General features: G+C 64.5%; 52 protein-coding genes and 1 pseudogene (1 of these 53 running past the window's edge). 28 read left to right on the top strand and 25 right to left on the bottom strand.

Going from position 1 to position 56,371, the window contains the following annotated elements:
- Window positions 1–94: 94 nt before the first annotated feature.
- Window positions 95–325: a hypothetical protein gene (locus B5V03_RS42005; protein ID WP_206736100.1), complete on the bottom strand. Its 231-nt coding sequence runs from the start codon at window positions 323–325 to the stop codon at window positions 95–97.
- Between B5V03_RS42005 and B5V03_RS00655 the strand changes: the two are divergent.
- Window positions 243–734 (top strand): annotated as a pseudogene (locus tag B5V03_RS00655) (SDR family NAD(P)-dependent oxidoreductase); the annotation flags it as partial. The gene B5V03_RS42005 and the pseudogene B5V03_RS00655 sit on opposite strands and share 83 nt — an antisense overlap.
- Before the next feature lie 103 nt (window positions 735–837).
- Here B5V03_RS00655 and dhaK read toward each other — a convergent pair.
- The 12 genes from dhaK to B5V03_RS00595 form a co-directional block, all read right to left on the bottom strand.
- Window positions 838–1,827, bottom strand: coding sequence for a dihydroxyacetone kinase subunit DhaK (dhaK, locus tag B5V03_RS00650; protein WP_129267361.1), 990 nt, complete (start codon window positions 1,825–1,827; stop codon window positions 838–840).
- 40 nt (window positions 1,828–1,867) lie between these two features.
- A complete protein-coding gene (locus B5V03_RS00645; protein WP_129267360.1) occupies window positions 1,868–2,299 on the bottom strand; it encodes a hypothetical protein in 432 nt (143 codons plus the stop codon).
- A complete protein-coding gene (gene ptsP, locus B5V03_RS00640; protein ID WP_129267359.1) occupies window positions 2,296–3,894 on the bottom strand; it encodes a phosphoenolpyruvate--protein phosphotransferase in 1,599 nt (532 codons plus the stop codon). Before ptsP ends, B5V03_RS00645 begins: the two co-directional genes overlap by 4 nt.
- A 4-nt stretch (window positions 3,895–3,898) precedes the next feature.
- Window positions 3,899–4,213 carry an HPr family phosphocarrier protein gene (locus B5V03_RS00635; RefSeq protein ID WP_129267358.1) on the bottom strand — a complete coding sequence of 105 codons (315 nt, stop codon included), beginning with the start codon at window positions 4,211–4,213 and terminating at the stop codon, window positions 3,899–3,901.
- The gene (gene dhaM / locus B5V03_RS00630; RefSeq protein ID WP_129267357.1) at window positions 4,206–4,607 is read right to left on the bottom strand and encodes a dihydroxyacetone kinase phosphoryl donor subunit DhaM; all 402 of its coding nucleotides are present in this window, start codon (window positions 4,605–4,607) and stop codon (window positions 4,206–4,208) included. The genes B5V03_RS00635 and dhaM overlap by 8 nt, the downstream gene beginning before the upstream one ends.
- Window positions 4,604–5,218 (bottom strand): dihydroxyacetone kinase subunit DhaL, encoded by a 615-nt coding sequence (dhaL, locus tag B5V03_RS00625; protein ID WP_129267356.1) that lies wholly within the window; start codon window positions 5,216–5,218, stop codon window positions 4,604–4,606. Before dhaL ends, dhaM begins: the two co-directional genes overlap by 4 nt.
- Complete coding sequence (locus tag B5V03_RS00620; RefSeq protein WP_129267355.1) at window positions 5,215–6,222, bottom strand: ABC transporter ATP-binding protein; 1,008 nt, start codon at window positions 6,220–6,222, stop codon at window positions 5,215–5,217. The genes dhaL and B5V03_RS00620 overlap by 4 nt, the downstream gene beginning before the upstream one ends.
- Entirely contained in the window at window positions 6,215–7,312 is a 1,098-nt protein-coding gene (locus B5V03_RS00615; RefSeq protein WP_129267354.1) for an ABC transporter ATP-binding protein, read from the bottom strand. Before B5V03_RS00615 ends, B5V03_RS00620 begins: the two co-directional genes overlap by 8 nt.
- A gap of 6 nt (window positions 7,313–7,318) precedes the next feature.
- Window positions 7,319–7,531: a hypothetical protein gene (locus B5V03_RS00610; RefSeq protein WP_129267353.1), complete on the bottom strand. Its 213-nt coding sequence runs from the start codon at window positions 7,529–7,531 to the stop codon at window positions 7,319–7,321.
- Window positions 7,528–8,481 (bottom strand): carbohydrate ABC transporter permease, encoded by a 954-nt coding sequence (locus B5V03_RS00605; RefSeq protein WP_129267352.1) that lies wholly within the window; start codon window positions 8,479–8,481, stop codon window positions 7,528–7,530. The genes B5V03_RS00610 and B5V03_RS00605 overlap by 4 nt, the downstream gene beginning before the upstream one ends.
- Window positions 8,478–9,437, bottom strand: a complete 960-nt coding sequence (locus B5V03_RS00600; protein WP_129267351.1) for a carbohydrate ABC transporter permease — start codon at window positions 9,435–9,437, stop codon at window positions 8,478–8,480. Before B5V03_RS00600 ends, B5V03_RS00605 begins: the two co-directional genes overlap by 4 nt.
- A 104-nt stretch (window positions 9,438–9,541) precedes the next feature.
- The gene (locus tag B5V03_RS00595) at window positions 9,542–10,888 is read right to left on the bottom strand and encodes an ABC transporter substrate-binding protein (RefSeq protein ID WP_129267350.1); all 1,347 of its coding nucleotides are present in this window, start codon (window positions 10,886–10,888) and stop codon (window positions 9,542–9,544) included.
- Window positions 10,889–11,540: 652 nt separating this feature from the next.
- Here B5V03_RS00595 and B5V03_RS00590 point away from each other — a divergent pair.
- From B5V03_RS00590 to B5V03_RS00495, 20 genes are all read left to right on the top strand, one after another.
- Window positions 11,541–12,791, top strand: a complete 1,251-nt coding sequence (locus B5V03_RS00590; protein ID WP_129267349.1) for an ABC transporter substrate-binding protein — start codon at window positions 11,541–11,543, stop codon at window positions 12,789–12,791.
- 131 nt (window positions 12,792–12,922) lie between these two features.
- On the top strand, window positions 12,923–13,750 hold the full coding sequence (locus B5V03_RS00585) for a helix-turn-helix transcriptional regulator (RefSeq protein ID WP_129267348.1): 828 nt from the start codon (window positions 12,923–12,925) through the stop codon (window positions 13,748–13,750).
- Window positions 13,751–13,957: 207 nt separating this feature from the next.
- On the top strand, window positions 13,958–14,968 hold the full coding sequence (locus B5V03_RS00580) for a branched-chain amino acid ABC transporter permease (protein ID WP_129267347.1): 1,011 nt from the start codon (window positions 13,958–13,960) through the stop codon (window positions 14,966–14,968).
- Between the two features lies 1 nt (window position 14,969).
- A complete protein-coding gene (locus B5V03_RS00575; RefSeq protein WP_129267346.1) occupies window positions 14,970–16,052 on the top strand; it encodes a branched-chain amino acid ABC transporter permease in 1,083 nt (360 codons plus the stop codon).
- Complete coding sequence (locus tag B5V03_RS00570) at window positions 16,045–16,827, top strand: ABC transporter ATP-binding protein (RefSeq protein WP_129267345.1); 783 nt, start codon at window positions 16,045–16,047, stop codon at window positions 16,825–16,827. The genes B5V03_RS00575 and B5V03_RS00570 overlap by 8 nt, the downstream gene beginning before the upstream one ends.
- Window positions 16,820–19,036, top strand: a complete 2,217-nt coding sequence (locus tag B5V03_RS00565) for an ABC transporter permease (protein ID WP_129267344.1) — start codon at window positions 16,820–16,822, stop codon at window positions 19,034–19,036. Before B5V03_RS00570 ends, B5V03_RS00565 begins: the two co-directional genes overlap by 8 nt.
- 3 nt (window positions 19,037–19,039) lie before the next feature.
- A complete protein-coding gene (locus B5V03_RS00560) occupies window positions 19,040–19,873 on the top strand; it encodes a phosphoenolpyruvate hydrolase family protein (protein WP_129267343.1) in 834 nt (277 codons plus the stop codon).
- 26 nt (window positions 19,874–19,899) lie between these two features.
- Window positions 19,900–22,800, top strand: a complete 2,901-nt coding sequence (locus tag B5V03_RS00555) for a flotillin family protein (RefSeq protein WP_129267342.1) — start codon at window positions 19,900–19,902, stop codon at window positions 22,798–22,800.
- A 10-nt stretch (window positions 22,801–22,810) separates the two neighbouring features.
- The gene (locus B5V03_RS00550; RefSeq protein WP_008140518.1) at window positions 22,811–23,248 is read left to right on the top strand and encodes an SRPBCC family protein; all 438 of its coding nucleotides are present in this window, start codon (window positions 22,811–22,813) and stop codon (window positions 23,246–23,248) included.
- 5 nt (window positions 23,249–23,253) lie between these two features.
- On the top strand, window positions 23,254–23,697 hold the full coding sequence (locus B5V03_RS00545; RefSeq protein WP_129267658.1) for an SRPBCC family protein: 444 nt from the start codon (window positions 23,254–23,256) through the stop codon (window positions 23,695–23,697).
- Window positions 23,698–24,516, top strand: a complete 819-nt coding sequence (locus B5V03_RS00540) for an FAD binding domain-containing protein (protein ID WP_129267341.1) — start codon at window positions 23,698–23,700, stop codon at window positions 24,514–24,516.
- 5 nt (window positions 24,517–24,521) lie between these two features.
- Window positions 24,522–24,998: a (2Fe-2S)-binding protein gene (locus B5V03_RS00535; RefSeq protein ID WP_129267340.1), complete on the top strand. Its 477-nt coding sequence runs from the start codon at window positions 24,522–24,524 to the stop codon at window positions 24,996–24,998.
- A 12-nt stretch (window positions 24,999–25,010) separates the two neighbouring features.
- Complete coding sequence (locus tag B5V03_RS00530) at window positions 25,011–26,600, top strand: xanthine dehydrogenase family protein molybdopterin-binding subunit (protein ID WP_129267339.1); 1,590 nt, start codon at window positions 25,011–25,013, stop codon at window positions 26,598–26,600.
- Complete coding sequence (locus tag B5V03_RS00525) at window positions 26,601–27,623, top strand: xanthine dehydrogenase family protein molybdopterin-binding subunit (RefSeq protein ID WP_129267338.1); 1,023 nt, start codon at window positions 26,601–26,603, stop codon at window positions 27,621–27,623.
- 12 nt (window positions 27,624–27,635) lie between these two features.
- Window positions 27,636–28,517 (top strand): AAA family ATPase, encoded by an 882-nt coding sequence (locus tag B5V03_RS00520; RefSeq protein ID WP_129267337.1) that lies wholly within the window; start codon window positions 27,636–27,638, stop codon window positions 28,515–28,517.
- Window positions 28,514–29,635 carry a vWA domain-containing protein gene (locus tag B5V03_RS00515; RefSeq protein ID WP_129267336.1) on the top strand — a complete coding sequence of 374 codons (1,122 nt, stop codon included), beginning with the start codon at window positions 28,514–28,516 and terminating at the stop codon, window positions 29,633–29,635. Before B5V03_RS00520 ends, B5V03_RS00515 begins: the two co-directional genes overlap by 4 nt.
- On the top strand, window positions 29,632–30,516 hold the full coding sequence (locus B5V03_RS00510) for an amidohydrolase family protein (RefSeq protein WP_129267335.1): 885 nt from the start codon (window positions 29,632–29,634) through the stop codon (window positions 30,514–30,516). The genes B5V03_RS00515 and B5V03_RS00510 overlap by 4 nt, the downstream gene beginning before the upstream one ends.
- A gap of 29 nt (window positions 30,517–30,545) precedes the next feature.
- The gene (locus B5V03_RS00505) at window positions 30,546–31,394 is read left to right on the top strand and encodes an N-acyl homoserine lactonase family protein (protein ID WP_129267334.1); all 849 of its coding nucleotides are present in this window, start codon (window positions 30,546–30,548) and stop codon (window positions 31,392–31,394) included.
- 21 nt (window positions 31,395–31,415) lie between these two features.
- The gene (locus B5V03_RS00500; protein ID WP_129267333.1) at window positions 31,416–32,993 is read left to right on the top strand and encodes an isochorismatase family protein; all 1,578 of its coding nucleotides are present in this window, start codon (window positions 31,416–31,418) and stop codon (window positions 32,991–32,993) included.
- A 3-nt stretch (window positions 32,994–32,996) separates the two neighbouring features.
- Window positions 32,997–33,623: an FMN-dependent NADH-azoreductase gene (locus B5V03_RS00495; RefSeq protein WP_129267332.1), complete on the top strand. Its 627-nt coding sequence runs from the start codon at window positions 32,997–32,999 to the stop codon at window positions 33,621–33,623.
- A 164-nt stretch (window positions 33,624–33,787) separates the two neighbouring features.
- Here B5V03_RS00495 and B5V03_RS00490 read toward each other — a convergent pair whose 3' ends face one another.
- The 6 genes from B5V03_RS00490 to B5V03_RS00465 are packed head-to-tail and all read right to left on the bottom strand — an operon-like array spanning window position 33,788 to window position 39,653.
- On the bottom strand, window positions 33,788–34,837 hold the full coding sequence (locus tag B5V03_RS00490; RefSeq protein WP_129267331.1) for a LacI family DNA-binding transcriptional regulator: 1,050 nt from the start codon (window positions 34,835–34,837) through the stop codon (window positions 33,788–33,790).
- Window positions 34,834–35,478 carry a ThuA domain-containing protein gene (locus tag B5V03_RS00485; RefSeq protein WP_129267330.1) on the bottom strand — a complete coding sequence of 215 codons (645 nt, stop codon included), beginning with the start codon at window positions 35,476–35,478 and terminating at the stop codon, window positions 34,834–34,836. Before B5V03_RS00485 ends, B5V03_RS00490 begins: the two co-directional genes overlap by 4 nt.
- Window positions 35,479–35,488: 10 nt before the next feature.
- Entirely contained in the window at window positions 35,489–36,586 is a 1,098-nt protein-coding gene (locus B5V03_RS00480) for a Gfo/Idh/MocA family protein (protein WP_129267329.1), read from the bottom strand.
- Window positions 36,587–36,608: 22 nt separating this feature from the next.
- A complete protein-coding gene (locus B5V03_RS00475; RefSeq protein WP_129267328.1) occupies window positions 36,609–37,457 on the bottom strand; it encodes a carbohydrate ABC transporter permease in 849 nt (282 codons plus the stop codon).
- Complete coding sequence (locus B5V03_RS00470) at window positions 37,450–38,391, bottom strand: carbohydrate ABC transporter permease (protein WP_129267657.1); 942 nt, start codon at window positions 38,389–38,391, stop codon at window positions 37,450–37,452. Before B5V03_RS00470 ends, B5V03_RS00475 begins: the two co-directional genes overlap by 8 nt.
- A gap of 2 nt (window positions 38,392–38,393) precedes the next feature.
- On the bottom strand, window positions 38,394–39,653 hold the full coding sequence (locus B5V03_RS00465; RefSeq protein WP_129267327.1) for an extracellular solute-binding protein: 1,260 nt from the start codon (window positions 39,651–39,653) through the stop codon (window positions 38,394–38,396).
- Window positions 39,654–39,818: 165 nt separating this feature from the next.
- Between B5V03_RS00465 and B5V03_RS00460 the strand changes: the two genes are divergently transcribed.
- Window positions 39,819–40,577 (top strand): SDR family NAD(P)-dependent oxidoreductase, encoded by a 759-nt coding sequence (locus tag B5V03_RS00460; protein WP_129267326.1) that lies wholly within the window; start codon window positions 39,819–39,821, stop codon window positions 40,575–40,577.
- 134 nt (window positions 40,578–40,711) lie between these two features.
- On the opposite strand, the gene B5V03_RS00455 is transcribed toward B5V03_RS00460, so the two are convergent.
- Entirely contained in the window at window positions 40,712–41,374 is a 663-nt protein-coding gene (locus tag B5V03_RS00455; RefSeq protein ID WP_129267325.1) for a hypothetical protein, read from the bottom strand.
- Window positions 41,375–41,952: 578 nt separating this feature from the next.
- Between B5V03_RS00455 and B5V03_RS00450 the strand changes: the two genes are divergently transcribed.
- Both B5V03_RS00450 and B5V03_RS00445 read left to right on the top strand, forming a co-directional pair.
- A complete protein-coding gene (locus B5V03_RS00450; protein WP_245502119.1) occupies window positions 41,953–43,881 on the top strand; it encodes a TonB-dependent receptor in 1,929 nt (642 codons plus the stop codon).
- A gap of 136 nt (window positions 43,882–44,017) precedes the next feature.
- The gene (locus tag B5V03_RS00445; RefSeq protein ID WP_129267324.1) at window positions 44,018–46,651 is read left to right on the top strand and encodes a spermidine synthase; all 2,634 of its coding nucleotides are present in this window, start codon (window positions 44,018–44,020) and stop codon (window positions 46,649–46,651) included.
- A 9-nt stretch (window positions 46,652–46,660) separates the two neighbouring features.
- Here B5V03_RS00445 and B5V03_RS00440 read toward each other — a convergent pair whose 3' ends face one another.
- The 3 genes from B5V03_RS00440 to B5V03_RS00430 form a co-directional block, all read right to left on the bottom strand.
- Window positions 46,661–47,284 carry a putative 2OG-Fe(II) oxygenase gene (locus tag B5V03_RS00440; RefSeq protein WP_129267323.1) on the bottom strand — a complete coding sequence of 208 codons (624 nt, stop codon included), beginning with the start codon at window positions 47,282–47,284 and terminating at the stop codon, window positions 46,661–46,663.
- A gap of 100 nt (window positions 47,285–47,384) precedes the next feature.
- Complete coding sequence (locus tag B5V03_RS00435; protein WP_129267322.1) at window positions 47,385–47,726, bottom strand: hypothetical protein; 342 nt, start codon at window positions 47,724–47,726, stop codon at window positions 47,385–47,387.
- Window positions 47,727–47,817: 91 nt separating this feature from the next.
- Window positions 47,818–49,824, bottom strand: coding sequence for a hypothetical protein (locus B5V03_RS00430; protein WP_129267321.1), 2,007 nt, complete (start codon window positions 49,822–49,824; stop codon window positions 47,818–47,820).
- Between the two features lie 300 nt (window positions 49,825–50,124).
- Here B5V03_RS00430 and B5V03_RS00425 point away from each other — a divergent pair, with 300 nt between their 5' ends.
- The 4 genes from B5V03_RS00425 to B5V03_RS00410 are packed head-to-tail and all read left to right on the top strand — an operon-like array spanning window position 50,125 to window position 53,255.
- Complete coding sequence (locus B5V03_RS00425) at window positions 50,125–51,033, top strand: peptidyl-prolyl cis-trans isomerase (RefSeq protein ID WP_245502118.1); 909 nt, start codon at window positions 50,125–50,127, stop codon at window positions 51,031–51,033.
- On the top strand, window positions 51,030–52,022 hold the full coding sequence (locus B5V03_RS00420) for a HupE/UreJ family protein (protein ID WP_129267320.1): 993 nt from the start codon (window positions 51,030–51,032) through the stop codon (window positions 52,020–52,022). The genes B5V03_RS00425 and B5V03_RS00420 overlap by 4 nt, the downstream gene beginning before the upstream one ends.
- A gap of 16 nt (window positions 52,023–52,038) precedes the next feature.
- A complete protein-coding gene (locus B5V03_RS00415; protein ID WP_129267319.1) occupies window positions 52,039–52,644 on the top strand; it encodes a HupE/UreJ family protein in 606 nt (201 codons plus the stop codon).
- The gene (locus B5V03_RS00410) at window positions 52,641–53,255 is read left to right on the top strand and encodes a HupE/UreJ family protein (protein ID WP_129267318.1); all 615 of its coding nucleotides are present in this window, start codon (window positions 52,641–52,643) and stop codon (window positions 53,253–53,255) included. Before B5V03_RS00415 ends, B5V03_RS00410 begins: the two co-directional genes overlap by 4 nt.
- Window positions 53,256–53,310: 55 nt before the next feature.
- Here the strand turns inward: B5V03_RS00410 and B5V03_RS00405 are convergent, their stop codons facing one another.
- A complete protein-coding gene (locus tag B5V03_RS00405) occupies window positions 53,311–54,318 on the bottom strand; it encodes an ABC transporter substrate-binding protein (protein WP_129267317.1) in 1,008 nt (335 codons plus the stop codon).
- Window positions 54,315–56,371: the 3' portion of an adenylate/guanylate cyclase domain-containing protein gene (locus B5V03_RS00400; RefSeq protein ID WP_129267316.1), read on the bottom strand. It continues 49 nt past the right edge of the window; only the last 2,057 of its 2,106 coding nucleotides appear in the window; the start codon falls outside the window, past its right edge; it ends in the stop codon at window positions 54,315–54,317. The genes B5V03_RS00405 and B5V03_RS00400 overlap by 4 nt, the downstream gene beginning before the upstream one ends.

The following is a 56,371-nucleotide window of genomic DNA, read 5'->3' as shown; positions in this document are numbered from 1 at the left end:
CAGCTCAGGGAGGCGACTGGTCTCGACGATTGAAGTCCACCGCGCCTGGAGCGCCCTCCTCGGCGTGAACCGCATCGCGCTTTGCCCCGGTCACTCAGTTTGCAACCTCGTCCTCGGCCGCCGAGTCTTGCGCGCGATCCGGCGTCGATCCGTCACCCGCCAATGCACGAATCCAGCGGCGATACTCCACGCCGAGATGATCGTTTCTAAAGTGGCCCTCGGGCAGAACGTTTTGCCCGCCCGACGCGCTGATCAACTGCGCCGGCATTCTCGCGCGCGACAAGGAATTCGAGATCGAGACCTTTGTGAAGGTGATCGACGTCAATCTCACCGGCACATTCCGGACCTGCATGGCATTCCACCCGCAGCTTGCGGAGACGAAAGGATCGATCGTCAACATCGCCTCGATGAATGCGACGCTGGCGTTGCCGCGGATCCCGGCCTATTGCGCCAGCAAGGGCGGCGTCGTGATGTTGACCAAGGCACTCGCGTTGAAATGGGCCGAAGAAGGCATCCGCGTTAACGCCGTTGCGCCCGGCTATATCGAAACCGCCATCAACGCCGCCGGCCGAACTGATCTCGCGCATTATCAGCGCATCGCCGACCGCACCGCGTTCAAGCGCTGGGGGCCGCCGGAAGACATTGCAGGCGCCGTTGCCTTCCTCTGCATGCCGGCCTCGCAATACGCGACCGGCACCGTCGTTGCTTTGGTTGGCGGGTTTCTGGCGGGATAGTGGCCCGCACCAAGACGAACTCGTCAGCTCTAACGCCATGAGCTGCCGATCCTGCGCATCCGGAGCAAAACGGCTGCGGCATCACCCGACCACGACAAATCCATCAGATACCCCAGCGCAGCGCGGCGGTATGCACTGGGGCGTCCCACAGTTCTTTTGCCTGGCTGTCGAGCACGGAGACGGTGATCGAGACACCGGCCATGTCGAGGGACGTCACATAAGAACCGGTCAGGAAGCGCGTCGCCGCTATTCCCGCTCCGTCCAAAATCCGCTTGGCGCTGTTGGCCATCAAATAGAGCTCGATCAGAGGCGTTGCGCCGAACCCGTTGACCAAAAGCATGACTTCGCTGCCCTTGCCCGGTGCGAGATCCCCCAGGATCGCGTTGAGCATCTCGGCAGCAATGTCATCGGCAGATGCCAACGGCACCCTGCGGCGGCCCGGCTCGCCATGAATGCCGACACCCATTTCCATTTCATTGTCAGTCAGGGTGAAATTCGGCCGGCCCGCCGCCGGAACGGTGCAGGGCAAAAGCGCTACCCCCATCGAGCGGGTGCGCCGATTGACGTGATCGCCGAGCGCCTTGAGAGCAGCTAGCGGCATTCCCTTTTCGGCCGCCGCGCCGACCATCTTTTCCACGATCAGCGTCCCCGCGACTCCGCGACGGCCGGTCGTATAGGTCGATTTCTCGACCGCGACGTCGTCATTGGTCACCACGCTGACGATCTCGCGTCCTGCCATCTCGGCGGCCATGGTGAAATTCATCACATCGCCTTCGTAGTTCTTGACGATGAAGAGCACGCCAGCCCCGGTATCGACAGCCTCCGCCGCCTCGATCATCTGATCCGGCGTCGGTGACGTGAAGACCTGCCCCGGACATGCGGCATCAAGCATGCCGATACCGACAAAGCCGGCATGGAGCGGTTCATGACCCGAGCCACCGCCCGAGATGAGCGCGACCTTGCCCGGCTTCAGGGTGCGGCGGCGCACGAACTTCCGCTCGACGCCTAGCAGCAGGATATCGGCATGCGCAGCAGCCAGCCCGTCGAGACTCTCTTCGAGCACCGTATCGGTGCTGTTGATCAGCTTTTTCATGGCGTTCTCCCGGTTATCTGTTTTTTGCAGTCGGAATCCGTCAACCGATGCTTTCGGCGTAGCGCGCGAGCTGCGCAGCAAAGTCGACGATGAGCTGCTCGAGCGCGCGATTTTTCTTGTCGTCACCGAGATCGGGCACCGTCACGGCAACAGTGCGCGTGCGCGCCTCGCGGTGGGCTCCACGCAGCCGTCCGGGGTGCGCGCGTCCATAGGCTTTGAGGAAAGCCGTACGCTCGGTACCGGACAGATGGCAGACCTCGAAGATGATCGCGACATGCTTAGCCGGGATCGGCACCAGATACGCCGGATTGGTGATCTGGCTCACGAAGGAGCGGTTCTTGCCGAGCGCCGCTGCGAGCTTCAATCGCGTCCCGGATGGCCGGTTGTCGAGGGCCCGCTGGAGGATGAGTTTGTAATCCGCAACATTGCTGTCGCCCGGCCGGCCTGTGTCTTCGCCTGCATCGTTGGTCATGCGGTCGCCCCGGCGATGGCCGCCTTGAGGCGGGCCACCGCTATCGGCGATACCGAGAGAGTGGTCAGGCCCGTCGCCAGCAGCGCATTCGTCAAGCGCGTATCGGCCGCGGCATCGCCGCAGAGCGAGACCTCGACGCCGCGCTTGCGCCCGGCCTCGACCGTCCGCGCGATCAGTGCCAGCACCGCCGGATGACCGGCATCGTTGAGGTCGGCGACAGCGCCGATATCACGCGCCGCAGCCATCGTGTACTGGGTCAGGTCGTTCGACCCGATGGAATAGAACGCCGCGCCAAAATCTTCCGCGCACAGCGCTGCCGCCGGGACCTCGACCATGATGCCGAGCGGCGGCCGGGCGCAGCCGATCCCCGCTGCCCTGAGTGCCGCAAACTCCCCGTCCAGCATGGCGTTGGCGCGGTCGAGCTCCGAGGGGACCGCGATCATCGGCAGCATCACCTTCAGCGTCCCATGGATCGCCGCACGGCACAGCGCCCGCAACTGCAGGCGAAACACCTCCGGCCGCGCAAGCGAGAGCCGGATCCCGCGCAAGCCCAGGAATGGATTGCGCTCGCCATCGATCGTCAAGCCGGCGATCGGCTTGTCGCCGCCGGCATCGAGGGTGCGGATTGTCACCGGCCGTCCCGCGGCCCAATCAAGAATGCGCCGATAGACGGCGTATTGCGCATCCTCGCCCGGCAACCCTCTCGACCCCTCGAACAGAAACTCAGTTCGCACGAGGCCGATACCGTCGCAGATTGCGGGGTCGAGGCTCGCGAGATCTTCCGGCGCGGCGACGTTGAGAAGGACGGCGATACGGCGGCCATCCGCCGTCAACGCCGGTTTGAGGCGGCCGGCATTGGCGGCGATCTGTGCGGCATTCGCAGCCGCCATGCGATGCTCGAAAAGGCGGCGCGTTTCGGGCCGGGGATCGAAGATCACGGTGCCGGCGTCGCCGTCAACCAGCGCCAATGACGGCGGCTGTCCATTCCAGGGCAATGGGCCCAATCCGACCACCATGGGAGCCCCGCGCGCCCGCGCGAGCATCGCGACATGTGACGAGGGTGATCCCGCGGCCAGCGCGATGGCACCGCCGCGGGTCCAGTCAACGGCGAGGAACGTCGACGGTGAAATGTCATCACCCATGACGACGGAATCGCCGGAGATCTTTGCGATCGTGTTCGCACCATTCAGACCCGCGAGCACGCGGTCGCGGATATCGACCAGGTCCGCGGCACGGGCCCGGAAATATTCCTCCTCCGCCGCGCGATAGCCTGCGATCTCCGCGTCGAGCGCCGCGCGCCAGGCATCATCGGCGGCTGCACCGGCCGCAACAGCTTCGTAAGCCCCCTCCGCAAGCGCATCGTCACCCAGCATCGCAATCTGGAACTCCAGGATCTCCGCCGCCTCGCCGTGAACCGTCGCGATCAGTTCGGCAAGCTCCGCTGCCGCCCCCTCGATCGCCGCCTTCAGCGCTGCGGCCTCCTGAGCGGGATCGCCCCTCACCGCTCTGCTCGCCACTGCATGCGTCAGCACGGCGACCGGGCCGATAGCGAGGCCTGGCGAGGCGGGATGACCGGTGAGGAGAATCTCGTCCACGATGTCACGCCTCGCCGAAACCATCGTGCACCAGAGCGAGCATGGCCGCGAGCGCCGCCTCGCCATCGGGACCGGCGACGCGGAAATGCAGCGTTGCGCCCTGCGGTGCCTTCACACGCATCACCTTCACCGGGCTCTTGGCGTCCGTCCAGGGTCCGTCGGCAGCGAGGGCAATTTCGATCTTTGCGGTAAAGCCTTTCGCGCATTGCGTGAGCTTCACCGATGGCCGCGCGTGCAGGCCGACCGGATTGACCAGGACCGCAAAGGCGGTCAGCGACGCAAACGTCTGAGCCGCCCGGTTGGCGTTGGCATCATGCATAGAATTCCTCCGCGCTGCGCTTGACGGCGGCAAGCGGCGAGCCGCCCGAAGACTCGGTCGCAGCGATCACGGCACCTTCGACCACCGGGGCATTGCAGACCAGGACGCGCGCGCGCCGGTCTTCAGGAAGCATCTCCACCGCCATCTCCGAATTGGTCTCGGCACCGCCGAGATCGACAAGGATCGCCACACCTGCCGGTGACCAGGCTGTCTCGATCGCCTCGAGGATCCCTGCAACGTTCGTACCGAGCCCGCCATCGACATCGCCACCGGTCCAGGCCAGCGGCACGGCGTCTCCGACCATCTGGCGCACCATATCGGCCGCACCTTCCGCTATCTTCGGCGAATGCGACACGATGACAATTCCGACATTGCCGGGACGTAAACTGCTCATGTATTGACCTCGAACTCCAGTGTCTCAACTGCTGCACTGATCAAAAGGGACGCCGAGCGCGAGCCGGGGTCCATATGACCGATCGAACGTTCGCCGAGAAAGGACGCGCGGCCGCGGATCGCCAGCATGGGCGTGGTGCGATCGGCCGCTTGCACCGCCTCGATCGCGATCGCTTTGGCGTCGCCGCCTCCCGCCAAAATGGCGTGCACCGGCACCAGGACATCCAGCAACGTTTTCTGCCCCGCTTCGGAACGGCCGCGCGCCTTGACGGCCTCGATCGCCCTCTCCGTCGCCGCGACGAGATCGGCCCGGCTCGGCTGCTCCGGAAGGGCCTTGCCCAGTTCCATGAAGAAAGTCCCGACCAGCGGCCCTGAGGCACCGCCGACCTTCATGACCAGGGTCATTCCGATCGCCTTCAGCATTTCGGGGAGCGGCTTGTCGGCCAGGCCCGGCAACGCCGCGAGCACAGCCTCGAAACCGCGCTTCATGTTCAGCCCATGATCCCCATCGCCAATCGCCTGGTCGAGACTCGTCAGCTCGTCCGCGTGTTCGATCACTGCCCCTGCCAACGCTCGCACCAGTCTTTCCCTGGCTACCCGATCAAGGCTCATGCCGCTACCCTCCAGCCCCTCGCATCGAAAAACAGCGGTTTGTTCAGACGGAGCGACACCACATCCCCGGCGCCGAAGCCCGCCTCGGGATCCGCCAGGGTCACGACCGGCCGGCCGGCGAGGTCGAGATGAAGATGGCTCTGGTCGCCGAGATGCTCGACCCGCTTGACGGTTGCCGAGACGTCGCCGCCGCCGCGCGCAATCGCTAGGTGCTCGGTCCGCGCGCCGACCGTCTCCGCGCCAGCCGGCGCGCCGCCGAACAATGCCGCCGGCAGCAAATTGATCGTCGGCTGGCCCAGCCGCGCCGCGACATGCGCGTTGATCGGATTCTCGTAGATTTCGCGCGGCGATCCAATCTGCATCAACCGTCCGCCCTCGATCACGCCGATGCGCGACGCCATGGTCATCGCCTCGGTCTGATCGTGGGTGACATAGAGGATTGTCGCACCGAGATCGACCTGGATCCGCTTGAGCTCGAGGCGCAGTTCGCCGCGCAGCTTGGCATCCAGCGAGGAGAGCGGCTCGTCCATCAGATAGATCGATGGCGAACGGACCAAAGCCCGGCCGATCGCGACGCGCTGCATCTGCCCGCCCGACAGTTGCGTCGCCTTGTTGTCCAGCTTGGTCTCGATGTGAAGAAGACGAGCAACCTCCTGCACCTTGGTTCGAATGTCGGCCTCGGGCACGCGGCGGGTCGGCGCACGCAACGCGAAGGCCATGTTCTCGAACACGGTCAGATGCGGATACAGCGAATATTGCTGGAAGACAAAGGCGACATCGCGGTCCGCCGGTGCATCGCGGGTCACGTCGCGCCCGTCGATGCGGATCGATCCCGTGTCCGGCTGCTCCAATCCCGCTATCAAACGCAACGCCGTGGTCTTGCCGGCGCCGGTCGGCCCGAGCAATGCCACGAATTCACCGTCGCCGATTGTCAGCGACAGATCGCTCACGGCTTGAGTCGTGCCGAATGCCTTGGAGACGCCGTTGATCTCGACCTCAGCCATGCGCGCCTCCCTCATGCAGGGCGGTGCGAATGGCCCGGCCCGACGCCTTGTCGAAGATCGACAGCGTATCGGGCCGAAAGTCGAGCCCGATCGTCTCTCCAATGCGAAAGGAGTTGCTGCTGGGCGAGCGGGCCTTGAGCGGGCCGTAGTGCGTCGTCACGGTCACGATCTGCGTCGTGCCGAGATACTCCGTCCCATAGATCTCGCCGCGCACCATGCCGCGATCGGAGAAGCGCACATGCTCGGGCCTCACCCCGAGCACGAGCTCGCTTTCCGTCATTGCCTCGCGCGCGGCCGGAATTGCAACGTCGCGCTCGCCGAGCCGGATCGCCTCTGCGCCGGTCAGCAAGCCACCGCGGAACGGCAGAAAATTCATCGGCGGCGAGCCGATGAAGTCCGCAACAAACAGCGAAGCCGGCCGGTCATAGATATCGCGCGGGCTTGCGACCTGCTCGACGACACCATTGTTCATGACCGCGATCCTGTCGGCCATCGCCATGGCTTCGAGCTGGTCGTGCGTGACATAGACGGTCGTCGCGCCCAGCCGGTCATGCAGGGCACGCAGTTCATGAATCATGGCCTCCCGCATCTCGGTATCGAGCGCGCCCAGCGGCTCGTCCATCAGGAAACACTTCGGCTTGCGCACGATCGCCCGTCCCAGTGCAACGCGTTGCCGGTCGCCGCCGGCTAGGCCCGACACGGAGCGGTCGAGGAGATGGGAGATCCGCAGAATGCGCGCCGCCTCGACGACACGCCTGTCGCGCTCGGCCGCGCCGATGCCCTCGCATTTCAGCGGAAAGCCGATATTGCGCCGGACATTCATATGCGGATACAGCGCGAAGAGCTGGAATACGAAGGCAATATCGCGCGCCGATGCGCGGTTCATCGTCACGTCTTCGCCATCGAGCCGGATGGTGCCTGCCGTCGGCAGTTCCAGACCTGCGATCATGCGGAGCGTTGTGGTCTTGCCGCAGCCGGACGGTCCGAGCAGGCAAAGGAACTGGCCGTCTTCGACTGTGAAGCTGGCAGACTTGACCGCATGAAACGACCCGAAGGACTTGTCCAGCGCCTCGACTTTGATCTGTGCCATCGCGCCCTACTCCCGGACCTTGGACACGAAGGTGAACATCACCGTGCCGAACAGGGTCGTCGCAAACGACCAGGAATACAGCGTTAGCGAAAATGGCTGCATCAGCATGACCACGCCAGCGGCGATGATCGTGGTCGCCACGGCTTCAAGCGGACCGCGGCGCAGAACACGGTCGGCGAGACTGTGACGCGCGATGGATGGGGTGGCATCGGCGCTCATTTGCGGACCGCTCCAAAGGTGATGCCGCGCAGCAGATGCTTGCGCAGAAGCACCGTGAACACCACGATCGGCACCAGAAACAGCGTCGTGCCGGCGGCCACCGCGGGCCAGTCCTGTCCGCCCTCGCCGATGATAATCGGGATGAAAGGCGGCGCCGTCTGCGCGTTACCCGAGGTGAGAAGCACCGCGAAGGCGTATTCGTTCCAGGCGAAAATCAGGCAGAAGATCGCCGTCGCTGCGATACCCGTGGTGGCCTGCGGCAACACCACCTTCACGAACGCCTGGAATCGGGTGTAGCCGTCGATCATGGCGGCTTCCTCGTATTCGCGCGGGATTTCGTCGATGAACCCCTTGAGCAGCCAGACCGCGAGCGAGACGTTGACCGATGTGTAAAGCAGGATCATCCCGAGCCGGGTATCCGACAATCCGATGGTGCGGTACATCAAATAGATCGGGATCGCGACCGCAATCGGCGGCATCATCCTGGTCGACAGAATGAAGAACAACAGATCGTCCTTCAGGGGCACACGGAACCGCGAGAAGCCGTAGGCCGACAAGGTACCGAGCGCGACGGCGAGCACGGTCGAGCCGAACGCAATGATCAGCGAATTGATGAAGCGCGGCACATAGTTCGAGGGACCGGCGACCACCATGTTGCGGTCGCGCGCGATGCTGTCGCAGAGCCCCTGCGGCGGTCCCAGCGAGCGGATGAATTCCGGCGTCTGGCGCGAGCGCGTCGTGAACAGATTGCAGAAGCCTTCGAGCGAGGGCTTGAACATCACCTTGGGCGGATAGGAAATCGCATCGTCCGGCGACTTGAACGCGGTGAGCACGATCCACGCCAGCGGGATCATGGTGATGAGGGCGTAGAGTACGACGAGCGAGCCGGCAAAACGCCGCGTCGTGGCCGTCGGCTCGACGACGGAATGGGCTGCGGTGGCTGAGGTCATCGGCTTTTCACCTTGTTCAGCGCCTTCACGTAGATGTTGGCGAGCCCGAAGACCGTCACGAACAGGATGATCGCGAAGGCCGAGGAATAGCCGGTGCGCCAACTCTCGAACGCTGCACGCTTGAGCGTGATCGAGGCAACTTCCGTGGTTGACCCCGGTCCACCGCCGGTGAGCAGATTGACCATGTCGAACATCTTGAAATTCTCGATGGCCCGGAAGAGCACCGCTAGCATGATGAACGGCAGTGCCATCGGCAGCGTGATCGACCAGAACTGCCGCCATTTCGATGCGCGATCGACCTCCGCCGCCTCATAGATGTAGTCCGGGATCGAACGCAGACCTGCGAGACAGATCAGCATCACATAGGGCGTCCACATCCAGGCATCGACGATGACGATGGCCCAGGGGCTCAGTGTGACGTCGCCCAGCATCTGGAATGACGAGGCCGCGCGGCCGGTGAAGAAAGCGACCACGTAGTTGAACAATCCGATCTGGGGTTGGTAGAGGAACGTCCAGAAATTGCCGACGACGGCCGGCGACAGCATCATCGGCAGCAGGATGATCGTGGTCCATAGGCCGTGACCGCGGAACTTCTTGTCGATGAGGTAGGCAAGGCCAAATCCGAGGACGGTCTCGATCACCACGGTCCAGATCACGAAATGCGCCGTCACCTGCATCGCCGCCCAGATGTCCGGATCGGTCAGGATCGACTGGTACCAGTCGGCCCCCAGCCAGATCGTCGGCACATTGGCCCGGTTGGCGCGGTAATTCGTGAACGACAGATAGATCGTCCAGAGCAACGGAAAGATATTGATTGCCAGCAGCAGCACGATCGTCGGCGTGATGAAGAGCCAGGCGAGCGTTTTGTCCGACAGGCCCCGGATGCGACGCGCCACGCCTGGCCGGACCCTGACGGCCCGATAGGTGATCCGCGAAGAGGCACTCAATTCATTCATTGCGTGGACCGATCCTGGTACCGGGATCATCGACCCTCCGACGAATTCCGGTGGTCTCGAAGGAAAGCCCGGAGCGCGAGCGCACGCGCTCCGGGCGGCTTGCCTCAGAACTTCTTGCCCTCTTCCTTGAAGATGGCCTTCCAGTCCTTTACCAGACCATCGAGTGCTTCCTGTGCGGTGCCCTTGTCGGCCACCACATAGTCATGCACGCGCTTCTGCTCCGCCTGCAGGAGCTGGGCATAGGAAGGCTCGGCCCAGAAGTCGACGACCATTCCCATCGACTGCAGGAACTCCTTTGCAAAGGGCGCGCTGTTCGGGAAGCTCGGATCATTCAGCACGGACTTGGCGCAGGAATAGCCGCCGAGCGCCCACCACTTCTTCTGAACGTCACCGCCGGAGAACCATTTGATGTACTGCAGCGCTTCGGCCTGGTTCTTGGAGTAGGAAACGACAGAGATTCCCTGTCCGCCGAGCTGCGTCGCCTGCCCGGCGGGACCGGCCGGATTGACGAAGAAGCCGATCTTGTCGCCGCCGACATTCGGGTCCTTGTAGAGGCCCGGGAAGAAGGCGAAGAAGTTCATCTGCAACGCGACCTGGCCGGACTTGAACGCATCAAGCCCCTCCGACATGTAGGAGTTGGAGGCGCCGGGAGGCGTGCAGCACTTGTAGAGGTCCTTGTAGGCCTCGAGCCCCTTCACCGCGCTGGCTGAGTTCACGAACCCGTCCATCGAATAGGGCTTTTTCGGATCGTCGTATTTGAAGCCGTAGTCGTAGAGGTAGTTCGAGACGCCCATGGTGATGCCTTCCGAGCCACGCTCGGTGTAGATCGAGGCGCCGTAGACCTTCTTGCCGTCGATTTCGCGGCCCTGGAAGAATTGCGCGATATCGCGGAGCTCAGCGAGCGTCTTGGGCACGCCGATATCGCGGCCGTATTTCGCCTTGAAGTCCGTCTGCACGTCCGGCCGTGCAAACCAGTCTTTGCGATAGGTCCAGCCGACCGCGTCGCCCATCGCCGGCAGCGCCCAATAGTTCGGCGTGTTCTTCGGCCACTCGGAGTAGCCGACCACCGTTGCCGGCATGTAGTCGTCCATGCTGATTCCTTCCTTCTTGAAGAAATCGTTCAGCTTGACGTACTGGCCATTCTCCGCGGCGCCGCCGATCCATTGTGAATCGCCGATGATGAGATCGCACAACGACCCGTGCGAATTGAGTTCGTTCAGGAATCGATCGGCATAATTGGTCCACGGCACGAATTCGAACTTCATACCAATGCCCGACTTGGCGGTGAAGTCCTTCGACAATTCGACCAGCGCGTTGGCAGGATCCCACGCGGCCCAGCACAGCGTGATGGTTTTGCCTTGCGCCTGTGCGGGGGTGGTCCCCGCTCCGACGCCGAACGCGGAGACCACAGCCCCGCATGCCACAACAAGCGCCTTCAATGTCCGTTTCATTACGCGTTCCCTCCGAGTGGGCCGGCCATCGACATGGCGCGGCTTTCCTACCGGCTCGAATGCTTCGAGCAGAGCGACACAGTCCGTGACGAGCTGAATAGCTAAACTGGCGTTTCCTCGCGCCACCCGGATTCTAGCGGCCCGGCAGGCTCGATTTGTTTAGTAATGCACGATTTACTAAACATTGCAAGCGACACCGACTTTGCTCGACGCAAGGTCGGATACCGGCGCTCGATCTTCGTCCGAAGCCTGGGATGAAACGAAGACTCGCGCACGATAGCAGCCATCGCCTGCCCGACCGTCGTCAGCGGCAACGGAAGCCACGCAATCATTGGCGCCGAGCTTCTGGAAAAATGTCGCAGCGCCCGACCACACAGATGTCGAACAAGTATTCGCGCGACCCCAGTCGCGCCGTCCTGCGAACAGTTTAACGCCCACCCGGGGAGGTCTATTGCACCGCGGAACGATTTGCGACGCACCATTCAAAATGAGACTGTTCGTTAAACCGCAGGTAGCCCCGACGTCCGCGCTGCATCCGAGTTCGGTTAGCCTCCATCGCAAGAACTGTTGGCCTTGTCAAAACGCCGCACTGCGCGGCGAGCGAGCGAGGTTGCGGTGAAAAAGCAGCGACAAGACACCAGGGAGGAGAGCAATGTTGAAAGGCAGTCTAGGACTGATCGCGTTGAGCAGCCTGTTATTGTCGGGCACCGCCTTCGCACAGGAGAAGATCAAGGTCGGCGTTACCGCCACCCTCGAGGGCACCTACACCGTGCTCGGTGAGGACGGCATCCGCGGCTTCCAGACAGCACTCAACGTGCTCGGCAAGAAGGTCGGCGACAAGGAGCTCGAATTCGTCATCGCCTCGACCGACGCGACGCCCGACTCCGCGGTCCGGGCCGTGCGAAAACTGATCGAACAGGACAAGGTGCAGATCCTTCTATCGCCGCTATCAGGTGACGAGGGCATCGCGGTGAAGAACTTTGCGAAGACCCATCCGGAGCTGACATTCGTCAACGCCGCCTCCGGCGCCCAGGAAACAACCTATGTCGATCCCGCCCCGAACTTCTTCCGCTACAACATGGACGGTGCGCAGTGGCAGGTGGGCCTCGGCAAATACGCCTATGACGAGAAAAAATATCGCAAGATCGCGACCGTCGGCGAGGACTACTCCTTCATTTATACGCAGGTGTTCGGCCTCGTGCTCGAGTTCTGCGGCGCCGGCGGGCAGGTCACCAACCGGCAATGGGTGCCGCTCGGCACCAAGGACTTTGCATCCGTCATCGCCGCCCTGCCCGACGACGTCGACGCCATCTATCTCGGCCTCGGCGGTGCCGACGCCGTCAACTTTCTCAACCAGTACCAGCAGGCCGGCGGCAAGGCGCATCTGATGGGCGGCTCGATCATGATCGATCAGACCATCCTGTCGTCCAAGGGCAACGCCAAGAGCGCGCTGGTCGGCACGCTGGCCGCGAGCGGCCAGGCCGACACTTGGGAAAACCCAAGCTGGCAGAAGTTTGTGAAGGACTATCAGGACGCCTTCCCGCCGAACAAGCGCTTCCCGAGCCCGTCGCTGCTCGCCACCAACTATTACGGCTCGACCATGGCGCTGATCCTGGCCCTGCGCCAGGTCAACGGCGATCTCTCCAACAACCAGGCCAAGTACAAGGAGGCGCTCGCGAAGATCGAACTCGACGCCCCCAACGGCAAGATCAAGCTCGATTCCAATCGCCAGGCGATCGGAACCAACTTCGTCACCGAGGTCGTCGACGATGGCAAGGGCGCGCTGTTCTCGAAGGTCGTGAAGGTGATCCCGAACGTCAACCAGACGCTGGGCTACGACCCCGCGGTGTTCGCCAAGATCGGTTTGCCAAGCCGTACAGTACCGGAATGTAAGAAGTACTGACGTAGTCGCATCAGCGACGCCATGACTGACCGGGGAGAGATTTGCAAAGAGCGCGACACGTGCGCCCTTGCATTCTCTCCCCGGTTGTTGAACGCTATAAAAAAAGATAAGAGCTTTCTGGGAGGGAAGGCATGAGCCGGGCGCTCGCCGTCTTCCACGGCCGGTTCGGCCGCGCGACGGTCTATCAATTGAACCGCCCTTTCAACATCCACGCACATCGCGAAGGTCATTTGATCTTTCATGTCGGGGGGCGCTCCGCATGCATCGACGTCAACGATGGACGTTACGAGCTCACCGAAGGTTCGGTGGTCGCTGTCAATCCATGGGAACCGCATAACTTCCTGCCGTCCGATCTCGACGGCGGCGCCGTTTTCTTCGTGCTCTATGTCAACGCGGAGTGGTTCGCACCCGATGCGCCCGGCGCCGACCGCCTGCGCTTCGGCCGCACCCAGTTCATGCGCTCGGCTGCGCTCGACAGGCAAATCAGGCACGCGGCGGCACTTGTGTGCGGTGCCCCCTCGCTCAACAGCCTCGATGGTGAGCTGAGACGGCTGATCGACGTCTGCTATGACGAAAGCTGGCAGCAGGCCGAGACCGCGCGCGATCCGCGCGCCAACGGCTCCGTCACCGATTTCCGCGTGCGCAAGTGCATCAAGATGATGTCGGAGAGCCCCGGCGCCGAGATCGAGCTCGATACCATCGCACGCGAATCCGGGCTGTCGCGGCCGCATTTCTATCGGCTGTTCCGGACCCAGACCGGTGTCACGCCGCACCTCTATCTCAACACGCTGATGATGGAGCAGGCGCTGGAGGCACTGGTGGCGAGCGAAGCGCCGATCGCCGATATTGGCTTCGATCTCGGGTTCTCCTCGCAGAGCGGTTTCACCCGCTTCTTTGCCGCCAATGTCGGGATGGCACCGACCGATTATCGCCGCGCGGCCAAGGTTTTGCGCGCCTGACCGACGCGCGAAAAGATACTCACGATCAAATGCGCCCCCATCAGCCCCATTAGGATGTGCGGAACGCGGTCCCGACAAGAGGACCGCGCGCGATAGGGAGCGTACGTTCATGGCAGGGCTTGCATGGCAGGGCTTGTGGTGGGCAAGGCTTGCGGCCGACAACGGTCTGCGTGCGACCTCGCCCCGCAGGCGGGACGAGGTGAAGCCATGACCCGCTTTGTCGAGCGCCATCCTGCCTGGGCTCTGATTGTCATCATCGCGATCGCGGTGATGCTGTGGCTGATCTTTGCTGTGTGGCCGCCCGGCCTCGAAGAGGCGATCGGCCGCAAGCGGGTGTTCCTCAACGCGCTCTTCAACGGCATCACGCTTGGCGGTCTGTATTTCCTCGTCGCCAGCGGCTTCACTCTGATCTTCGGCCTGATGCGCAACGTCAATCTCGCGCACGGCTCGCTCTATCTGTTCGGCGGCTATGTCGGCTACGCCATCAGCGCCTCGACCGGGTCCTGGATCCTCTCCTTCATCGTCGCCTTCATCCTGACGGCGCTGGTCGGCGTCCTGCTTCAGGTTCTCGTCTTCCGCCGCATGGAGGGGCAGGATCTGCGCCAGACCATGGTGACGATCGGGCTCTCCATCGTGTTCGCCGATCTGATGCTGTGGGCGTGCGGCGGCGATTTCTATCAGATCCAGACCCCGAGCTGGTTGATCGGCCCGATCGAGCTGCCGCTGCTCACCGCGATCAAATCCTCCGGCGAGCCAGTCTACCTGCGCTATCCGCTGGTGCGGCTCGTGATCCTCCTGGCTTCCGTGATCATCGGCGTCGCGATGTGGCTCGCGCTCAACCGCACCCGGATCGGCATGATCATCCGCGCCGGCGTCGATGACCGCGACATCCTCGCCGCGACAGGCGTGCGCATCCAGATCGTCTTCGTGCTGGTTTTCGCGCTCGGCGCGGGCCTTGCCGGCATCGCTGGCGTGGTCGGCGGCACCTTCCAGTCGCTCTCCCCCGGCGAAGACATCCGCTTCCTGCTCGCCTCGCTCGTGGTCGTGATCGTCGGCGGCATGGGATCGATCCCCGGTGCTGCGCTCGGCGCGCTGATCATCGGCCTCGCCGAGCAGCTCGGCTCGGTCTACATCCCGACCTACGCCATCGTCGTGACCTTCCTGATCATGGTGCTGGTGCTGGCGGTGCGGCCTCAGGGCCTGCTGGCGAGACGCTGACATGTCCGTCACCCACGACGCCCGCGTTCACGCTCGTCCCGCTACGGCGCAGCGTCCGGCGGTGCGCGGCTGGCCCGACATCAACAATCCAGCGGCCTGGATCGTGGCGGCCATCCTCCTGATCATGCCGCTGATCGCCAACGGCTTCTTCCTGATCGAGATTTTTGCGACGACGCTGATCCTCGGCACCATTGCGCTCAGCCTGATGTTCCTGGCCGGTTATGGCGGCATGGTCAGCCTGATGCAGCTCACCATCGCGGGCTTTTGCGCCTACATGGTCGCGGTGTTCGGCGCCAGCGGCAATGCCAATATCAGCCTGGGCTGGCCGTGGTGGCTGGCGGTGCCGATGGCGCTGACGCTCGCGACCATCTTCGGCACGCTCGGTGGCGCGCTCGCGGTGCGCACCGAAGGAATTTACACCATCATGATCACGCTCGCGATTGGTGCAGCCTTCTACTACTTCACCAACCAGAACTGGGCGATCTTCAACGGCCACACCGGCATCAACAACGTGTCGACGCCGCATTTCTGGGGCGTCAACTGGCGTTCTGACATTCCCTTCTATTACATCGTGCTCGCGGTTGCCGCGCTCTGCTATTTCGCCGTCGACTATATTGCGCGTGCGCCGTTCGGACTCGCTCTCCAGGGCGTGCGCGACAATCCGCGCCGCATGGCCGCGCTCGGCTTCAACGTCAACGCCCACCGCGTCGCGGCCTATGCTGTAGCCTCCTTCATCGCGGGCCTCGCCGGGGTGCTCCAAGTCTGGAACTATCGCCAGATCTCGCCGGGTACGGTCAGTGTCGGCGCCTGCATCGACGTCCTCATCATCGCCATCGTCGGCGGCATTGCCCGTCCGGTCGGGCCCTATATCGGCGCGCTGGTGTTCGTCCTGCTGCGCACCTTTGCGCTCGACTTCCTGGTCAAGATCGGGCTCGACGGCAATCGCTTCCGCCTGCTGATCGGGCTCGGCTTCCTCGCCATCGTGTTCTGGTCGTCGGACGGCGTGATCGGCCTGTGGCAGCGCTGGCGCCAGAGCCAACGTCCTCGGACGGATCGCCCAAGCGGAGGGCCCGGCCATGGATAGCGTCGCGCAGCGCCTCTCGGTCGTCGGCGCCGGCGCGGCCCTGGAGCTGCGTGGCGTGACGCGGCTGTTCGGCGCGCTGGCAGCACTGACCGACGTCACCATCACAGTGCGCCCCGGCGAACGTCGCGCGGTGCTCGGCTCCAACGGCGCCGGCAAGACCACGCTGTTCAACTGCATCACCGGCGACTTCCCGCCCTCCTCCGGCACCATTCGCTTCTTCGGTGAGGACGTCACGCATTTCCCGCCCTATGAGCGGATCCGCCGCGGCCTCAGGCGGACCTATCAGATCTCCGCGCTGTTCCCCGGCCTCACCGTGCAGGACAACGTCTACCTTGCCTGCCGCGGCGTCTCGCGCGGACGGTTCTCGTTCCTGCGCCCCGGTCAGAACGACGCGCTGATGCACGCCACCGACAGTCTGGTGCAGGCGGTGCATCTCTCCGCCGTGAAGGACCAGCGCGTCGCAGAGCTTGCGCATGGCCAGCAGCGTCAGCTCGAGATCGCGCTGGCGCTCGCCGGTGCGCCGCGTTTCGTGTTGTTCGACGAGCCCGCCGCCGGCCTCTCGCCGACCGAGCGGGCCGAGCTGGTCGAGATCCTGACCTCGCTGCCGGCGCATATCGGCTACATCATCATCGAGCACGACATGGACGTGGCACTACGCGTCGTCGAGAGCGTGACGATGATGCACAATGGTCGCATCTTCAAGGAAGGCCTGCCGGAGGAGATCCAGTCTGACCCCGAGGTGCAGGAGCTTTATCTCGGAGGCGGCCATGAGTGATGTCCGCCGCGCGCCCGCCGCGCTCGAGGTCCGCGGCCTCGACGTCTATTACGGGCATTCGCACGCGCTGCAGGGCGTCGACCTCTCGCTCGATGCCGGTGTGTTCTCGGTGGTCGGACGCAACGGCATGGGCAAGACCACGCTGTGCAAGGCCATCATGGGCATGGTTCCCGTCAGCGGCGGCTCGATCCGGGTCCGCGGCGAGGACATCACGCGGCGGGAGCCCGCTCACATCGCGCGGCTCGGCGTCGGCTATGTCCCGCAGGGACGCCGGCTCTGGCGCTCCCTCAGCGTCGACGAGCACTTGCAGCTCGCCGGCGGCATGCGCTCCGGCGCCTGGACCGTCGAGCGCATCTACGACACCTTTCCGCGGCTCGCCGAACGCAAGGACCACGGCGGCGGCCAGCTCTCCGGCGGCGAGCAGCAGATGCTCGCGATCTCGCGCGCGCTAGTGACCAATCCGCACCTCCTGATCATGGACGAGCCGACCGAGGGGCTTGCGCCCGTCATCGTCGCCCAGGTCGAGGAGATGCTGCTGCGGCTGGGAGACGAAGGCGACATGGCCGTGCTCGTGATCGAGCAGAACATCGGCGTCGCCACCGCGATCTCGCGCAATGTCGCGATCATGGTCAACGGCCGGATCAACCGCATCATCGACTCCGCGCGCCTCGCCGCCGACCGCGAACTTCAGCAACGCCTGCTCGGCGTCGGCCTGCACGCCGAGCTGGAGCCGGACGTCGATGCGACCGCAGCTGGCACCGAAGCGAAGCCGGCGCCACAGCCCGCGCGCGCGAGCGGCCCGATCCGGATCTACATCTCCAACCCAAGCCCACCGACGCGCTGGACCCAGCCGGTCCCGATCGGACGCATCGAAGCCGCGGCGCGTACACTCTCGACCCAGGTCGCGCGTCTGGACGAGACCGCGCGGCGCAAGCGCGAGCCGGCGACGGCGCAGACCTCCGGGCCACCCGTCGTCCTGGTTGTCGGCACGCTCGATACCAAGGGCACGGAGCTGCGCTTCATCCGCGACATCATTGCCGAGACCGGCCTGCGCACGCGACTGGTGGATGTTTCCACCCGCGGCAAGCACGCGACATGCGATGTCTCCGCGCAGGAGATCGCGCTGAACCACGGCCGCGGCGGCTCCGCCGTGTTCGGCTCCGACCGCGGCGCTGCCGTGACGGCGATGGCCGATGCGTTTGCCAACTGGATCAAGCGTCAGGGCAATATCGCCGGCGTGATCTCGGCGGGCGGCTCGGGCGCGGCCTCGCTGGTCGCGCCTGGCATGCGCACCCTCCCCGTCGGCATGCCGAAACTGATCATCTCCTCGGTCGCCTCGGGCGATGTCGCGCCCTATGTCGGCCCCGCCGACATCACCATGATGTATTCGGTCACCGACGTGCAGGGCCTCAACTCGATCTCGCGCGCGGTGCTGTCGAACGGCGCCAACGCCGTCGCCGGCATGGTCAAGGCACGGCTCGATCAGCGCGAGGCCAGGGAGCGCACCGCCAGCGCCGACCTGCCGTCGGTCGGCATCACCATGTTCGGCGTCACCACGCCGGCGGTGCAGACAATCGCGGCCGATCTGAGCGAGGACTTCGAGTGCCTCGTGTTCCACGCCACCGGCGTCGGCGGCCGCTCGATGGAAAAGCTCGTCGATTCCGGCCAGCTCGCCGGTGTGATCGATCTCACCACGACCGAGATCTGCGACCTGCTGATGGGCGGCGTGTTTCCGGCGAGCGACGATCGCCTCAGTGCGATCATCCGCAGCCGCGTGCCCTATATCGGCTCGGTCGGCGCGCTCGACATGGTCAATTTCGGCGCGCCCGATACCATCCCTGAACGTTATCGCGGACGAAAATTCCACGTCCACAATCCGCAGGTGACACTGATGCGCACCACAGCGGAAGAGAACGAGCGCATGGGCCGCTGGATCGGCGAGCGGCTCAACCAGATGGATCGGCCGGTGCGCTTCTTCCTGCCCGAGGGCGGCGTCTCCGCACTCGATGCTCGCGGCCAGCCGTTCTGGGACCCCGAGGCCGACGCAGCCCTGTTCAGTAGCCTGGAGCGCACGGTGCGGCAGACCGGCAACCGGCAGCTGATCCGCGTCAAGCAACACATCAACGATCCCGAGTTCGCCTCGACCATTACCGCTGCGTTCCGAACGTTGTTCGGACGCGCCGGGGCGCGCCGGAGACTAGCGAGGTGACCGATGGCCCGGTTTGAACGCGCTGCACTTCTGAAGCGGTTTTGCGAGATGGCGAAGCGTGGCGAGCCGATCGTCGGCGGCGGCGCCGGCACCGGCCTGTCGGCCAAGTGCGAGGAAGCCGGCGGCGTCGATCTCATCGTCATCTACAATTCCGGCCGCTACCGCATGGCCGGCCGCGGCTCGCTCGCGGGTCTTATGCCGTACGGCGACGCCAACGCCATCGTGCTGGAGATGGCCGGTGAAGTGCTGCCCGTGGTCCACAAGACGCCGGTGCTTGCCGGCGTCAACGGCACCGACCCGTTCCGCGACATGGACGTGTTCCTGGAGCAGCTGAAAGCACTGGGCTTTGCCGGCGTGCAGAACTTTCCGACCGTCGGCCTGATCGACGGCGTCTTCCGCGCCAATCTCGAAGAGACCGGCATGTCCTACGCGATGGAGATCGACATGATCGCCAAGGCTCGCGAGAAGGATCTGCTGACGACGCCCTACGTCTTCAGCGAAAAGGAAGCCGCCGCGATGGCGCTCGCCGGCGCCGATATCATCGTCTGCCATCTCGGGCTCACCACCGGCGGCACGATCGGCGCGCAGACCGCGCCCAAGCTCAAGGACTGCCCGGCGCACATCGACACCTGGGCCTCCGCCGCGCTCAGCGTCAATCCCGACATTCTGGTACTCGCCCATGGCGGCCCGATCGCGGACCCCGCGGATGCCGATTTCATCATGAAGAACACCCGTTACTGCCACGGCTTCTACGGCGCCTCCTCGATGGAGCGGCTGCCGGTGGAGCGGGCGTTGACGGAGCAGGTCCGCAGATTCAAGGCGATCGGCGCGCGATAACGCCCGTCAGATTGAGGGAGGGAAACATGTCAGGGATCCTGGTCGGCGAGCTCATCCTCTGGCTGATCGTCGCCATTATCGTGATCGTGGTTGGCGTCTACATCGTCAACTGGCTCTATCACCGCTCCTCCAAGGAGGTGTCGTTCGTCCGGACCGGTTTCCTCGGCGAACGCGTAGTGATCGATGGCGGCGCCTTCGTGCTGCCCTTCATCCACGACTACACGTCGGTCAACATGAACGTGCTACCGATGGGTATCGTACGGTCACGGCAGGACGCCGTCATCACCCGCGACCGCATGCGTGTCGATATCGAGGCCGACTTCTATGTCCGGGTCCAGCCGACCCGCGAGGCCGTCTCGATTGCGGCGGCGACCCTCGGCCGCCGCACCATGGAGCCGGAACAGCTTCATGCACTGCTGGCCGGCAAGTTCATCTCCGCAATCCGCTCCGTCGCCTCCGAAATGACTATGGAAGAGATGCACGAGCGACGCGGCGATTATGTCGTGCGCGTCAAGACCAATGCGGCCGAAGCCCTCGCCCAGAACGGCCTCGAGCTGGAATCCGTCGCCATCACCGATCTCGACCAGACTGACCTCGAATTCTTCAATCCCTCGAACCGCTTCGACGCTGAAGGCTTGACCCAGCTGATGCAGGACATCGAGGCCCGGCGCAAGCTGCGCAACGACATCGAGCAGGACTCGATGATCAAGATCCGCACCCGCAATCTGGAAGCCGAGCGGCAGGCGCTCGAAATCGAGCGCGAGAGTGAGACCGCCCGGCTGGAGCAGGAGCGCGACATCGAGATGCGCCGCGCGCTCCAGCGCACCGAGGTCGCCCGTGAACGCGCCCTGCGCGAGACCGAGGCCGAGCAGGCCCAGATTTCCGCGCGAGAAACCATCGAACGCGCGCGGATCGCCAATGACCAGGCCATTGCCGAGGCCCGCATCGCCTCCGAGCGTGAGACCCGCCAGAAGGAGATCGAGCGCACCCGCACCATCGAGGAAAAGGAGCTGCTGGCGCGCGAGGAGATCGAGAAGACCCGCATCGCCAACCAGCGCTCGATCGACACGACGCGGATCGCCAGCGAACGCGAGGTCCGCCAGCGCGAGATCGAGCGGACGCGCACCGTCGAGGAAGCCGAGATCGCGGCCCGCGAAGCGATCGAGAAAGCGCGGATCCAGCAGGACCGCGTCGTCACTGATGCCCGCATCGCCAACGAAGAAGAGACCCGCCGCCGCGAGATCGAGCGCACCCGCGCCGTCGACGAAGCCGAGATCGCCGCCCGCGAGGCCACCGAAAAAGCCCGCATCGCCCAGACCTTGATCGTCAATGTCGAGCGCATCTCCTCCGATGAGCGCACCCGCGCGCTGGAGATCCGGCAGGTCCGCACCATCCAGGAAGCCGAGATCGAGGCGCAGCGCGCGGTCGAAGCTGCCCGGATCGCGCGCGAGCGAACGCTCTCAGCCGAGCGTATCGCCGCCGAGCAGAACACGCGTCAGCTCGAGATCGAGCGCAACCAGACCCTTGAAGTCGCCGGCATCGCCGCTCGCGAGACCACCGAGGCTTCGCGCATCGCACAAGAGGAGCGCGTTCGCTCGCTGGAGATCGCCCGCAACCGCGCCGTCGAGGAAGCCGACATCGCTTCCCGGGAGGCGATCGAGGCCGCCCGCATTGCCCAGGAAAAGGCGGTCGCGGCCGAACGTATCGAGGCCGAGCGCCACACCCGCTCGCTCGAAATCGAACGCACCGGCGTGCTGGAAGCCGCGGAACTAAAGCGGCGCGACGCCATCGAGCGCCAGCGCATTACGGTCGATCTCGCGCTCGAAGCCGAGCGGATCAACTCCTCCAAGAAGCGCGAGGTACTCAATATCGAGCAGAAAAAGGCGATCGAGATCGCCGACGAGGACCGCGTCATCGCGCTCTCTGCTAAAAAGTCCGAGCGGATCGATGCCGACCGTCAGGTCCGGCAGGCCGAGATCGTTGCCCGCAAGGAGGTCGAAACCACCGACGTTTCGCGCGAACAGGCGCTGGAAGCCGCTCGCCTCGAGCGCCGCCGCGCGATCGAGCAGCTCGAAGTGGCCCGCGTGCAGTCGCTCCAGGAAGCCGAGATCGCCTCCCGCGAGGAGGTCGAGCGCGCGCGCATCGCGTCTGACAGGGGTCTGGACGAAGCCCGTGTCGGCCGTGAACGTGAGCTGCGCAAGCTCGAGGTCAACCGCGAGAAGGAGGTCGAGACGGTCCTGATGGAGAAGGCCATCGCCATTCACCAGAAGTCGCTGGAAGAATCCGCAGCCAAGGCGATGGCTGAGGAGGCCCGGATGCGGGCAGCGGAAGCGACTGAGCGCGTCATTACCGCCCGCGAGAGCGAAATTGCAAAACGCCGCAAGACGGTCGAGGTGCTGCTGGCCGAGAAGCAGGCCGAGGAGATCCGTATCGCCGCTGAGGCGGAGCGCGTGCGCGCAGCCGTGGAGGCCGAAGCGCAGCGCATGCTCAACGAAGCCGAGAACGTGCTCACCGACCAGGCGCGCTACTCGCTGTTCCGCCGCAAGCTGCTCGACCGCATCGAGGGCATCGTGCGCGAGAGCGTCAAGCCGATGGAGAAGATCGAGGGCATCCGCATCCTCCAGGTCGACGGCCTCAACGGCAACGGCCATGGTGGCAATGGCGGCCGCAGCGCCACCGACGAGGTGATCGACTCGGCCTTGCGCTACCGCGTACAGGCGCCGCTGATCGACTCGATCCTGGCGGACATTGGCGTCGAGGGTGGGAGCCTTTCAAAGATGCCAGGCCTGATCCGCGAGGCCCGCGACATGCAGGGCATCAAGGAGTCCGCACGCAAGGGCGGTGGCGACAGGCCGGCGGCGTCCCCGCCGGCGGCTGAGGGCGGCGGTGAACCGCCGGCCGAGCGCGGTCCGCGGAAGAAGAGCTGAGGTCTGACCGATGCCCCGCGTCTACGTCTCCACCGTCGTCAATGCGCGCAACGACCGCGTCTGGGCGCGGGTGCGCGACTTCAACGGCCTGCCGAACTGGCACCCCGCGATCGCCGAAAGCCGCATCGAGGGCGGCGAGCCATCCGACAAGATCGGCTGTGTCAGGGACTTTCGGCTGCGCAACGGCGACCGTATTCGCGAGAAGCTTTTGGGGCTCTCCGACTACGACATGTTCTGCACCTATTCGATCCTGGAATCCCCGATGGGCGTCGAGAATTATGTCGCAACGTTGCGGCTGACACCCGTCACCGACGGTGACCAGACCTTCATGGAATGGACCGCCGAGTTCGACTGCGCGCCGGAGCGCGAGACGGAGCTTGTCGGCAATATCGGCGGCGGCGTGTTCCAGGGCGGGTTCGATGCGCTGAAGCGCGTGTTCGGAGGCTGATGGCCGTGCCGCATATCGTCAAAAGCACTATCCTGGACGCGCCGACCGACGCGGCGTGGTCGGTGCTGCGCGATTTCAACGGGCACGACCGCTGGCATCCGGCGGTTGCGACCTCTTCAATCGAGCGTGCGCATTCTTCGGACAAGATCGGCTGCATCAGGCGCTTCAAGCTCAAGGACGGTGCCGAGCTGCGCGAGCAATTGCTGGCGCTGTCCGACCTCGAACAAAGCTTCAGCTATTGCCTGCTCGATACCCCGATCCCGATGTTCAATTACGTCGCCCATGTCCGCCTGCTGCCGGTTACCGACGGCGACCGCACGTTCTGGCATTGGGAGTCGCGCTTCACGACCAAGCCCGAGGACCGCGACCGCATCACCCACATGGTCGCCGAAGACATTTATCAGGCCGGGTTCGAAGCAATCCGCCGGCATCTCAAGGAGGCCGCCTAGATGGCCGTAACCGTGAAGACTTTCAGCAGTGCCACTGAGGCGGCCGGAGCGCTGTCCTCCGACCGCAGCGCGCGCTATCTCGGCGGCGGCACGCTGGTCATGCGAGCGCTGAATGAAGGCGACGTGTCGATCTCGACCGTCGTTCGCGCCCAGGACCAGACGCTGATTCGGATCGACGCATCCGGCCCGCGCATCACACTCGGCGCCGGCGTCACCTTCGCCCGCGTCCTCGCCGAACGCGACCTCGCCTTCCTGCATGCGCCGGCACGCTCGATCGGCGGTCCCGCCGTGCGCAACATGGGGACTGTCGGCGGTAATCTCTTTGCGCCAAACCCCTACGGCGATTTCGCCGTCGCACTGCTGGCACTCGATGCCACCGTGGCGATGCAAGGCGGCTTTGGCTCGCGCGACATCCCGATCGAGGAGTTTTTGCAGGCACGCGACCGGCAGGCCGGGACGCTTGTGCTATCGGTGTCCTGCACCCGGCCGGCGAGCACCGAGGCGTTCCGCTATCGCAAAATCGCCCGTATCAAGCCGAAGGGCGGCTCGGTCATCACCCTTGCCGCACATCTGCCGATCTCGGGCGGCCGAATCGCGGGCGCGCGGATCGCACTGGGTTCGATGGCGCCGACGCAGATTCGCGCCCGCGCCGCCGAGAGGGCACTAGAGGGACGCTCGTTGGACACCGCGACCATCGCGGCTGCTGCATCCGCAGCGACCGAGGGAACATCGCCAAGCGACAACGCGCTCGGCAGCGCCTGGTATCGCCGCGAGATCGTCGGCGTGCATCTCCGCCGTCTGCTGTCGGGACAGGAATAGAGCCCATGTCCAAGATCCCTCTGCAATTTCGGCATAACGGCCGCGACGTCGCGATCTTCGTGGACGGTGGCACCAATTTGCTGGTGGCGCTGCGCGAGCTGATCGGCGACATGACGCCAAAATTCGGCTGCGGCCAGGGCGGCTGCGGCACCTGCAGCGTGCTGATCGACGGCGAGTTGCACCTCTCCTGCCTGACACTGGCAGAGACAGTGGCCGGTCGCTCCATCGAAACGCTCGACGGCATGAAGCAGGGCCCGAACCTGCATCCGCTCCAGCGCGCCTTCGCTGACAATTTTGCCGCCCAGTGCGGCTATTGCACGCCGGGCATGCTGATGGCCGCAAAGGCCCTGCTCGACCGCAATCCATCGCCAACTCGCGACGAGGTCATCGAGGCCATCTCCGGCAACATCTGCCGCTGCACCGGCTATGAGCCGATCATCAATGCCATCCTCGCCGCCGCCGGCGGCAGGGCCAGCGCTTAAGGGAAGTCGACCATGCTGGAACTACGCAAGGACATTTTCGCCGACGAGCGCGACGATAACCTCAAGGAAATCGGCAAGGGCACCCAGCGCCAGGACATGCTCGGCCACGTCACGGGCACGTCGAGCTATTTCAATGACCACAAGCTTCAGGGCATGCTGCATTTGAAGGTCGTTCGCTCGACGCAGGCCCATGCCAGGATTCGCCGCATCGATACCGCCGAAGCCGAGCGCTCGGCCGGTGTGCGCCGGATCATTCGTGGCACTGACGTGCCGGTCAATCTCAACACCCTTCTCAGCCTGATCAATTTCGGCAAGGACGACGAGCCGTCGCTGGCCGTCGACAAGGTCCGCTACAAGGGCGAACCGATCGTCGCTGTTGTCGCCGACAGCGAGCGCGAGGCCTTTGAGGCGGTCGCCAAGGTCAAGGTCGACTACGAGCCGCTGCCTGCCGTGTTCGACGTCGAGGATGCGCTGAAACCGGGCGCGCCCGTGGTCAACGAAACCTACCCGAAGAACACGTTCACCTATCACGAGACCTACGATCACCAGAAGCTGCGCTTCGGCGATGCCGACGCAGCACTCGCGACCGCCGATCACGTGCTGGAGCAGCGCTACCAGATGTCGCCGATCGAGCACGCGCCGACCGAGACCAACGGCGCGATTGCGGCCCCTGATACCAACGGTCGCTATGTCGTTTATACCTCGACGCAGGCGCTGTTCTTCTCGGTCGACACCTGCGCCAAGATTTTGGACGTGCCCTCCAACACCTTCCACTTCATCGGCGGTACCGTCGGCGGCGGTTTTGGCGGCAAGGTGGATACGCTGACCGAGCCGCTTGCGATCCTCGGCGCGATGCTGACGGGGCGGCCCGTGCGCTACGTGTTCGGCCGCGAGGAGGAGATGCAATACGGCCCGCCGCGCGGCGCCGAGCGCATCTTTATCAAGGACGGCGTGATGCGCGACGGCCGCGTCGTCGCGCGCAAGATCCGATGCTATTTCGACAGCGGCGCCTATACGCGCCTATCCAGCTACGCCGCCGTAAAATGCGCCGCGCATTTGCCCGGGCCCTACACTATCCCCAATGTCTATGGTGACGTCTATTGCGTCTTCACCAACCGCACGCCGGCCACAGCAATGCGCGGCTTCGGCGTCACCGCGATGGATTTCGCGATCGAATGCCAGATGGACAAGCTGGCGCACCTCATCAACATGGACCCGATGGAGTTTCGGATCCTCAACGCCTATCGCGACGGCGACATGAAGGCACACCGGCGCGAGGCCAAGAACACCGCACTGATCGAGTGCGTGCAGGTCGCAGCCGAAAAGGCAAAATGGCCGCTCCGCGAGGAGTTCAAGCGGGCGTCCTCGCGCAAGGATGGCGGCGGCAGCCGCGCCGTGATCCCGCCGACGCCGACGGATTCTTCGCGCGCGCGGCCGACCGCGCCGGTCCAGCAGCGCACCAGCTATGACCGGCTTCCGCCGACCGTCACCCGCGAACCGCCGCACGAGCCACCGCCACCGCCGCCGCCCTCACCGCGGCCGGCCGCACCCTCGCACGGCGCGGCCCGTTTCTCCTCCGTCTTCGGCACCAGGAGGCGCTAGATGACCAGGCATCGCGGACGCGGCATCGCGTCGATCAATTATCCCATCGGCATGAATCTCGGCGGCGACCCCAGCCAGGCGCTGGTGCATTCCAACCCGAGCGGCAAGTTCACCGTGGCGCTGTCGTCGATCGATTTGGGACAGGGCATGAAGTCGGTGACGCGGCAGATCTGTGCGGAGACGCTCGGCGTGCCGGTCGAGGACGTCTATGTCGACACGGCCGATTCCGACACCGGCCCGCATTGCATGGGCTCGTTTGCCTCGCGCGGCACCCATCGCGTCGGCAACGCCGTGATGGCGGCCGCGCGCGAAGCTCGCGGTGTGATGATGGAAGCCGCCGCCGAGGAGCTGGAGGTCAACGCTGCCGATCTCGAAACCGACGGACGCGGCAACATTCACGTCAAGGGCGCGCCGCACCGCTCGATCTCAACCAAGGACGTCGCGATCGCCGCCCAGTTCAGGCAGGGCAAAACGATCTCCGGCCGCGGTATCTTCCTCGTGCCGCTCTCCAACGTCGACCCTGAGACCGGCGAGATGTCGCCCGCGACCTGCTACGCCCATGCCTGCCTCGTCGCCGAGGTCGATGTCGATGACGAAACCGGCGAAGTCGCGATGGTGCGGATGGACTCGGCCTATGAGCTCGGGCGCGCGCTCAATCCGCGCCTGGTCGAGCAGCAGCTCGTCGGCGGCGCCTGGATGGGCGTCAGTCACGCTCTCTATGAGACGCCCGAGCCCTACTATCCCGAACCCATTCACGGTCCGCGCGACTTCGTCGAATATCTGATGCCCGGCCCCGGTGACATCTGCCCGCACGATATCGCGGTGCTGGAGCGCCCTGCCCCTGACGGTCCGTTTGGCGCCAAAGGCCCCGGCGAGATGTGCGCGAACCCGGTGCTGCCGGCCGTGGCAAATGCGATCTTCAACGCGGTCGGCGTGCGCATCGACGATCTGCCGATCACACCGGAAAAGGTGCTGCGCGCGATAAGAGCCCAGGGCGGCGCGCGGCCGCAGGCGCGGCGCTAGAGGTTTTGGTTGATGGCAGTCCGCAGCAACATCGTCGGCATTGATAGTCCAGAGGCGCTAGAGAAGGCGTTGCGCGCGGCCTATTACCTCGCGGACGAGGGCCTTGCAACGGCCGCCTATCTCGGTCTTGCGCTGGGCAAGCCGCTGCTGCTCGAGGGCGCGCCGGGTGTCGGCAAGACCGAAGCGGCAAAAGCCATCGCTGCCGTGCTCGGCCGCCGCCTGATCCGCCTGCAATGCTATGAAGGCATCGACGCCTCCGCGGCACTCTACGAGTGGAACTATCCGCGCCAGATGCTCGCGATCCGCCAGGCCGGCGATGAGAGCATCGACATCTATGGCGAGACTTTTTTGATCGAGCGGCCGATGCTGGCGACCCTGCGCGCGCCGGATTCGACCGTGCTGCTGATCGACGAAATCGACCGCGCCGACCAGGAGTTCGAGGCTTTCCTGCTCGAATTCCTGTCCGACTTCCAGATCTCGATCCCCGAACGCGGCACAGTGCGCGCCGCCGAACGTCCCGCGGTCGTGCTGACGTCAAACCGGACACGCGACCTGCACGAGGCGCTCCGCCGCCGCTGTGTCTATCACTGGATCGACTATCCCACCGAAGAGCGCGAGGCGCGCATCGTCATGCTGCGGGCCTCCAGCGTTGCCGAAGCCACTGCACGCGCTGTCGTCGCGGCCGTCGGCAAGCTCCGGCGCGAACCGCTGAGCAAGGCGCCCGGCATCGCCGAAGCCGTCGACTGGGCCGAGGCCGCAACGCTCCTCAACAAGGGTGGCGCACGCTGGCCTGATGCCTTCAAGCGCTCGATCGGCGTGGCACTAAAGGACGAAGAAGACCTGCATTTCATCGCGCCCCGGCTCGACGCGATGCTTGCGGAGGCAACCGCATGAGCACCGAGCTCCAATTGCCGCGCGCCGCCCGCGTCTTCGTCTCCTTCGTCGCACTGCTCCGCGCCAACAGCTTTGCTGTCGCGCCGGAGCAAACGACCGCATTCCTCACCGCGATCGAGCTGCTCGGCCCGCGCGACCTCGGGGATATCAGGCAGGCGGCACTGGCCACCCTCGCCCCGCGGCCGGAGCGACGCGTAACCTTCGACCGGCTATTTGATCTTCACTTCCGTGGTAGCGAGACCATCGAGTATGCCGATGACGGCGAGGACGACGAAACCGTTCGGCTCCAGGAGGAAGGCCGCGGCGACGGGGAACCGCTTCTCTCCGACGACGCCAATGAATCCGGTCTGACCGCGACCCGCACCGAAGCGCTGGTCGAGCGCCGCTTCGCGCAGCTCTCCACGGCCGAGGCGCTGCGCCTGCTCGCGCGCCAAGGACCACGGCGCCTGCCCCGGCGGCGCGGCCATCGGCGCATGCGTGCCCGCCGCGGGCCCTTTGCCGATCTCCGCCGTACCTTGCGCGACAGCGTCCGCAGCGACGGCGAGATTTTGCGGCTCGGCCACATGAAGCGGCGCCCGCGCCCGCGAAAATTCCTGTTGCTGATCGACGTCTCCGGTTCGATGAAGAGCTGCACCGAGGAGAACATAAAGCTGGCCCATGCGCTGGTGCAGGCGGCCCCCAATGTCGAGGTCTTCACCCTCGGCACGCGGCTGACCCGCGTCACTCGCGCGCTGCGTCTGAAGCGCCGCGAGCAGGCACTGAATGCGGCCGCCCATCTCGTCAGCGACTGGGACGGCGGCACCCGCATTGGCGATGCGCTGCAGGCCTTCCTCGCCGTGCCCCGCTTCGGCGGCTATGCGCGCGGGGCAGCTGTGGTCGTGGTCTCGGACGGGCTGGAGCGCGGCGAAGTCGATGCGCTGCGCGACGCGGTGGCAAAACTGTCGCGGCGGGCCTGGCGCGTGAGCTGGCTGACGCCGCTCGCGACAGGACCGGGCTTCCATCCGCAGACCGAAGGACTCATTGCGATCGCGCGCTATGTCGACGACCTCGTCGACGGCGGCTCGAGCGCGTCGATCGTCGCGCATGTACTGGCACTGGGACGAAGGAGAGTTGCGTGACCGAGATTGTCGATGGGCATCATCACATCTGGCGGCAGGCCGACCTGCCCTGGCTGACCGGCCCCATGCAGCCCCGCATCTTCGGATCCTACGAGCCGATCCGCCGCGACTATCCGATTCAGGAATATCTCTCCGACCTCAAGGACACCCGCGTCACCCGCTCGGTCTACGTCCAGACCAACTGGACCAACTACCGTTTCGAGGACGAAGTGGCCTGGGTGCAGCAGACCACCGGCGAACATGGCTGGCCGCATGCGATCGTCGCCTACGCCAATTTCGCCGTGGACGACGTTCGCCCGCAGCTCGACCGGCTGAAGCGCTATCCGCTGGTACGCGGCGTGCGGATGCAGCTGCACTGGCATGAGAACCCGCTCTATCGCTTCGCGGCCAAGCCCGATCTCTGCGTCGATCCCGTAATCCGCCGCAACATTGCGCGCCTCGCCGATTATGGCTGGAGCTTTGATCTCCAGGTGTTCACGCCGCAGATGCCGGATGCCGCGCAGCTCGCGGAGTCCTGCCCGAAGGTGACCTTCATCCTCCAGCATGCCGGCATGCTCGAAGATCTCTCACCGGCGGGACGTGCGGCCTGGCGCGCCGGGATGGCGAGGCTTGCGGCGTGCCCGAACGTCGTCTCGAAACTCTCGGGGCTCGGCACCTTCATTCACCGCAACGACCCCGCGCATATCGCCGCCGTGGTGATGGATACCGTCGCAATCTTCGGCGCCGATCGCTGCCTGTTCGGCTCCAACTTTCCTATCGAGAAATTGTGGACCAGCTATCGCGAGCTCGTCGACGCGTTTCGCGCGGCAGCTGCGCCGCTGAGCGCCGGGCAGCAGGACGCGATCTTCAGGACGACGGCGACGCGCGTCTACCGGCTTTGACAGACAAGAAACAACAGGGAGGGCAACGAATGGCGCTGGAGATCAAGATCCTGGACTATGGCGATATCGAGCTGGAATCGAGCTTTCTGGTTCTCGGCCGCGATTGCGGCCGCACGCGCCGCGTCCTCACGCTGGGCTTTTTGATCCTCGGCGGCAAGTATCCGGTCGTTGTCGACACCGGCTATCGCTCCAACCAGATCATGGAGACGCTGGGCATGCGCGGGCTGCAATACCACGAGCACATGATCGAGAACCAGCTCGCCCGTCACGGCGTGCGCATGGGCGACGTTCGCTTCGTCTGTCACACCCATCTCCACATCGACCACGCCGGCAAGGACGATCTGTTCCCGATGAACACGACCGTCGTTCTCAACCGCAAGGAGCTCGAATATTCCGTCTCCGGCCTTATGCATCCGCAATATCCGGCGCCCGACATCAAGCACCTGATCGACCGCCTGCACACCAAGAGCGCGCTGCGCTTCCTCGACCTGGAAATCACCGGCCCGATCGAGCTGATGCCCGGGGTTTATTGCGACGCCGCCAACGCCCACACCGAAGGCTCGATGAACATCATCGTCGAAACCGCCGACGGCATAGCAACCATCTGCGGCGACGTCATCTACGACTTCAACGATCAGATCGTCACGCCCTTCAACGAGATCCATGACTGGGAGCCGCGCACCACGGGCAACCACGGCACCAGCAAGCGCGCGGAGAAGGCTTCGATCAAGAAGCTGCTCAGCAACTCGCGCTATCTGCTGCCGGTGCACGACCGCCCCGCCAAGATCGAAGGCGGCAATGTCGTGGGGCGGCTGCATGACCAGGTCCCCGGCCCCATCGTGCAGTCCCTGCCCGCACGCAACTGGTTCCCGGCTTGAGATGATCCTAGGAATCAACCGATGACGCACGTCACTTTGCGCTCTGAATTCGAGACCTTGATCGACCCCTACGCGCCGGTCGCGCAGGTCGGCACGGGTTTTGACTTCACGGAAGGCCCGATCTGGCATCCAGTCGATCACTACCTCCTGTTCTCGGACATGCCAGCCGACGTCCGCCGGCGCTGGGATGCGCGGCGCGGCGTCGCCGAGGTCAAGCGCCCGTCGAACAAGTGCAACGGCATGACCTATGACGCCGAGCTCAATCTGATCGTCTGCGAGCACGCGACCTCGTCGCTGATCCGCGAGCGGCCGGACGGGCGGCGCGAGGTGCTGGTCTCGCACTTCGGGGGACAGGAGCTCAACAGCCCCAATGACGTCTGCGTGCACTCCTCGGGCGCGATCTATTTCTCGGACCCCTGGTACGGACGGATGCCGGTCTATGGCGTCGAGCGACCGCGGCAGCTCGGCTTCCAGGGCGTCTATCGCGTGGTGCCCGGCAGTGAGCCGAAGCTCGTCGTGGACCGCAATCTGTTCGATCAGCCGAACGGGCTGTGCTTCTCACCCGACGAGAAGCTGCTCTATGTCAATGACACGGTGCAGGCGCAGGTTCGTGTGTTCGACGTCAATGCCGACGGCACACTGTCGAACGCGCGCGTGTTCGCGAGTGGCATCCGCTCCGAGCTGGAGCCGGGCCTGCCCGACGGCATGAAGTGCGACCAGCATGGCAACGTCTGGGTGACTGCGCCCGGCGGCGTCTGGGTCTATTCGCCGCGCGGGGAGCTGCTCGGAAAAGTCCGCGTGCCCGAGATGGTCGCGAACCTCGCCTGGGGCGGACCGGATTTCCGCACGCTCTATCTGACCTCGACGCATTCGGTCTATGCCATCCCGACCAAGGCCGGACCGCGCCACGAGCCCTATATGAGCGGCCGGCGCAGCAGCGGCGGGGCCACGAGCGCGGGCCCCGCCGCTGCAGCCCCTATCCTCGCCGACGGTGAGATGCGACTCGATCCCAACCGCTGCGCCATGATCATCCAGGATCTTCAGAACGACGTCATCATGGACGGCGGCGCTTTCGCCGATTCCGGCGCACCTGGCCATGCGAAGCAACAGCATGTCGTGGAAAATGTCCGCCGCCTCTCCGAGGCCGCTCGGGCGCGCGGCGTCGCCATCATCCACGTCTGGTTCGTGGTCGAGCCAGGCGCGCCCGGCGTGACGCTGAACGCGCCGCTGTTCGAGGGGCTGGTCGACAGCAAGGCGATGGTGCGTGGAAGCTGGGGTGCTGCGCCGGTCTCAGGGTTGGAGCCGCGCCCCGGCGACTTCGTCGTCGAGAAGATGCGGATGAGCGCCTGGGAAGGTACGCGGCTGGAAACCATCCTCAAGGCGACCGGCCGCGACATGATCATCAACACGGGCGCCTGGACCAACATGTCGGTCGAGCACACCGCACGCACCGGCGCCGACAAGGGTTATTTCATGATCGTGCCGGAGGACTGCTGCTCGACCATGAATACCGACTGGCACTCGGCATCGATCAATTTTGCCATGCAGAATGTCGCAATCGTCACCCGTGCCGATGCCGTCATCAGAGCGCTGGGATGAGCAGTGGCCAAACTTTTGCACCTCTCCTGCTCGCCGCGCGCCGACTCGGAGTCGAGCGCAGGCGCGCGCGTCTTTCTTGACGGATTTCGGTGGGCCCATCCGGACTGGGATATCGACATCGTGGATCTCTGGCACGAGCGAATGCCGGAATTCGTTGGTCCCATCGTCGAGGCCAAATATGCGCGCATGAAGGCGCAGGCCTTCAACGACGCGCAGCGCGACAGCTTTGCCGAGGCCGAGCGGATGGCGCTGCGTTTCTCGCTGGCCGATCGCGTGCTGATCTCGACGCCGATGTGGAACTTCAGCATTCCCTACAAGCTCAAGCAATGGTTCGATGTGATCGTCCAGCCCGGGCTCACCTTTCGGTTCGACCCTTCACTCGGATATGTCCCGCTGCTGATGGACCGGCCGACCACGGTGATCCTCGCCAGCGGCAGCGATTTCGCCACCGGAATGAACCGCGGGCGCATCGACATGGCAACGCCCTACCTGCGGGAAATCTTGCGTTTTGTCGGTATCAGCAATGTCCGTTTCGTGCCGATCGGGCCAACCACCGGACCGCAACAGCCTATCGAGGCTGCCCGTGAAAGAGCCCATCAGCACCTCGCTGCATTGGCAGCGAATTTCTGATGCACCGTTGAGGACGGCGCGCGACCATCTTGGTCAACTCGTCCGGCCGACTGTGAAGGGTGGGTTGCTCGCCAAGGTCCGCCCCTCTGGCGTGAAGACGCGGCGTGGCTGCGGCGCTCCGCGACATATATCGAAGCAAGCTGCGCATCACCTGCGAGCGCGAGTCACGGCAGATTGTCCCGCAGAAAAATGTCGATGCGGATGCGCTCCTGGTCGGGGCTGATTGGCTCGCCTGAACAATGCGCGAGCAGGACGCGCGCGGCAGACCGTGCCTCGTGGCCGGGATCCTGATTGATGATCGCATCGAGCGTGCCGCGGACCAGGAAACGCCGCGTGTGCTGGGTCAGCTCATGGGTGATCCAGACCACCTCGCGCGCGCGGCCCGAGCCTTCAAGCGCATCGGCGATGCCACGGTTTCCGGCGCCGCAGCAATATATGCCGCGGAGATCGGCGTGGCGCGCCAGCAGCGCGGCAGTGAGCTGACGCGTGCGCTCGCTGTCGTCGCGGCCTTCGATCACCGGCAGCGCGCACAGGTTCGAATACTCGCTGGACAGGATCTGGTGGAAGCCGAACTGCCGCTCGCTATGATCGCGCAGCGACAACGATCCCGCAATCACGGCAACCATCCCCTCGCGACCGGCGAGGAAACGTCCCATCAGCGTTGCCGCAGTTCGACCGGCGGCCGGGTTGTCGATACCGACATAGTGCAAGCGGCGCGAGCTCGGCGCGTCCGACACGAGGGTCACTACGGCGACCCCGCGGGCGGTGAGTTCGTCGATCGCGGCCCTCACCCTGGGATGGTCGAGCGCGATGACGGCCACACCCTGATAGGCCGGCGACAGGTTTTCCAGCGCGCCGGCAAGCACATCCGGATCGAACACGTCGACATGGAGGATATCGATGAAGCCGCGCTGGCCGGCCAGCCACTCCGCGGTACGCTGGACCTGCTCGGTCAGGTTGGTCATGAAGCTGTTGCTGCCGGTCGGAAGCACGAAGGCAAAACGAAAACTCTGCCCGCGTGCGAGCCGGGCGGCCGCCACGTCCGCAACGTAGCCGAGTTTGGCGACGGCGGCCTCGACACGCGCGACGGTCTTGGCGCGCACGCCCTCGCGCCGGTTGACGACGCGATCGACGGTGGCGAGCGAAACGCCGGCCGCACGCGCGACGTCCTCGAGCGTGGCGCGGACCGACGACTGCGTCGCGCCAGCCGTCATTCGCGCGCCGCCCACAGCATGCCGCGGGTCATCAACGTTCGGATCTCGGGCACGTCGAGCTCGTAGGCGCGGTGGCCGAGCGAGGAATAGAACACCCTGCCCGCACCGTATCGCTTCTTCCAGACCACCGGCATCACCACGCCATCGATCCAGGATGCATGCTCGCCGGTGAAGGTCGTCGTCGCCAGCACCTCGTTGGCGGGGTCAACATGCATGTAATATTGCTCGGAACGATGCTCGAAACTCTTCAGGCCCTGAATGATGGGATCATCCGGCTTCGTCAAGTCGACCTTGTAGTCGATGATGTTGCCGGGATGTGCGACCCACTGCCCGCCGCACAAAAACTGGTAGTCGACGGAATCGCGAAAAGCATCGCACATGCCACCATGATGGCCGGCAAGCCCGACGCCGCTACGCACCGCCGCGCAGAGATTGAGCGCTTCCGCCTTCTCGATCTTTGCCATCGTGTAGATCGGAATGATCAACGAGAGATCATGGATCGCAGGATCGGCAAAGGCAGCCGTCGTGGTCTCGATCCGCACCTCAAAACCTTCCGCCTTCAGCCAGCCGCGGATCATCGAGGCACAGAGATCGGGGTCATGTCCCGGCCAACCACCCCATACAATCATTGCCTTGCGCATAGTCATTCCCTCAGTCGATCTGCCCGGTTTCACGTCCGGCCGGCAGCATCGCCGGCCGCTCGACGCGGTTCTCGATCTTGACGCGCCGTCCTTCGTCGGCGGAGGTCTGGAACGCCTCCATCACCTCCAGCACATGGCAGGCGAGCGCGCCGCTGGCGCGATGCGGCCGGTTGTTCAGGATGGCAGAAGCCATGTCGGCGACACCAATGGAACGGAACTCGCCTTCGACATGACCGTGCGTCAACGGCACCGCCTCCCACTCGCCGCCGGTCTTCGCGACTTGCACCTCGCCACCGAAGCGGTTCGGGTCCGGTACCAGCATGCTGCCCTTGTCGCCATAGATCTCGATCGCCGCGTGCCGGTGCTTCGGGACATCAAAGCTCATCGCGATCGAGACGACTGCCCCGCTCTCGAATTCCAGCGTGCCCGCCACATGGGTCGAGACCTCGACCGGGATCAAGGTGCCATTCATCGGCTGGCTGGTGACCAGGCGCTCGGTTTTCGGGCGTGCGGTTGATCCCATCACGCTCGCGACCGGGCCGAGCAGCTGCACGAGATCGGTGATGTAGTACGGGCCCATGTCAAGCATCGGCCCACCGCCGCGCAGATAGTAGAAGCCGGGCGCCGGATGCCAGCGCTCGTGACCAGGGCAGCCGAAGAAGGCGCTGCCCGCTACGGGCGTGCCGATCGCACCGTCGTCGATCAGCTTGCGCGCGGTCTGGTGCCCACCGCCGAGGAACGTGTCCGGCGCGCAGCCGACGCGAAGGCTCTTCTGCGCGGCGAGCTCCATCACCTTGCGGGCCTCCGTGACGTTGATACCGAGCGGTTTCTCGGAATGGACATGCTTGCCGGCGTTCAGCACCGCGAGACTGACGTCGGTGTGGGCGAGCGGCACCGTGAGATTGATGACGATCTCGACGTCGTCGCGCTTGAGCAGCTGGTCTACCCGCATCGCTGGCAGACCGAAGGCGGCGCCCTGGCGCTCGGCGACATCGCTACGCATGTCCGCCAACGCCTTGACCTCCATGACGGGGAAGCGCTGAGCAGCTTTCAGATAGGCGGTACTGATTACACCGCAGCCGATGATTCCGATGCCGACTTTTCTCATTGTGATCTCCGTGAGGTACCGCTCATCCCTTGACCGCGCCTGCGGTGAGGCCGGCGACGATGTGCTTTTGCGCGAGAAGGAAGAGAATGATCGTCGGCAGGATGGTCAGCGTAATGAAGGCCAGGATCAGGTGCCACTCTGACGAATACTCGCCCTGATAAATCATGATACCGAGCGGCCAGGGATAGAGCGCATCGGTGTTGAGCATCACGAGCGGCAGAAGATAGGCGTTCCAACTGTTGACGAAGGTGATGGTACCGACGGTCGCCAGGATTGGCCGGGACAGCGGCAGCGTCACGTAGCGGAAGAATTTGATATAGCTGCAGCCGTCGACCAGCGCCGCTTCGAGCAGTTCATGAGGAATGTCCTTGAAGAAGCGCCGCAGCAGCAGCACGCTCATCGCGAGGCTGAAAGCCACCTGCGGCAGAGCTACGCCAAAATAGGTATCAAGCAGCCCGAGATCTCGCACCTTGATGAACAACGGCAGCACGGCAGTCGCTGCCGGAAACAGCAGGCCGAGTGTCAAATAGCTCAGCAGCATCGATGAGCCGTAGAACTTGACATGGGCGAAGGTGAACGCCGCCATCGAGGCTGTGATCAGGGTCAGTGTCACGGTGAGCGTCGAGATGATCAGCGAGTTGCGCAGGAGCTGCCAGTAACGCCCGGAGAACAGGATGTCGGCATAATTCTGCCACTCCCAGTGCGCGGGCCAGCCGAACGGATTGACGCGCAATTCGCCGAGCGATTTGAAGCCGCCGAGCAAGGTCGCGAGCAAGGGTACCAGCACGAAGATGGCAACGACGGCGAGGAACGCCGTCTTGAACAACACGGCGGGATCGAATGGCGCATGGGTGGTCTCTGCACTACTCATCGCGCATGAACCATCGCTTGTACGTGAAGGCAAAGGTCACGCAGATCACGAACAGAATGACGCCGATGGCGCTGCCGTAGCCGACCCGCATACGCGAGATGCCGTTGTTGTAGAGGAAGCTCACCATCGTGTTGGAGGAATCCGCAGGTCCCCCGCGCGTCAGCGGCATGACAAGGTCGAACAGCTGCAGCGAACCGACGATGGCGAAGAACACGGAGAGCCGGATCGTCGGATAGAGCAAGGGGATGACCACATGTCGCAGGGCTTGCGAACGCGTCGCGCCGTCAATGCGCGCGGCTTCGATCAGGCTCTTGTCGAGGCCCTGGAGCGCCGCGATGAACAGCATCATGTGGAAACCGAAGTACTTCCAGACGATCACGATCAGGACGGCCAGCATTGCCGTATCGGTCGAGGCCAGCAGATGCGGGGGCTCGGCGCCGAAGGTACGCCAGATCGAGGCGACCAGGCCGTAGTCGCCGTCATAGACGAAGCTGAAGATCAGCCCGGTCGCGATCTCGGCCAGGATATAGGGCATGAAGAACAGCATGCGCAGCGCCACCGCCCCGCGAAAGCGCTCGGCGAGCATCAAGGCCAGCGTCAGCGCAAGTGGCAGCTGGATCGCGAGCGAGACCGCGATGATCAGCCCATTGTTGCGCAGCGCGAGCCAGAAGGCGCGTGTCTCCAGCACGAAGCGGTAATTGTCGAAGCCGATCCAGTTGGTCGGCCTGCCGAACCCGTTCCAGTTGAAGGCCGAGTACCAGGCGGCCTCGCCGATCGGCAGCACCACGAACAGCGTGAACAACAGCAGCGCCGGCGGCAGGAACAGGATCAGGACCGTGAAGCGGCCATCCCAGCTCGGGCCGCGGACTGCGACCTGCGGGACCGTCTCGCCGGCAACGCCCATCGCCGACACGATTGCGATCCGCCGCGCCACCGTCAATTGCCCTGCTTCCATGCCGCCTGGATCGCCTTGGCAGCATCCTGCGGGCTCATACTGCCACCGGCGATCTCCGCAGTGACGTCGTTGACGACGCGACCGACGGAGGGGCCGAGGCTCTGGTCATAGAAGTTCTGGTGATAGTTCGACTTCGCGAGATTGGCCGCGATCAGCTTCATGAAGGAATTGTTGAGGCCCGCGTCCGCGCCCTGCACCACCGGAATAACGAAATTGCCCGCCGCAAGCCGCGTCTGCACGTCCTTCGAGACGAAGTACTTCAGGAAATCGACCGCCTCCTTCGGCGAGCCCTTGGTGATCAGCCAGCCGGTGATGCCGCCGAGCGTATCGGTCGGCACGCCCTTGCCGCCGGATACGACCGGAAAATCGAACCAGCAGATCTTGTCTTCGCTCAGTCCAACCTTGTCGGCGGCGAGCGCGCGCTGCAAATGATAGACGGTGCTGATCGCGAGCGTCATCGCCGCCTTGCCGTCGCCGAAATAGCCGACGGCCTGTGGATTCTTGAAGCCGAGAAAACCGTTCTGGAACGGCTGGAGATCAACGAGTTGCTTGAACAGTTCGCCGGATTTCTGGAAGGTCTCGCCGGCGAAGCCGCCATTCTCGCCGCGCAGCGCCGCATCGAATGCCGCCTTGCCGCCGATGCGTACCGCAAGATGGGTCCAGTAGAAGTGCAGCGGCCATTTGTCCGCGCCGCCGACCACGATCGGCGTGACGCCCGCCGCTTTCAGCGACTTCACCCCGGCGAGCAGATCGTCCCAGCTCTTGATCGCGGCAGGATCAACCTTCGCCTTGGCCATCAACTCCTTGTTGCAGAGGAACCCAACCTGCGACAGCGCGGTGGGCAGGCCATAGACGCGGCCATTGCTGGTGAACGCGGCAAGCGCCGCCGGCGTGAGGCTGTCGCTATAGCCCTTCACTTGATCAGTGATGTCGTCGAGCACGCCGGCCTCGATCTGTGTCTTCAGGACGCCGCCGGCCCAGCTGTAGATGATGTTCGGCCGGTCCCTGGATTGCAGGATGGTCGGCAGCTTGGCCTTGTAGGCCTCGTTCTCAAGGAACTGCATCTCGACCTTCACTCCCGGATGCGACGTCTCATAGGCGCGCGCAACCTCCTCCCAGATTTTCACCTGGGCCGAATTGGCCTCGATGTGCAGCCATTTCACCGTGGTATCGGCTGCAGCGACGTTGGTGCCAAGCAGGCATGCGGCAGCGGCGAGTCCCAGCTTCCCGAGCAGTCTCATCACATCCTCCCAACCGGCTTTTATTCTTTGGCTGCAATCCTGCTCTCGATTTTTGAGGTACGCAACTTAAATTCTGATCTATGCACCTCACGGGAGGAGTGGCTAAGGTCTGGAAAAGAGTTGGGCGGCCCGTCGCCTCGCCCGCAACAGAACTGAGAGGTGCCCATGGCTGCCATCTATTCCGACCTCGCCGGCAAGGTCGTGCTCGTTACCGGAGGTGCAGCGGGAATTGGCGCTGCAATCGTGCGGCGCTTCGCGGAGCAGAAATCCAAGGTCGTGTTCTTCGACATCAAGGTCGACGAAGGCCAACGCCTGGCATGTGAGCTGTCCGAGCAGGGACTGGCTGCGCATTTCCAGCAGGTCGACCTGACCGACATCCCCGCGCTACGCGCCGGCGTAGTCGAGGCACGCATGGGGCACGGCGCGATCAACATCCTGATCAACAACGCTGCGCATGACGAACGGCACAAGACCGAGGATATGACGCCGGAATATTGGGACGACCGCATCGCGGTGAACCTGAAGCACCAGTTCTTTGCGTCGCAGGCCGTGCTGCCGGACATGAAGGCCGCGAATGCCGGCGCCATCATCAATTTCGGCTCGGTGTCGTGGATCGCCGGACAAGGCGGCATGGCCGCCTACACCGCCAGCAAATCAGGCGTGATCGGGCTGACGCGCTCTCTGGCGCGCGATTACGGTCCCTACAATATCCGCGTCAACGCGATCGCGCCGGGCTGGATCATGACCGAGCGGCAGCTCGAGAAATGGATGACGCCAGCGGGCGAAATCGAACTGCAGCAGCGACAGTGCCTGAAGCGCAGGCTGGTGCCGGACGAAGTCGCGAAGTTCACCGTCTTCCTCGCTTCCGACGAGGCCTCCGCCTGCACCGCTCAGCATTACGTCGTCGATGGCGGCTGGGTCTGAGATGCGGTGCCACATATGGTCACCCGACCATCGCAGCGCCGCGATGTGCCAGAGCAATGCGATCCGGCGCGCGGGGCATTCGCTCGACAACGCCTTCCGTAACCGTACGCCGACCTTTTCCGGGAGCTGACTCGTCAGTCATATTGAGCGGTGTGCGAGCTGCCGTGCTTCACAGCACTTTCCGCAACCGCCGTTCCTGTCGCGGGCGTGGCTCCGCCTGCTTTTGGGAATGTCAGCGTCTCGGTCCGCTCGGCGCGCACCATCGTCACCTCGCGGCGATTCACAGAGCTGAGCTTCCAGCCTTGATAATCGTCGTCGAGCTTCAGCCGCAGCGTAGCCTTGCTTGTCTCGTGGACAAAAATTCCGACACTCTGATCGCTGCCGACAACCGTCCCGACCAACACGAGCCGCAGCTCAACCGGCGGCGGGCTCGGCGGCATTGGCGGCGCCTTCAAGGGAGCCGCCGCAAGCTCTGGCGGCGGCGGCCGCCGCCGCGAGGCCGAGAAGATCGGCCGTTCGTTCGTGTCCGACAGCACAGCAAGCGGAACTGTCCAGAGCGGATTGCCGCGCATCGCCTCCCGATTGACGGGAGACCGCGATGGCGCCGCGGGATCCGCCGGCGCCATCGTCGCAGGAGACTCCCCAAATGGGCGGCTGGACCCCGGCTCGGTGAAGCCTGGGACGTCGACGTCCGAGAAATCCGCTGGAAGCGCCGAGGCGGAAACGCCGAGCAGAAGCGCCGGCACGAACGCGAACCGCGCCAATATTTCCCGCCTCGCCTTGTGCTGCGCTCTCATGTCCCTCGTCATCGGTCAGTTCACAGCAACGCGCAGAGGACTCTTCGTCGGGAAAAGCCGGCGGCCTGTGTTCGCGGCAAGCGGGGCTCGGCGAGCACAGGGCCAAGGGAAGCAAGGCTTATCGGCCACCGATGTGACACCTGTGCGAAGTAGCGACAACCTCTTTGATGTTTCCACGACCTATTGCGATTCCGGCACTCAATGGCCTCTCGGTTGCCGTCGGGCGCTAGTATGATATTGTTGCCAGATCGTCATACTCACTCACTATAGGGTGGTTTTGCTGAAACTGGTTGTCGGGCGGAGACGTAGTGGTGCGTTGGGCGTTGTTGAGGGTGTTGTCCGCCGCCGCATCATCCGCCCTGTGTGCGCTCCCAGCAGCGGCTCACGAGCTCAGCACGGTCGCGTCCGGTGAGCTTCCGCCGGTCGCCGTTACGGCGCTGGAACATCACCATCCCAAGCAGCACACCCACAAGCGACCGCCGAAAAGCGGAAATTCACGCAACCGGACCGCCGCTCGCACGGACACCCCGACCGAGAGTGGCAGTGCGACCGGTGCGGCGCCCGGTGGCACGGCCGCCTTGCAACCCACCGCCGCCAGTGCAGTACGAATCAGCGGCACGGAGGTGAATGCGGTCCCGTTCTCGAGGCCCGGCGAGGCGCTGGAAGTGGTGCCGGGTCTGATCGTCACGCAGCACTCCGGCGAGGGTAAGGCCAACCAGTACTTTCTGCGCGGCTTCAATCTCGATCACGGCACCGATCTTGCGATCAGTGTCGACGGCATGCCCGTCAACATGCCGACCCATGGGCATGGGCAAGGCTACGCGGACATCAATTTCTTGATTCCCGAGCTGATCCGGTCCGTCGATGTGCGCAAGGGACCGTATTTCGCCGATCAAGGGGACTTCGCATCCGCCGGCGCCGTGGCGATCGACTACGTCAACAAGCTGCCGCATAACATCGCGGAGATGAGCTTCGGCAGTTTCGGCTATCGCCGCGCGTTGGCGGCGGGATCGACCCGCATTGGCGATGGCACGCTGCTGGCGGCGGTCGAAGCGGCCAAGTATGACGGACCGTGGGACGTGCCGGACGATGTCCGCAAGCTGAACGGCGTCATGCGCTACAGCCAGGGCACCGCGACCGACGGCCTGACGCTGACGGCGATGGCCTACTCCAACGGCTGGAATTCAACCGACCAGGTCGCCCAGCGCGCGATCGATCAGGGCCTGATCAATCGCCTCGGCACGCTCGATCCGACCGACGGCGGGACATCCAGCCGATTCAGCCTGTCGGGCAACTGGGCGCAGTCGAGCGACTACGGACAGACCAATGTCAGCGCCTATGTCGTGCGCTCCGACCTGCGTCTGTTCAACGATTTCACCTACTTTCTCGACAACCCCGTCAATGGCGACCAGTTCAGCCAGCTCGACGCTCGCACGCTCGGCGGCGTCGATGCGCGGCATGCGTTCGATTGGCGCTTTGCCGCTCTCGAGATGCAAACCCGCGTCGGCCTGCAGAGCCGCTATGACGATATCCATGTCGGCCTGATCAAGACCGAGCAGCGCTCCTGGCTCTCGACGGTGCGCGACGACCGCGTGCAGGAAGGCAATGTCGGCCTCTGGACCGATACGACGACGCGCTGGACCGATTGGCTGCGAACCACGGTCGGCATCCGCGAGGATTTTTTCGCGGGACACGTCTTCAGCGACACGCCGGAGAATTCGGGCAATGCACAGGCGTCGATGGCGAGCCCGAAGGCCGGCCTCGTGCTCGGCCCCTGGTACAAAACCGAGTTCTACGGCAATGCCGGCTACGGTCTGCACAGCAACGACATCCGCGGCGCGACAATCACCGTCGATCCCAACGACAAGGTGACCCCGCTCGACCGCGTGCCGCTGCTCGTGCGTTCGCGCGGCGCTGAACTCGGCGTCCGCACCAAGGTGATCGAGGGTCTCACCAGCTCGCTGGCCGTGTTCGTGCTCGACTTCGACTCGGAGCTGTTGTTCGTCGGGGACGCCGGCACCACGGAGCCGAGCCGGCCCAGCCGCCGCGTCGGCGTCGAATGGACGAACCAGTACAAGCCATTGCCGTGGATGACGATCGATCTTGACGTCGCCCAGACCCATGCGCGCTTCACCGATTTCGACCCCGTCGGGGCCCACATTCCCGGCGCACCGGCGTGGGTGGCCAGCAGCGCGATCACGCTGGGCGGCGACACCGGCTGGTTCGGCAGTCTGAAGGCGCGCTATTTCGGCCCGCGTCCTCTCATTGAGGACGACAGCGTCCGTTCGCGGTCGTCGCTGATCTTCAATGCACGCGCCGGGTACAAATTCGACAATGGCCTGAGGGTGCAGCTTGACGTGCTCAACCTCTTCAACGCCCAGACCAACCAGATCGAATATTATTATCTGTCGCGGCTGCCGGGAGAGCCCATCGACGGCGTTGCTGATCGCCACGTCCATCCGGCCGAGCCCCTCGCGGTGCGGCTGACGGTGGCGGCAAGATTTTGATCAAAGCGGCTACGCCGACCGACGCCAAGGCAAGCGGAACCGACGGGCCGTCACAAATCCTGAAAAAATCTGACATGGAGCGGATGCTTCTGTCTGCCGAGAACGGCCGGGCGCGTTCGCGGCAGGAGTAAGGGTCATGCAATCTGAACCGGACAGCATCGCGATCGCCTCGGCGGACCGGTTCGCGGGCGCAATCCGGGACAAGGCCGCACCGGTGCGCACTCGTCAGGCTGCGGGCCACGCCTGGGCCCTCGTGCCGATCGTCACAGCGTCCGGCTTTGCGGGTCTGGGCTACGAGATCGTGTGGACGCGCCAGTTGAGCCTCGCGCTGGGGACCGAGATGATGGCGGTGCTTGGTGTCATCGCCGGATTTTTCGGCGGCCTGGCGCTGGGCGCCTTCGCCCTTGATCGGCTGATCCGCCGCTCGACATCGCCATGGCGCGTCTATGCGCTGCTCGAAGCCGTCATCGCTGTTTGGGGCCTGATCAGCGTCTGGCTCCTGCCCGCGGCCGGTCGGGCTCTGCCTCCCCTGCTCGGTACCGAGCCGTCTGCTGCCCTGCTCTGGGCCGGCAGCCTGGCGCTGCCGAGCCTCGTGCTGCTGCCGGCAACGATGGCCATGGGCGGGACCCTGGCCGCTTTGGAACGGATGATGCGGGGCGCACGTGGCAGAGGCCGTGTCACGGCCGATGTCTACGGAGCGAATACGGCCGGAGCTCTGGCCGGCACGCTCGTCTCGACATTCCTCCTGATCCCGGCGCTTGGATTTTCGGGGACGCTGCTCTGCCTCGCTGGCGGCAACGCGTTCTGCGCCCTCGGCGCGCTCGCGTTCGGGCCGGCGTCGGATGAGACTGATGTCAGGGAACGGCGACTGGGCCGAATTCGCGATTTCCGGCTCACCATCACCCTGTTCGCCACGGGACTGCTGGGAATCACTTTCGAAGTCCTCGTGGTCCGGCTCGCCGCGCAGGTGATGGAGGATACCGTCTACACGTTTGCCGGACTGTTGGCTGCCTATCTGCTCGGCACCGCCGCGGGCAGCCTGCTCTGGCAGCGGACCGGGCGAGATGCGGACGATGGAAATCTCCGCAGCCTGCTCGCCGCAACGGCGTTCGCCTGCATCGCGACCACAGTGCTGGCGCCGTATGCGGGTCGCCTGGTCGAGACCGCAGCTTTTGCGGATGTGTTCGGCGAACTGGCGGTGGCGATCGCACTGTTCCTGTTGCCCGCGACCGCAATGGGCGCATTGTTCGGCCTGCTGGCGCAACGGGTGAGCGATCAGCGCGGCTCCGTTGGATCGGCGGTCGGCATCAACAGCCTCGGCGCTTGCCTCGCGCCGTTGCTGGCGGCGCAATTCCTGATTCCCACCCTTGGTGCATGGACGGCGCTGCTTGCCGTTGCGCTCGGCTATCTGCTGCTGCTGCCGCCCGCTCGATCGGCGCTGCTGTGGTCCGCTGCACCGGCGATCTCAGCGCTCGTCCTGTGGCTCAATCCCGCGCCGTTGTTGACGCGCGTGCCGGCAGGTGGAGCGCTGCTCGCGGCCCGCGAAGGGCCGATGGCGACGGCGAGCGTCGTCGATGACGCCACAGGTACGCGCTACCTCGAGGTCAACGGCCACTTCCGCATGGGCGGGACGAGCTCGACGCGATCCGACTACCGACAAGCGATGTTACCGCTGCTGCTTCACGAGGCCCCGCGCGACGCTCTGTTCCTGGGCATCGGCACCGGCGCCACCATGGTCGGCGGCGCCCAGATGCCAGGCGTCAGCGTGCGCGGCGTCGAACTCTCCCGTGAAGTGGTGGAGCTGTTGCCCTGGTTCGTCAATGCGACGCCGGCCTCAGTGCCGCGGGTGACGGTGGCGGATGCCCGCCGCTACGTCGCTGCGGATACGGGCCAGCATGACGTGATCATCGCCGACCTGTTTCATCCCGCACTCGACGGCAGCGGCGCGCTCTATACGGTGGAGCATTTCGAGGCCGTGAAACGCAGGCTGGCACCCGGAGGGATCTTTTGCCAATGGCTGCCGCTCTACCAACTCGATCTTCCCTCCCTGCGCGCGATCATCCGTGGCTTTCTCAACGTCTATCCCGACGGCTCGGCCTGGCTCAATCACTACAGTGTCCGCACACCGATGCTCGCACTCATTGGAACACGGGATGGCCGCCATCTCGATACCGAGACGCTCGCCGCGCGGCTTCGTGATCCCGCGACCGCACGGATCATACGACCACTGGGGTTCGAGGCACCGATCGATCTCCTTGGCCAATATCTGGCAGGCCCGCAAGCTCTCTCCGCGTTCGCAGGCGATGGCCCGCGCAACACGGACGATTATCCGTTCGTGACCTTCGATGCGCGACGAAACGTCCGCGCGCTCACGGCAGCACCCTGGTCGCTGCTGCTTGCGGTCACGAAAGACATTCGCTCCGATCCGAATGAGCTCCTTACGCGCGCGGCCGAGCGCGAGGCGTTAGGCGCGCGACTCAACTCCTATTGGGCCGCGCGCAACCGCTTTCTCGAAGCTGGCGCGTCCTTGCCGGGCGATCCGCGCGGAGCCGCGTTGATCGAGGCGGCTTCGCCAGGCCTCATCGACGCGCTTCGCCTGAGCCCCGAGTTCGATCCGGCCCATGGGCCGCTGATGGGGATGGCGAGATCCCTGCTCGGCTCGGACCGCGCGGCGGCAGCTCGCCTGCTGCGCAAGATCAATGAGGCGTCGCCATCGCGTGGCGAGGCAAGGGACTTGCTGCTTCGCGAATTCGGCCTGAGAAACGAGTGATCGACGACCTCACGGCGCGAAGTTGACGCGATAGCCCCAGCAGTCGAGATGATCGGGAATGGCGTTGAAGGCGATCGTAATTCGCTGCTCGCCCTGATTCCTTGGCACCTCATGGTAGAGGTAGCTGGGAAAAAGCACGAGGTCGCCGGGTTCGGCCTCCGGCAGGACGTACTTGCCGGCATTGAAGGGCCCGATGGCGGCGCTTCGCGTGTGATGCCGGAAGGAAAAGTCGGACCCGCCGGGCGGCCGCACGAAGACCGTCTTGCAGGCCGGATGCGAGGGCGTCAGATAAATGATGCCCGAGACGAAACTATTGGCGTGCGAATGCAGTGTCTGGTTGCCGCCGGTCTCGAGCATGTTGGTCCACATCTCCTTCACGGTCCAGCGCAGCTCCTCGCCGAACAGAAGGACGCCGAAATCCACGAGCTTCGGAACCGTAAGCTCGGCGATCTGGCGAAACAGCTCGTTATCGCGGGGGTCGGCAACCTCGGTGTGGAACAGCTGACCCGAGCGCAGATTGCCCTCGATCCGGGTGTTCCGGATCGCCGCCACAGCGGCTTCGTTCAGCGACGGCGGGAGCAGCCCGGGCGAGCGCAGCAGAGGAATCGGAAAAAGCGGCTCGATCTGATCCATGTCGCAACATTTACCTGTTCTTGAAACGCGGGCAGACAATGCCCGGGCATAGATGACGCTGCGATGACAGCGTGCAGGATCTCCAAAACTCTTGGGTCCGCTACTCGTCGGCCCCGAGCACCTTCAGCCTCTCGCCCGGCCGCAGCTCGTGCCGCCGTTCACGCACCTCGTCGGAAGCACGCGCGGCCATGTCGAGGCATTCGTCGAACTCGCCATTTCCGGCTTCGGCCAGGGCCTGAAGCAAGTGCCGTTCGGCGAAGTAGCGCGAGAGATGGTCAGCCGGCAAAGCCGCCGCTAATGCGCGCGCCTCCGCGACCGCAGCCTCGCAATCTTCCCGGGTCGGCTCGTCCGAGGCCGGCACGGCAACATCGGGAGTAGCCACAGCGCTGCAGAGGCCAGCGAGAAGGCTCAGTGTGCAGAAGGTGATACGAAACAGATGCATGTCAGTCGTGCCGGGCCGAACCAGCCCGTTTCAAAACGAGTGCGGCGGGACGCACCGATCGTTGCGTCCCGCCGGATGGCCTCACATCACGTCAGTGGTGGTCGTGATGATCGTTGTCGTGGTCATGATCGTGATCGTTGTCGGCCTGCCGTCCGAGCCGGCGCGCCAGCTCGCCATTGGTCTCGACCAGAAGCTTCGGCGAACCTTCCGGCCGGATGAAGATCGGGTTGGCGTAGAACCAGACGTTCGAATAGGCCTGAACGTCGTGGGTCACCTTCTTGACGCCATTCACCGTCTCGAGATGCGCCGGACACGCCGGATCGATACAGCTGACCTGCGCGTTGTTCGCATCGAGCAACGGATTTCCAGCGGTGTCGGAGACGTTCGGAGTGCCATTCGGAATGTTGGTTCCGCGCGCACGGATGTAGAACGGCTTGGTGCCTGCGACAAACGTCGTCGTGAACCGCAGCCGCACGCCATCACGCTCTCCCCGATGCCCTCGCTGCATCTGCGTCGCGGAGATCTGCCGGGCGATGGTCGCCGATGAGTTGTACACGATCGCCGCGCCGGCCGTGCCCGCGGCATTCGCCACCGCATAGTTCGACGCGTCAGGCGCAACGACGCCCGTGATCTGGCCAGTGATCAGATCGACGTGGTCGAGCGACGGCTTGTTGAGCGGCTGCTGGATCCCGATCGGCACCAGGAGCGGGTTGTCGAAGCTGTAGGGGCTGTTGTTCTCGTTCGGGACGGTCAGGTCCATCTCGACCGTGATCTTTTCGCCGGGCCTCACGACCAGCGTCTCACCCATGGTCTTCCAGTCGTCGCCGCGCGTCTTGGCGCGGAACACCATATCCGGACCGATCAGGTCAGCGTTGACCGAATACGAGTTGCCCGAACGCATGCCGTCGATGACGTGCTGCGACGAGAACCGTCCGGCATTCGGAACATACAGCTTGGTGTACTCGCCGGGAATGAAGTCGGCCGTCGTGAAGGAATCACGCGCACCGCCCGCACCGCGGCTGTGCCAGTCGGAGCTCACATACATGAAGAAGTTGCGGCCTTCGCCAAGCAGTCCGTCCCAGAGCCCGCCGACCTTCGCGGTGTAAATGCCGCTCATGCCGTAGGTGCCGCCACCGACTGCGTTGGTGGTATACGAGCCGGAACCGCCGGTGGCTCCGCCTTCGGCGAAGTGGCCGGGCGATTCAATGCCGAACGCAACCGTCGGGCCCGCATTGTTGAAGTCGCGGAAGTGCTCGATGTTATATCCCTTATTGGCGGTCGCGCTGAACGGTCCCTGACGTTCGGTGTGAGTCGGGATGATGTAGGATTGCAGCGGATAGTTCGCCTGCAGCCACTTGACGCCCGTGAGCGCCTTCTGGTGGCCCACCGTGCCCGTGTTGTTGACGTTGTCCTTGCCCGGCCAGAGCTGATTGCCGCCGGCGTCGATAACGGGGCCGATCGCATCGGTGTCGGCGCGGTCGAAGCGGTATTCGAACTCCGCCATCTTGTCCGCATTGCCGGTGCTCTTGCGCGGATGCTGCCCGGTGATGACGGCAACGTCGACGTGTTCATGGCCAGGCGCGATCCACTCGAGACCTTCGATCAGCACCTTGTCGTACTTCGCCGAACGATCGACGATCGTCGGATACTCGATCTCGCGGATCGACTGCCAGCGCCACATCTGCGCGCCGGTGCCGGTGCCGTTCGGGGTGCCCTTCAGGCTGCTGATCGTGATTCCGTCGATGGTCTGGCCGAGCGTCTGGCTCCAGGTCGTCGTGGTCTGTCCCGGAAGATTGGCGCTGGTGTCGCTGAAGCGGCAGTCGCGATTGCCGGAACCGCCGTGGTTGCCGAGCGTGAACCAGTCGAGATCGAAATTGTTTCCACCGGCGGACGCGGTGCCGCGCCCGACCGCGCGGTCGATCGTGTAGCCGGCGGCAACCGAACCGTCCGTGCAGGTATTGTGATTGTGCATGTCGCCGGCGACATACGGATTGCCGCGGCGCTCGTTGTGCCCCAACCCCTCGGCTGCAGCGCTCTGCGTCAGAGCCAGGGATGCCGATGCGGCGGTCAACAGGATCGTCTTGCTAGATGGAAACATCCTCATTCCTCATTCAAGTCGGATATCGCGAAACAGCAGAGACCCTGGGAATCGAAGACCATTTGCCCCGACCGCGTGAGCGGCCTCCCTGCGCGTCGCGATAGTGACCAGAGTTCCGATACAGCTTCGTGAAAGATTTGTGTTCGGCCGTCGCAGGTCCGTGTTGTCCGTGCGGCATCTTGTCTCTTGCATTTGTCCATTGCATTTTCTCGCGTCGTGTGAGCGATAGACGATGGCAGACGAGATGCTCTGCCACGCGAAACGACGCGCCGCCGTGCTCAGAGAATTTGTGACAACCGTATGTCAATGCCAGCTACACCAGTTGAAGTGCAGTCCTTTCCGATATCGCATACCGGGGGTTCGAACCCGGACACCGGTGTCGCCCGCATCACGACGGAGCCTTCGCGTTCCCTTGTCTCTGTGATCGCGCGGCTCTCGCACGAACCCCTGCTGCACTTCACCTTGCTCGGGGCGATCATCTTCGGCATCGACGCCGTGCTGCATCCTCCCGTCAAGGACGAGAAGGTCATCACAGTGACCAAGGCGATGCGCCAGTCCTTCATCGACAATTTCGACGAAGACAAGGAGCGCACGCCTTCCAACGACCAGCTCCAGAAGATGATCGACAGCTGGGTCGCGAGCGAGATCCTCTACCGCGAAGGCAAGACACTCGGCGTGGACCGCGGCGACGAGACGATCCGCGACCGGATCGCCTACAAGATGCAATTGCTGATCTTCGACCAGATCCGCGTCCCGCGCCCCACGGACGAGCAGTTGCAGGCGTGGTTTGCGGAAAATCACGCTCGCTTCGACGAGCCCGAGCGCGTGTCGTTCTACATCACCCCGCCCACGGATCAGGCCACGGCACAGCGTCAGTTCGAGGACATCGTCCAACAGCGCGAATCCGAGGAGCTGCAAAATCTCACGCGCGCCATCCTCGCCCGGCCGGTCGCGAGTCTCGCGGCATCCTTCGGCGACAATTTCCGTACTGGACTGCTCGCGATGCCAGAGGGGGAATGGAAGCTGCTGCAATCCAAGGATGGCTGGCACGTCACCCGGCTGGATTCCCGGCGGCCGGGAAATCTTGCTAGCCTCGACAAGGTTCGGGATGACGCCGCCAGGATCTGGCATACGGAAGAGACCCGCAAGCTGGCCTGGGAAGCAGTGAAGCGGCTCAAGGCGTCCTATCAAGTGCGGTACGAGCCGTGAGCGCGATCCGATATCTGCGATTGGCGCTGCTAGGCCTGACCCTGGCCCTGACGGCGCTCCTTCGGCCTTCGGCGCTCAGCGCGCATGAAGCGGCAATGGGCGTGCTGGAATTCCGCGAGGTCCGTCCCGGCGCATTTGTCGGCCGCTGGAGCATCGAGCCCTCGATCGGCGCATCGCGGGTCGATCTGCGGATGCCATCCCACTGCTTTCTCCGCCTGCCCGAGATGAACTGCGGCGAGAAGGGGCTGGTCGGTCCGATCACTATCTCCAATCTCGGCTCCAATATGTCGGTCGTCCTGATCAAGGTCATCCCGATCGAGGGCGAACCGCGCAGCTACACGATCTCGACGGCCAATCCCGTCGTCACTGTCCTTGGCACCGACGCTCCGACGCTCGAGGCATGGGTCGAACTGGCCAAGACTTATGCGAACTACGGAATCGATCACATTCTGCTCGGCGCCGATCACCTGCTGTTCGTGCTGGGCCTGATCTGGATCGTCGGCGGCGGCTGGCGTCTGGTAAAGACGATCACGGCCTTCACCATCGGGCACAGCGCCTCGCTTGCCGCGGCAGCTTTCGGCCTGATCGGCGTGCCGGAACGCCCGCTCAATGCCTGCATTGCGTTGAGCATCGCGTTCGTCGGCGTGGAAATCGTCAAGCAGCAGCGCGGCGAGACCGGGCTCACCGCTCGCTATCCCTGGATTGTCGCATTCACCTTCGGCCTGGTTCACGGCATCGGCTTCGCAGGCGCGCTGGCCGGACTTGGGCTCGAACGTCGCCTCCTTCCCGCAGCGTTGCTGTTCTTCAACATCGGCGTGGAGATCGGACAGCTTGCCTTCGTCCTGCTCGTGCTCGCATTGATCTGGGCGCACCGACGGCTCGATGCCGTCGTGCCGCGCTGGGGCGAGGCCGTTCCGGCCTACCTCATTGGGTCGGTGTCGATGTTCTGGTTCTTCGGCCGTCTGGCCCGCGTGTTCGTCGCGATCTGAGCAAGAGTCGTATCCAATGTCCTTACATGTCCCCCGAGTCCTCACGGCCGCGATCGCCTCGTTCGCACTGACGCAGCCGGCCCTCGCGCACGAGCAGGCTGGCGTAGCGGGCGGCCTCGTCAGCGGCCTGCTTCACCCGATCACGGGCATCGACCATTTGATCGCAATGGTGGCCGTCGGAATCTGGGGCGCGCAGCTCGGCGCGCCCGCAATCTGGATCCTGCCGATCACCTTCCCGCTCGTCATGGCGGTCGGCGGCGTGCTGGGCGTGCTGCATGTTCCGCTTCCAATGCCGGAAGTGATGATTGCCCTCTCGGCCGTGATCCTGGGCGTCGCCGTTGCCGCCCGGCTGCGCCTGCCCTCTGCCGCGGCCGCTCTCGTCGTTGCGATCTTCGCGATCTTTCACGGTCATGCGCACGGGGCCGAGCTTCCCCGCGCGGCGAATGCGCTGGCCTACGGTATCGGCTTCGTCACCGCCACCGGCCTCTTGCACCTGTGCGGCATCGCGATCGGCACGCTGACGCGCTGGCCCGCCGGCGAGCGCGTCATTCAGGGACTTGGGGCTGGTATCGCAGGGATCGGCTGCTACTTCCTCGCTCAAGGCCTTGGAGCCGTCGCATGAAACTGAAACCCGTACGGGCCTTGATGGCGGCAGCGATACTGCTGACTGGCACGAGCGCCGCCGATGCACATATCGTTGCGGCCCGCCTCGGCGATTTCTACATGGGAGCATCGCACCCCCTCACCGATCTTCAGGATGTCGTTCTCTGGATCGCGACCGGTATGCTGGCTGGTACGCTCGGAGCCTCGAAGGGGCGCTGGCTCATCCCGGTGTTTCCGATCGGACTGCTGGTCGGTTTGTCTCTCGCGCCAGTTTTCGCCACGGTTTCCACGCAGCTCGCGGACGCGACAATGATGCTCGCGATAGGCATGCTGCTCGCGGCAGCCGCACAAGTCCCCACGCTGGTGCTGTGCGCAATTGCTTTCGCAGTTGCCGTCATCCGGGGTGCCGCAAACGGCGCCGAGCTCGGGCCCGAAACCGATCGGCTGCTGTTTGCGGCGGGATTGGCCTGTGTGGGCTACGGAGCCATCACGCTGACAATGGCGCTGACCGTCCTATTCAAGCGAAACGCGGACAGCGTGACGTCGTGGCGGGCCATCGCCGTTCGTGCTCTTGGAGGCTGGATCGCAGCCATCGGCCTGATGATGGCGAGCCTTGTACTGGCATCATGAGGGGCGGCAAAGGATCCGAGCGTTGACCCGGATGAGCGGAACCAGGACAGCACCCTTATCCGATCGTCGAAAGATAGAGCCGCGTGTCGAAATAGTCCGCGGCCCGTAGCGAGTCTGCGATGCCAGCATCCGTCATGAAGAAATCACTGACTTGCTGGAGCCACTTCACGACGGTCCCGTCGGCATACAGCCGCTTCCATTCGCGCGAGGAGTAAAGCTTCTGGGCCCTGAGGGCTTCGGCGATGTCGGCGGGACGCGACTGCGTGTAGTGGAGCTGGAGCGCTTCCGCCGCGGCTGCCGGATTGCGGACCATGTGGTCGTTCGCATCCGCCCAGGCGCGGACGATCCGGGACAGCACCTCGCTGTTCTCCGCATAATAATCCATCCGCGCGGCCCAGCCGCCGAGCACGGCGGATTGCGGGTAGAAGGCCGACGCATCCACCAGCCTGACCGCATCCGGCAATGCCTCGCGGACGGCGATATTGAACGGCACCCAGAGCGCCACGGCCGGTACCTCGCCGGCAATGAACGCCTTGACGGCGACCGCCATGCTGCGATTGACGATCTCGACCTCGGACGGATTGATGTTGTTGGCGCGCAGCGCGCGATCGAGGAAGATATGCGCAGTGGTCTTCATCGTCGTCGCGATCCGCTTGCCCCTGAGATCGGCTATCTCCCTCACCCCGAGTTCCGGCCGGACCCAGAGCTGGGCGGTTGCAACCTCGATGTCGTTGACGAGAAAGCCCCGGCCGCGGCCGAGCGCCAGATAGTTGGAGATCACGCCGCCGGCCGAGACCATGTCGACCTCGCCGTGTGCCATCGCTTCGAAGACTTCAGGGCCGGTGTTGAACTCGTGCAACTCGAAATCGATCCCCTCGCGGTCGAATGAGCCGCGGTCGAGCCCGGTCCAGATGTGTCCGTCGACGGCGACGACGTGGAGATAGCCGAGCCGGATCCTGCTACGGGCCTGCGCGAGAGCCGGCGCGGCGAAGGCCGACGCCGCCGCCACCAGCGCCCCGCCATGGCGCAACAATTGCCGACGACTGACACCTCGACTGTTCATGCGGTGGCCCCCGCATCGTGGGCGGAGGACCGAAACCGTTGAGCATGGAATAGCGCGATCTCGTCCTTGGGATGGTCGAGCAAGAATCCGGAGAGCCGGACCAGGGTCGTCTCCGCCGGGCCGTCCCGAACGATCGAGGCGAAAACCTCATCCCAACGGCGGCACATAGCAACGTCGGCCTCGTTCGACCTGGCGAACTCGCCGCGGAGCTCGCTGACCTCGATCGCGTCGGCAAATCCCTTCGGCTTGATGCTGTCGACACTCCGGAACAGGAATGCATCGCCAACGCGGGCGCGAACGGCTGCGCTGACCAGCACGCGCGTGCCGTAATTCTTGTTCAGCCCCTCGAGACGTGACGCCAGGTTGATGGTGGCGCCGAGCGCCGTATAGTTCATCCGGTCACTCGAGCCGATATTGCCGACCACGGCATCCCCGACATGCAGGCCAAAGCGCGTGTCGTAAGGCGGCCAGCCTTCGCGCCGAAACTCCTTGTTGAGCGCATCATTCGCGGCAAGGCATGCCAGGATGGCGCGGCAGGCATTGATGGTGTGATCGGGATCATCTGCAGGCGCGTTCCAGAACGCCATTACGGCATCGCCGATATATTTGTCGATCGTCCCGTGGTGCCGCATGATCTCGTCCGACAACGCCGCGAAATACCGCGAAGTGTAGATCATCACCTGCGAGGGGTCGGTCCGCTCGGTCTTGGCGGTGAAGTCGGCGACGTCGGTGAACAGCACCGTCACCTCGCGCCTGCTGCCGCCAAGGCTGAGCGAGGAGCCGGTCTCAATCAGCTGCTGCACGATCTGGCGCGGGATGAAGCTGGCGAAACTCCGGACCACGCTGCGCATGGTGAAGACCGAGCGACCGAGCTCTTCGATCTCGGCGATGACGGAATGGATGCGCGGCCGCTCCGCGATCTCGAACCGCTGGATTGCGTCGGTCTCCTCGACCAGCTTGCGCAGCGGCTGTGCCATCAGCGATCCCAGCCAGAACGCGAATGGAAGCGTGGCCCCGACAAAGGCCAGCGCCAGCGCGAACAACGTGCGGCGTTCGTCGATAATCTGGGCATAGAATTCATCGAGCGGCGCGACCATCGCGAGCCGGACATTGGCCGAGCCGGCCGTCTCGAGCCGGTGGACGGCCGCGATATAAGTCCGGCCCGCGGCGTCATCGAAGAATTGCTGAGCCGGCCCGCCGTCACGCCAGGACCGGATGATCGGGGCCAGCGCGGGAAGCCTGAGCGCCCCGAGCTGCGGCAGGTCGTCCTGCCGCTCCGGGATCTCCGCCATCAGGCGATTCATCTCGGGATGACCGACGATGCGCTCGGCATCGTTGAACAGGAAGGCGAGCCCCGACGGCCCGAGCTTCTGCTGAGCCAGCATGTCCTCGAACCGGTTCAGCAGCACATCGCCGGCGGCGACCCCGCGGCGCCCCTCCTTCAGAGGCGTCCGCAGCGTATAGCCGGGCTCGCCCGTGGCGTAGAAGACGTAAGGGCCGGTCAGCAGCGTCTTGTCGTTCTCGAACGCCTCGACATACCAGCGCCGCTGCCGCGGATCGTAGCCGGTTGAGCCGGCGACCTCCGCGACCTGAATGAGGTTTTCGGATAGATATTGTGTGACTGGCGCGCTGCCCGCCGTGCGCGAGATCACGACCAGCCGGAACGCCGCATCCCGATCGACTTTCAAGCTCGCCCTGAACGCTGGCTTGGCGCGATCGATCACGTCCATCTCGATGAACGAACCGTCCTCGTAGCCGACATAGAGATTAAACAGCTGAGGGTTGTTACGCAGCATCGCGGCCATCAGGCTGTAGAGCCGCGAATTGTCCACGATGTCGGCTTCCTGGATCGGCGGCAGGCTGGACAGGATGTCGAGATTGTCGCGGACATTCTTGAACTGCTCGTCGACATGATCGGCGCCGAGCTGCGCCACCTTCTCGATGAAGCCGGAGGCCGCCGTCCTCGTGATCGCGGTCACGCGCTCGAAGCTGAGATAGACTAGCGTCAGGCCCACAAGCAGCACGACGCCCACGAACACCGTGATGATCGATG

This window comes from Bradyrhizobium betae (assembly GCF_004123905.1).
Lineage (GTDB): Bacteria > Pseudomonadota > Alphaproteobacteria > Rhizobiales > Xanthobacteraceae > Bradyrhizobium > Bradyrhizobium betae_A.
The sequence above is the reverse complement of the archived record's forward strand: the minus strand, read 5'-3'. Positions and strand labels throughout refer to the sequence as shown.

What these genes read in the sequence shown, in the direction of transcription:
- dhaK (WP_129267361.1), bottom strand. Translation starts at nt 1,827, where the DNA reads ATGAAAAAGCTGATCAACAGCACCGATACGGTGCTCGAAGAGAGTCTC.
- B5V03_RS00645 (WP_129267360.1), bottom strand. Translation starts at nt 2,299, where the DNA reads ATGACCAACGATGCAGGCGAAGACACAGGCCGGCCGGGCGACAGCAAT.
- B5V03_RS00635 (WP_129267358.1), bottom strand. Translation starts at nt 4,213, where the DNA reads ATGCATGATGCCAACGCCAACCGGGCGGCTCAGACGTTTGCGTCGCTG.
- dhaM (WP_129267357.1), bottom strand. Translation starts at nt 4,607, where the DNA reads ATGAGCAGTTTACGTCCCGGCAATGTCGGAATTGTCATCGTGTCGCAT.
- dhaL (WP_129267356.1), bottom strand. Translation starts at nt 5,218, where the DNA reads ATGAGCCTTGATCGGGTAGCCAGGGAAAGACTGGTGCGAGCGTTGGCA.
- B5V03_RS00620 (WP_129267355.1), bottom strand. Translation starts at nt 6,222, where the DNA reads ATGGCTGAGGTCGAGATCAACGGCGTCTCCAAGGCATTCGGCACGACT.
- B5V03_RS00615 (WP_129267354.1), bottom strand. Translation starts at nt 7,312, where the DNA reads ATGGCACAGATCAAAGTCGAGGCGCTGGACAAGTCCTTCGGGTCGTTT.
- B5V03_RS00610 (WP_129267353.1), bottom strand. Translation starts at nt 7,531, where the DNA reads ATGAGCGCCGATGCCACCCCATCCATCGCGCGTCACAGTCTCGCCGAC.
- B5V03_RS00605 (WP_129267352.1), bottom strand. Translation starts at nt 8,481, where the DNA reads ATGACCTCAGCCACCGCAGCCCATTCCGTCGTCGAGCCGACGGCCACG.
- B5V03_RS00600 (WP_129267351.1), bottom strand. Translation starts at nt 9,437, where the DNA reads ATGAATGAATTGAGTGCCTCTTCGCGGATCACCTATCGGGCCGTCAGG.
- B5V03_RS00595 (WP_129267350.1), bottom strand. Translation starts at nt 10,888, where the DNA reads ATGAAACGGACATTGAAGGCGCTTGTTGTGGCATGCGGGGCTGTGGTC.
- B5V03_RS00590 (WP_129267349.1), top strand. Translation starts at nt 11,541, where the DNA reads ATGTTGAAAGGCAGTCTAGGACTGATCGCGTTGAGCAGCCTGTTATTG.
- B5V03_RS00585 (WP_129267348.1), top strand. Translation starts at nt 12,923, where the DNA reads ATGAGCCGGGCGCTCGCCGTCTTCCACGGCCGGTTCGGCCGCGCGACG.
- B5V03_RS00580 (WP_129267347.1), top strand. Translation starts at nt 13,958, where the DNA reads ATGACCCGCTTTGTCGAGCGCCATCCTGCCTGGGCTCTGATTGTCATC.
- B5V03_RS00575 (WP_129267346.1), top strand. Translation starts at nt 14,970, where the DNA reads ATGTCCGTCACCCACGACGCCCGCGTTCACGCTCGTCCCGCTACGGCG.
- B5V03_RS00570 (WP_129267345.1), top strand. Translation starts at nt 16,045, where the DNA reads ATGGATAGCGTCGCGCAGCGCCTCTCGGTCGTCGGCGCCGGCGCGGCC.
- B5V03_RS00565 (WP_129267344.1), top strand. Translation starts at nt 16,820, where the DNA reads ATGAGTGATGTCCGCCGCGCGCCCGCCGCGCTCGAGGTCCGCGGCCTC.
- B5V03_RS00560 (WP_129267343.1), top strand. Translation starts at nt 19,040, where the DNA reads ATGGCCCGGTTTGAACGCGCTGCACTTCTGAAGCGGTTTTGCGAGATG.
- B5V03_RS00555 (WP_129267342.1), top strand. Translation starts at nt 19,900, where the DNA reads ATGTCAGGGATCCTGGTCGGCGAGCTCATCCTCTGGCTGATCGTCGCC.
- B5V03_RS00550 (WP_008140518.1), top strand. Translation starts at nt 22,811, where the DNA reads ATGCCCCGCGTCTACGTCTCCACCGTCGTCAATGCGCGCAACGACCGC.
- B5V03_RS00540 (WP_129267341.1), top strand. Translation starts at nt 23,698, where the DNA reads ATGGCCGTAACCGTGAAGACTTTCAGCAGTGCCACTGAGGCGGCCGGA.
- B5V03_RS00535 (WP_129267340.1), top strand. Translation starts at nt 24,522, where the DNA reads ATGTCCAAGATCCCTCTGCAATTTCGGCATAACGGCCGCGACGTCGCG.
- B5V03_RS00530 (WP_129267339.1), top strand. Translation starts at nt 25,011, where the DNA reads ATGCTGGAACTACGCAAGGACATTTTCGCCGACGAGCGCGACGATAAC.
- B5V03_RS00525 (WP_129267338.1), top strand. Translation starts at nt 26,601, where the DNA reads ATGACCAGGCATCGCGGACGCGGCATCGCGTCGATCAATTATCCCATC.
- B5V03_RS00520 (WP_129267337.1), top strand. Translation starts at nt 27,636, where the DNA reads ATGGCAGTCCGCAGCAACATCGTCGGCATTGATAGTCCAGAGGCGCTA.
- B5V03_RS00515 (WP_129267336.1), top strand. Translation starts at nt 28,514, where the DNA reads ATGAGCACCGAGCTCCAATTGCCGCGCGCCGCCCGCGTCTTCGTCTCC.
- B5V03_RS00505 (WP_129267334.1), top strand. Translation starts at nt 30,546, where the DNA reads ATGGCGCTGGAGATCAAGATCCTGGACTATGGCGATATCGAGCTGGAA.
- B5V03_RS00500 (WP_129267333.1), top strand. Translation starts at nt 31,416, where the DNA reads ATGACGCACGTCACTTTGCGCTCTGAATTCGAGACCTTGATCGACCCC.
- B5V03_RS00490 (WP_129267331.1), bottom strand. Translation starts at nt 34,837, where the DNA reads ATGACGGCTGGCGCGACGCAGTCGTCGGTCCGCGCCACGCTCGAGGAC.
- B5V03_RS00485 (WP_129267330.1), bottom strand. Translation starts at nt 35,478, where the DNA reads ATGCGCAAGGCAATGATTGTATGGGGTGGTTGGCCGGGACATGACCCC.
- B5V03_RS00480 (WP_129267329.1), bottom strand. Translation starts at nt 36,586, where the DNA reads ATGAGAAAAGTCGGCATCGGAATCATCGGCTGCGGTGTAATCAGTACC.
- B5V03_RS00475 (WP_129267328.1), bottom strand. Translation starts at nt 37,457, where the DNA reads ATGAGTAGTGCAGAGACCACCCATGCGCCATTCGATCCCGCCGTGTTG.
- B5V03_RS00465 (WP_129267327.1), bottom strand. Translation starts at nt 39,653, where the DNA reads ATGAGACTGCTCGGGAAGCTGGGACTCGCCGCTGCCGCATGCCTGCTT.
- B5V03_RS00460 (WP_129267326.1), top strand. Translation starts at nt 39,819, where the DNA reads ATGGCTGCCATCTATTCCGACCTCGCCGGCAAGGTCGTGCTCGTTACC.
- B5V03_RS00455 (WP_129267325.1), bottom strand. Translation starts at nt 41,374, where the DNA reads ATGAGAGCGCAGCACAAGGCGAGGCGGGAAATATTGGCGCGGTTCGCG.
- B5V03_RS00445 (WP_129267324.1), top strand. Translation starts at nt 44,018, where the DNA reads ATGCAATCTGAACCGGACAGCATCGCGATCGCCTCGGCGGACCGGTTC.
- B5V03_RS00440 (WP_129267323.1), bottom strand. Translation starts at nt 47,284, where the DNA reads ATGGATCAGATCGAGCCGCTTTTTCCGATTCCTCTGCTGCGCTCGCCC.
- B5V03_RS00435 (WP_129267322.1), bottom strand. Translation starts at nt 47,726, where the DNA reads ATGCATCTGTTTCGTATCACCTTCTGCACACTGAGCCTTCTCGCTGGC.
- B5V03_RS00430 (WP_129267321.1), bottom strand. Translation starts at nt 49,824, where the DNA reads ATGTTTCCATCTAGCAAGACGATCCTGTTGACCGCCGCATCGGCATCC.
- B5V03_RS00425 (WP_245502118.1), top strand. Translation starts at nt 50,125, where the DNA reads ATGTCAATGCCAGCTACACCAGTTGAAGTGCAGTCCTTTCCGATATCG.
- B5V03_RS00415 (WP_129267319.1), top strand. Translation starts at nt 52,039, where the DNA reads ATGTCCTTACATGTCCCCCGAGTCCTCACGGCCGCGATCGCCTCGTTC.
- B5V03_RS00410 (WP_129267318.1), top strand. Translation starts at nt 52,641, where the DNA reads ATGAAACTGAAACCCGTACGGGCCTTGATGGCGGCAGCGATACTGCTG.
- B5V03_RS00405 (WP_129267317.1), bottom strand. Translation starts at nt 54,318, where the DNA reads ATGAACAGTCGAGGTGTCAGTCGTCGGCAATTGTTGCGCCATGGCGGG.